57 protein-coding genes and 1 pseudogene (1 of these 58 only partly in view) are annotated in these 53,896 nt (G+C 65.9%); 25 read left to right on the forward strand and 33 right to left on the reverse strand.

Annotation, left to right across the window (positions count from 1 at the left end; genetic code table 11):
* Positions 1-276, reverse strand: the 5' portion of a protein-coding gene (locus ACQUSQ_RS00585) for a CBS domain-containing protein (RefSeq protein WP_435066542.1). The gene continues 126 nt to the left of window position 1, outside the view; 276 of the gene's 402 nt are visible here — the first part of the coding sequence; it begins with the start codon at positions 274-276; its stop codon lies off the left edge, out of view.
* A gap of 86 nt (positions 277-362) precedes the next feature.
* On the opposite strand from ACQUSQ_RS00585, the gene ACQUSQ_RS00590 reads away from it, so the two are divergent.
* Together ACQUSQ_RS00590 and ACQUSQ_RS00595 are read left to right on the forward strand one after the other, a co-directional pair.
* Positions 363-1,592 (forward strand): PQQ-binding-like beta-propeller repeat protein, encoded by a 1,230-nt coding sequence (locus ACQUSQ_RS00590; protein ID WP_435066543.1) that lies wholly within the window; start codon positions 363-365, stop codon positions 1,590-1,592.
* A 2-nt stretch (positions 1,593-1,594) separates the two neighbouring features.
* Entirely contained in the window at positions 1,595-2,221 is a 627-nt protein-coding gene (locus tag ACQUSQ_RS00595) for a hypothetical protein (protein ID WP_435066544.1), read from the forward strand.
* Between the two features lie 61 nt (positions 2,222-2,282).
* Here the strand turns inward: ACQUSQ_RS00595 and ACQUSQ_RS00600 are convergent, their stop codons facing one another.
* Positions 2,283-4,766, reverse strand: coding sequence for an efflux RND transporter permease subunit (locus ACQUSQ_RS00600; protein ID WP_435066545.1), 2,484 nt, complete (start codon positions 4,764-4,766; stop codon positions 2,283-2,285).
* The gene (locus ACQUSQ_RS00605; protein ID WP_435066546.1) at positions 4,766-6,151 is read right to left on the reverse strand and encodes a COG1361 S-layer family protein; all 1,386 of its coding nucleotides are present in this window, start codon (positions 6,149-6,151) and stop codon (positions 4,766-4,768) included. The genes ACQUSQ_RS00600 and ACQUSQ_RS00605 overlap by 1 nt, the downstream gene beginning before the upstream one ends.
* Positions 6,152-6,853: 702 nt before the next feature.
* On the opposite strand from ACQUSQ_RS00605, the gene ACQUSQ_RS00610 reads away from it, so the two are divergent.
* Complete coding sequence (locus tag ACQUSQ_RS00610) at positions 6,854-7,201, forward strand: ArsR/SmtB family transcription factor (protein ID WP_435066547.1); 348 nt, start codon at positions 6,854-6,856, stop codon at positions 7,199-7,201.
* Complete coding sequence (locus ACQUSQ_RS00615) at positions 7,201-7,542, forward strand: DUF7521 family protein (protein ID WP_435066548.1); 342 nt, start codon at positions 7,201-7,203, stop codon at positions 7,540-7,542. Before ACQUSQ_RS00610 ends, ACQUSQ_RS00615 begins: the two co-directional genes overlap by 1 nt.
* A 61-nt stretch (positions 7,543-7,603) precedes the next feature.
* On the opposite strand, the gene ACQUSQ_RS00620 is transcribed toward ACQUSQ_RS00615, so the two are convergent.
* Entirely contained in the window at positions 7,604-8,245 is a 642-nt protein-coding gene (locus ACQUSQ_RS00620) for a DsbA family protein (RefSeq protein ID WP_435066549.1), read from the reverse strand.
* Between the two features lie 101 nt (positions 8,246-8,346).
* Here ACQUSQ_RS00620 and ACQUSQ_RS00625 point away from each other — a divergent pair, with 101 nt between their 5' ends.
* Together ACQUSQ_RS00625 and ACQUSQ_RS00630 are read left to right on the forward strand one after the other, a co-directional pair.
* Positions 8,347-8,541: a DUF1918 domain-containing protein gene (locus tag ACQUSQ_RS00625; RefSeq protein ID WP_435066550.1), complete on the forward strand. Its 195-nt coding sequence runs from the start codon at positions 8,347-8,349 to the stop codon at positions 8,539-8,541.
* Between the two features lie 17 nt (positions 8,542-8,558).
* Complete coding sequence (locus ACQUSQ_RS00630) at positions 8,559-8,987, forward strand: RNA-binding protein (RefSeq protein WP_435066551.1); 429 nt, start codon at positions 8,559-8,561, stop codon at positions 8,985-8,987.
* Between the two features lie 84 nt (positions 8,988-9,071).
* Here the strand turns inward: ACQUSQ_RS00630 and ACQUSQ_RS00635 are convergent.
* The 3 genes and pseudogenes from ACQUSQ_RS00635 to ACQUSQ_RS00645 form a co-directional block, all read right to left on the reverse strand.
* Positions 9,072-9,647 (reverse strand): annotated as a pseudogene (locus ACQUSQ_RS00635) (ABC transporter substrate-binding protein); the annotation flags it as partial.
* 33 nt (positions 9,648-9,680) lie between these two features.
* Positions 9,681-10,289 carry a hypothetical protein gene (locus ACQUSQ_RS00640; protein ID WP_435066552.1) on the reverse strand — a complete coding sequence of 203 codons (609 nt, stop codon included), beginning with the start codon at positions 10,287-10,289 and terminating at the stop codon, positions 9,681-9,683.
* Between the two features lie 56 nt (positions 10,290-10,345).
* Entirely contained in the window at positions 10,346-11,362 is a 1,017-nt protein-coding gene (locus ACQUSQ_RS00645) for a HEAT repeat domain-containing protein (RefSeq protein ID WP_435066553.1), read from the reverse strand.
* 280 nt (positions 11,363-11,642) lie between these two features.
* Here ACQUSQ_RS00645 and ACQUSQ_RS00650 point away from each other — a divergent pair, with 280 nt between their 5' ends.
* On the forward strand, positions 11,643-12,995 hold the full coding sequence (locus ACQUSQ_RS00650; RefSeq protein WP_435066554.1) for a hypothetical protein: 1,353 nt from the start codon (positions 11,643-11,645) through the stop codon (positions 12,993-12,995).
* A 405-nt stretch (positions 12,996-13,400) separates the two neighbouring features.
* Here ACQUSQ_RS00650 and ACQUSQ_RS00655 read toward each other — a convergent pair whose 3' ends face one another.
* The 9 genes from ACQUSQ_RS00655 to ACQUSQ_RS00695 are packed head-to-tail and all read right to left on the reverse strand — an operon-like array spanning position 13,401 to position 23,016.
* On the reverse strand, positions 13,401-13,952 hold the full coding sequence (locus ACQUSQ_RS00655) for a thioredoxin family protein (protein ID WP_435066555.1): 552 nt from the start codon (positions 13,950-13,952) through the stop codon (positions 13,401-13,403).
* A gap of 50 nt (positions 13,953-14,002) precedes the next feature.
* Positions 14,003-14,425 carry an EamA family transporter gene (locus ACQUSQ_RS00660; RefSeq protein ID WP_435066556.1) on the reverse strand — a complete coding sequence of 141 codons (423 nt, stop codon included), beginning with the start codon at positions 14,423-14,425 and terminating at the stop codon, positions 14,003-14,005.
* Positions 14,426-14,471: 46 nt separating this feature from the next.
* Positions 14,472-15,482: a carbohydrate kinase family protein gene (locus ACQUSQ_RS00665; RefSeq protein ID WP_435066557.1), complete on the reverse strand. Its 1,011-nt coding sequence runs from the start codon at positions 15,480-15,482 to the stop codon at positions 14,472-14,474.
* A 33-nt stretch (positions 15,483-15,515) separates the two neighbouring features.
* On the reverse strand, positions 15,516-16,373 hold the full coding sequence (locus ACQUSQ_RS00670; RefSeq protein WP_435066558.1) for a DUF58 domain-containing protein: 858 nt from the start codon (positions 16,371-16,373) through the stop codon (positions 15,516-15,518).
* Positions 16,370-17,326 carry an AAA family ATPase gene (locus tag ACQUSQ_RS00675; RefSeq protein ID WP_435066559.1) on the reverse strand — a complete coding sequence of 319 codons (957 nt, stop codon included), beginning with the start codon at positions 17,324-17,326 and terminating at the stop codon, positions 16,370-16,372. Before ACQUSQ_RS00675 ends, ACQUSQ_RS00670 begins: the two co-directional genes overlap by 4 nt.
* Positions 17,323-18,228 (reverse strand): DUF7502 family protein, encoded by a 906-nt coding sequence (locus ACQUSQ_RS00680; protein WP_435066560.1) that lies wholly within the window; start codon positions 18,226-18,228, stop codon positions 17,323-17,325. Before ACQUSQ_RS00680 ends, ACQUSQ_RS00675 begins: the two co-directional genes overlap by 4 nt.
* Positions 18,229-18,230: 2 nt before the next feature.
* Positions 18,231-18,845: a chromosome partitioning protein gene (locus tag ACQUSQ_RS00685; protein WP_435066561.1), complete on the reverse strand. Its 615-nt coding sequence runs from the start codon at positions 18,843-18,845 to the stop codon at positions 18,231-18,233.
* A complete protein-coding gene (locus tag ACQUSQ_RS00690; RefSeq protein ID WP_435066562.1) occupies positions 18,842-21,217 on the reverse strand; it encodes a VWA domain-containing protein in 2,376 nt (791 codons plus the stop codon). The genes ACQUSQ_RS00685 and ACQUSQ_RS00690 overlap by 4 nt, the downstream gene beginning before the upstream one ends.
* Complete coding sequence (locus ACQUSQ_RS00695) at positions 21,217-23,016, reverse strand: DUF7408 domain-containing protein (RefSeq protein WP_435066563.1); 1,800 nt, start codon at positions 23,014-23,016, stop codon at positions 21,217-21,219. Before ACQUSQ_RS00695 ends, ACQUSQ_RS00690 begins: the two co-directional genes overlap by 1 nt.
* A 135-nt stretch (positions 23,017-23,151) precedes the next feature.
* Here ACQUSQ_RS00695 and ACQUSQ_RS00700 point away from each other — a divergent pair, with 135 nt between their 5' ends.
* From ACQUSQ_RS00700 to ACQUSQ_RS00715, 4 genes are all read left to right on the forward strand, one after another.
* Entirely contained in the window at positions 23,152-23,640 is a 489-nt protein-coding gene (locus tag ACQUSQ_RS00700) for an Lrp/AsnC family transcriptional regulator (RefSeq protein WP_435066565.1), read from the forward strand.
* A complete protein-coding gene (locus ACQUSQ_RS00705) occupies positions 23,637-24,776 on the forward strand; it encodes a pyridoxal phosphate-dependent aminotransferase (RefSeq protein WP_435066566.1) in 1,140 nt (379 codons plus the stop codon). The genes ACQUSQ_RS00700 and ACQUSQ_RS00705 overlap by 4 nt, the downstream gene beginning before the upstream one ends.
* 82 nt (positions 24,777-24,858) lie before the next feature.
* Positions 24,859-25,584: a DUF7504 family protein gene (locus ACQUSQ_RS00710; RefSeq protein WP_435066567.1), complete on the forward strand. Its 726-nt coding sequence runs from the start codon at positions 24,859-24,861 to the stop codon at positions 25,582-25,584.
* 50 nt (positions 25,585-25,634) lie between these two features.
* Positions 25,635-27,758, forward strand: a complete 2,124-nt coding sequence (locus ACQUSQ_RS00715) for a hypothetical protein (RefSeq protein WP_435066568.1) — start codon at positions 25,635-25,637, stop codon at positions 27,756-27,758.
* Here the strand turns inward: ACQUSQ_RS00715 and ACQUSQ_RS00720 are convergent.
* From ACQUSQ_RS00720 to guaB, 3 genes are all read right to left on the reverse strand, one after another.
* A complete protein-coding gene (locus ACQUSQ_RS00720; protein ID WP_435066569.1) occupies positions 27,755-28,075 on the reverse strand; it encodes a hypothetical protein in 321 nt (106 codons plus the stop codon). The two genes, ACQUSQ_RS00715 and ACQUSQ_RS00720, sit on opposite strands and share 4 nt — an antisense overlap.
* Positions 28,076-28,216: 141 nt before the next feature.
* Positions 28,217-28,801, reverse strand: a complete 585-nt coding sequence (locus tag ACQUSQ_RS00725) for a HalX domain-containing protein (protein WP_435066570.1) — start codon at positions 28,799-28,801, stop codon at positions 28,217-28,219.
* Between the two features lie 94 nt (positions 28,802-28,895).
* On the reverse strand, positions 28,896-30,392 hold the full coding sequence (guaB, locus tag ACQUSQ_RS00730) for an IMP dehydrogenase (protein ID WP_435066571.1): 1,497 nt from the start codon (positions 30,390-30,392) through the stop codon (positions 28,896-28,898).
* A gap of 152 nt (positions 30,393-30,544) precedes the next feature.
* Between guaB and ACQUSQ_RS00735 the strand changes: the two genes are divergently transcribed.
* From ACQUSQ_RS00735 to ACQUSQ_RS00750, 4 genes are read left to right on the forward strand one after another with little or no spacing between them, the layout of a single operon-like run.
* Positions 30,545-30,724 (forward strand): hypothetical protein, encoded by a 180-nt coding sequence (locus tag ACQUSQ_RS00735; RefSeq protein WP_435066572.1) that lies wholly within the window; start codon positions 30,545-30,547, stop codon positions 30,722-30,724.
* 6 nt (positions 30,725-30,730) lie between these two features.
* Positions 30,731-31,630, forward strand: coding sequence for a DUF5794 domain-containing protein (locus ACQUSQ_RS00740; protein WP_435066573.1), 900 nt, complete (start codon positions 30,731-30,733; stop codon positions 31,628-31,630).
* 40 nt (positions 31,631-31,670) lie between these two features.
* The gene (locus ACQUSQ_RS00745; protein ID WP_435066574.1) at positions 31,671-31,949 is read left to right on the forward strand and encodes an acylphosphatase; all 279 of its coding nucleotides are present in this window, start codon (positions 31,671-31,673) and stop codon (positions 31,947-31,949) included.
* A gap of 13 nt (positions 31,950-31,962) precedes the next feature.
* Positions 31,963-32,166: a hypothetical protein gene (locus ACQUSQ_RS00750; protein WP_435066575.1), complete on the forward strand. Its 204-nt coding sequence runs from the start codon at positions 31,963-31,965 to the stop codon at positions 32,164-32,166.
* Here ACQUSQ_RS00750 and ACQUSQ_RS00755 read toward each other — a convergent pair.
* Complete coding sequence (locus ACQUSQ_RS00755) at positions 32,163-32,651, reverse strand: pyruvoyl-dependent arginine decarboxylase (protein WP_435066576.1); 489 nt, start codon at positions 32,649-32,651, stop codon at positions 32,163-32,165. The two genes, ACQUSQ_RS00750 and ACQUSQ_RS00755, sit on opposite strands and share 4 nt — an antisense overlap.
* Positions 32,652-32,832: 181 nt before the next feature.
* On the opposite strand from ACQUSQ_RS00755, the gene ACQUSQ_RS00760 reads away from it, so the two are divergent.
* The 4 genes from ACQUSQ_RS00760 to ACQUSQ_RS00775 all read left to right on the forward strand — a co-directional run bounded on the left by ACQUSQ_RS00760 (position 32,833) and on the right by ACQUSQ_RS00775 (position 34,592).
* Positions 32,833-33,120, forward strand: a complete 288-nt coding sequence (locus tag ACQUSQ_RS00760) for a DUF4242 domain-containing protein (protein WP_435066577.1) — start codon at positions 32,833-32,835, stop codon at positions 33,118-33,120.
* Positions 33,121-33,191: 71 nt separating this feature from the next.
* Positions 33,192-33,356 carry a lysine biosynthesis protein LysW gene (lysW, locus tag ACQUSQ_RS00765; RefSeq protein ID WP_435066578.1) on the forward strand — a complete coding sequence of 55 codons (165 nt, stop codon included), beginning with the start codon at positions 33,192-33,194 and terminating at the stop codon, positions 33,354-33,356.
* 293 nt (positions 33,357-33,649) lie between these two features.
* Positions 33,650-33,973 (forward strand): 2Fe-2S iron-sulfur cluster-binding protein, encoded by a 324-nt coding sequence (locus ACQUSQ_RS00770; RefSeq protein ID WP_435066579.1) that lies wholly within the window; start codon positions 33,650-33,652, stop codon positions 33,971-33,973.
* A gap of 7 nt (positions 33,974-33,980) precedes the next feature.
* On the forward strand, positions 33,981-34,592 hold the full coding sequence (locus ACQUSQ_RS00775) for a rubrerythrin family protein (RefSeq protein ID WP_435066580.1): 612 nt from the start codon (positions 33,981-33,983) through the stop codon (positions 34,590-34,592).
* Positions 34,593-34,595: 3 nt separating this feature from the next.
* Here ACQUSQ_RS00775 and ACQUSQ_RS00780 read toward each other — a convergent pair whose 3' ends face one another.
* Positions 34,596-35,189: a DUF7344 domain-containing protein gene (locus ACQUSQ_RS00780; protein ID WP_435066581.1), complete on the reverse strand. Its 594-nt coding sequence runs from the start codon at positions 35,187-35,189 to the stop codon at positions 34,596-34,598.
* Positions 35,190-35,307: 118 nt separating this feature from the next.
* Here ACQUSQ_RS00780 and ACQUSQ_RS00785 point away from each other — a divergent pair, with 118 nt between their 5' ends.
* Positions 35,308-35,664 carry a DUF555 domain-containing protein gene (locus ACQUSQ_RS00785; protein ID WP_435066582.1) on the forward strand — a complete coding sequence of 119 codons (357 nt, stop codon included), beginning with the start codon at positions 35,308-35,310 and terminating at the stop codon, positions 35,662-35,664.
* 22 nt (positions 35,665-35,686) lie between these two features.
* Here the strand turns inward: ACQUSQ_RS00785 and ACQUSQ_RS00790 are convergent, their stop codons facing one another.
* Together ACQUSQ_RS00790 and ACQUSQ_RS00795 are read right to left on the reverse strand one after the other, a co-directional pair.
* Positions 35,687-35,851 (reverse strand): ribbon-helix-helix protein, CopG family, encoded by a 165-nt coding sequence (locus tag ACQUSQ_RS00790; protein WP_435066583.1) that lies wholly within the window; start codon positions 35,849-35,851, stop codon positions 35,687-35,689.
* Positions 35,852-35,919: 68 nt separating this feature from the next.
* Positions 35,920-36,420, reverse strand: a complete 501-nt coding sequence (locus ACQUSQ_RS00795; protein WP_435066584.1) for a universal stress protein — start codon at positions 36,418-36,420, stop codon at positions 35,920-35,922.
* 76 nt (positions 36,421-36,496) lie between these two features.
* Here ACQUSQ_RS00795 and ACQUSQ_RS00800 point away from each other — a divergent pair, with 76 nt between their 5' ends.
* The 3 genes from ACQUSQ_RS00800 to ACQUSQ_RS00810 all read left to right on the forward strand — a co-directional run bounded on the left by ACQUSQ_RS00800 (position 36,497) and on the right by ACQUSQ_RS00810 (position 40,725).
* A complete protein-coding gene (locus tag ACQUSQ_RS00800) occupies positions 36,497-36,916 on the forward strand; it encodes a VOC family protein (protein WP_435066585.1) in 420 nt (139 codons plus the stop codon).
* A gap of 222 nt (positions 36,917-37,138) precedes the next feature.
* On the forward strand, positions 37,139-38,413 hold the full coding sequence (locus ACQUSQ_RS00805; protein ID WP_435066586.1) for a hypothetical protein: 1,275 nt from the start codon (positions 37,139-37,141) through the stop codon (positions 38,411-38,413).
* A gap of 50 nt (positions 38,414-38,463) precedes the next feature.
* Complete coding sequence (locus ACQUSQ_RS00810; RefSeq protein ID WP_435066587.1) at positions 38,464-40,725, forward strand: NADP-dependent malic enzyme; 2,262 nt, start codon at positions 38,464-38,466, stop codon at positions 40,723-40,725.
* Positions 40,726-40,727: 2 nt separating this feature from the next.
* Here ACQUSQ_RS00810 and ACQUSQ_RS00815 read toward each other — a convergent pair whose 3' ends face one another.
* From ACQUSQ_RS00815 to ACQUSQ_RS00840, 6 genes are read right to left on the reverse strand one after another with little or no spacing between them, the layout of a single operon-like run.
* Entirely contained in the window at positions 40,728-41,165 is a 438-nt protein-coding gene (locus ACQUSQ_RS00815) for a universal stress protein (protein ID WP_435066588.1), read from the reverse strand.
* A 21-nt stretch (positions 41,166-41,186) separates the two neighbouring features.
* Entirely contained in the window at positions 41,187-43,124 is a 1,938-nt protein-coding gene (locus ACQUSQ_RS00820) for a molybdopterin oxidoreductase family protein (protein WP_435066589.1), read from the reverse strand.
* Between the two features lie 6 nt (positions 43,125-43,130).
* A complete protein-coding gene (locus ACQUSQ_RS00825; RefSeq protein WP_435066590.1) occupies positions 43,131-43,868 on the reverse strand; it encodes a DUF1641 domain-containing protein in 738 nt (245 codons plus the stop codon).
* Complete coding sequence (gene fdhF / locus ACQUSQ_RS00830) at positions 43,868-46,138, reverse strand: formate dehydrogenase subunit alpha (protein ID WP_435066591.1); 2,271 nt, start codon at positions 46,136-46,138, stop codon at positions 43,868-43,870. Before fdhF ends, ACQUSQ_RS00825 begins: the two co-directional genes overlap by 1 nt.
* Complete coding sequence (locus ACQUSQ_RS00835) at positions 46,135-47,070, reverse strand: 2Fe-2S iron-sulfur cluster-binding protein (RefSeq protein WP_435066592.1); 936 nt, start codon at positions 47,068-47,070, stop codon at positions 46,135-46,137. Before ACQUSQ_RS00835 ends, fdhF begins: the two co-directional genes overlap by 4 nt.
* A gap of 1 nt (position 47,071) precedes the next feature.
* A complete protein-coding gene (locus tag ACQUSQ_RS00840; protein ID WP_435066593.1) occupies positions 47,072-48,544 on the reverse strand; it encodes an NADH-ubiquinone oxidoreductase-F iron-sulfur binding region domain-containing protein in 1,473 nt (490 codons plus the stop codon).
* A gap of 243 nt (positions 48,545-48,787) precedes the next feature.
* Here ACQUSQ_RS00840 and ACQUSQ_RS00845 point away from each other — a divergent pair, with 243 nt between their 5' ends.
* Entirely contained in the window at positions 48,788-48,943 is a 156-nt protein-coding gene (locus ACQUSQ_RS00845) for a DUF7563 family protein (protein WP_435066594.1), read from the forward strand.
* A gap of 3 nt (positions 48,944-48,946) precedes the next feature.
* On the opposite strand, the gene ACQUSQ_RS00850 is transcribed toward ACQUSQ_RS00845, so the two are convergent.
* Positions 48,947-49,591 (reverse strand): DUF6517 family protein, encoded by a 645-nt coding sequence (locus ACQUSQ_RS00850; RefSeq protein ID WP_435066595.1) that lies wholly within the window; start codon positions 49,589-49,591, stop codon positions 48,947-48,949.
* A 95-nt stretch (positions 49,592-49,686) separates the two neighbouring features.
* Between ACQUSQ_RS00850 and dph5 the strand changes: the two genes are divergently transcribed.
* Positions 49,687-50,487, forward strand: coding sequence for a diphthine synthase (dph5, locus tag ACQUSQ_RS00855; RefSeq protein ID WP_435066596.1), 801 nt, complete (start codon positions 49,687-49,689; stop codon positions 50,485-50,487).
* On the opposite strand, the gene artA is transcribed toward dph5, so the two are convergent.
* Genes artA through ACQUSQ_RS00870 form a run of 3 tightly spaced genes read right to left on the reverse strand, consistent with a single transcriptional unit; the run spans position 50,484 to position 53,872 of the window.
* Positions 50,484-51,422 carry an archaeosortase A gene (gene artA / locus ACQUSQ_RS00860; RefSeq protein ID WP_435066597.1) on the reverse strand — a complete coding sequence of 313 codons (939 nt, stop codon included), beginning with the start codon at positions 51,420-51,422 and terminating at the stop codon, positions 50,484-50,486. The two genes, dph5 and artA, sit on opposite strands and share 4 nt — an antisense overlap.
* Before the next feature lie 39 nt (positions 51,423-51,461).
* The gene (locus ACQUSQ_RS00865; RefSeq protein WP_435066598.1) at positions 51,462-52,529 is read right to left on the reverse strand and encodes an iron transporter; all 1,068 of its coding nucleotides are present in this window, start codon (positions 52,527-52,529) and stop codon (positions 51,462-51,464) included.
* A 56-nt stretch (positions 52,530-52,585) separates the two neighbouring features.
* Positions 52,586-53,872, reverse strand: a complete 1,287-nt coding sequence (locus ACQUSQ_RS00870) for a DUF7405 family protein (RefSeq protein WP_435066599.1) — start codon at positions 53,870-53,872, stop codon at positions 52,586-52,588.
* Between the last annotated feature and the right edge of the window lie 24 nt (positions 53,873-53,896).

A 53,896-nucleotide genomic window follows, 5' to 3' on the forward strand; every position in this document is an offset into this window, starting at 1 on the left:
GCGCGCGGCGTCGTTGAGGGAGTCGTCCGGGCCGACCGTCTCCACATCGGTCGCCATGTACTCGTCGACGGTCACATCCGCGGCGGACGCCTCGTCCGCGGCGACCCGAACCGCGTCCGTCGAGGTGAAGATACCCGCCGGCCGACACGCCTCCTCGACGACCACGACCGACTTGATGCCTGCCTCCAACATGCCCCGAGCCGCCTCGCTGACGGGCGTCTCGGCATCTAGCGTGAGCATCGGCGTCGTCATCACGTCGCGAACGGCTCGTGTCATACGATGTCGTATCACGCGGACGCGTATAAAGTGACGGTCGCTCGGGAACAGAGGAAATATGATGGCGGTCTCACAACACGGAATCGATGCCCTCCATCACTCGCAGAACGCTCCTCGGAACGCTCGCGGCCGGCGTCGGCGCCGGCGTCGCTGGCTGTTCGTCGTCGTGTCCTGACTCCGACGACCCGACGCCGACGACCGTGTTCGGAACCGGCGACGCGACCGGCGGCTTCGACTCCCTCCCCGGCGGGTCGTGGCCGTCGCCGCGGTTCGACGCCGGCAACACGGGACACGCGCCCTCACGACGGCCGCCCGAATCCCCGTCGCTTCGCTGGCGGACGACCCTCTCGGCCCCGCGAGCCGACGGCGCCGCGGTGAGCGCCCCGGTCGTCGATGCCGACACCGTCTATCTCGCGACCAGCGCGGGTGCCGTCGCGCTCGCACTCGGTGACGGGTCCGTTCGCTGGCGCACCGATTCGATATCGCCGACGACGATGGCCTCGACGGTCGGCGTCGACGAACTCGTTCCGCCTGTGGTCGCCGACGGCCGCGTGTATCTCGCCGCGTCGTCCGGACTCGTCGCGCTGGACGCCGCCGACGGAGAGACGGTGTGGCGATACGACTCGTCGCCGACGGGCGTGCCGGCGGTCCACGGAAGCGGCCTGTTCGTCCCGCTCGAAGAGCGTCTTGCCCACCTCGACGGCGACGGGGCCGAGCGGTGGACGGCCGACGTGGACGCCTCCCATCCCGCGGTGGCGGACGGTCGGGTCGTCGCCAGCGGGCGCGAGGAGACGGTTGCGCTCGACGCGGCGACGGGCGAGCGCCGATGGTCGGCGTCGGTCGACGCCGAGACCCACCCCGTCGTCGCCGACGGTACGGTGTATCTCGGCGCGTACGGCGGCGTGACCGCACTCGTTCTCGACGACGGGAGCGAGCGCTGGCACGTCGACCGCGGCGGCGGCCGACACTTCTCCGCGCCGGTCGTCACGCCCGAAACGGTGTACGCGGTGGAACGCCCTGTCGAGGTGGGCGACGCGACGTTCGCGCTCGACCGGGCCGCCGACCCGCCGGAGCCGCGGTGGTGTTCCTACGTGGGCGAGGGGACCGTCGCGGCCGCCGCCGGTGACCACGTGTTTACCTTGCAGGGGAGCGGGACCGGCGCGACGCCGGTTCGGCTAGTCTCGTTCACGACCCGCTTCGGCGAGGCGACGTGGGGCTATGCGGCCCGCGACCGGGTGCTTCCGCCCGCGATTCTCGACGGCGGCGGCGTGGTCGCGACCCGCCGTGGCACCGTCGTCGGCTTCGGAGGTGACTGACCGTGTGGACGCCATCGATTCGGCTCGCCGGCGGCGTGACTGGGCTTGGCGGCCTCCTCGTCGCGGTCGCCGCGGTCCCCACGCGCTGGTTCGGCCCGCGACCGACCGACTCCTACGTGTTCGACCCGCCTCGGTTCAGCGCGCTGTGGGTTGAGCGGACGGTGATACCCGTCGTCGCCGTCGCGGCGGCCATCCTGTTGCTCGCCGGTCTGCTCTCTCTCCTCTGGCGCGACCGGGAGCGGATGGCCCGCTGGCAGCGCTGGTTCGCCGCCATCGCCGTCGTTGGCGCCGCCATCGTCACGCTGGCGACGATGCTCGTGTTCTCGACTGAGGGGAGCGCGACCAGCGACGTGAGCGCGACGATGAACGTCCTCATCGGGGTGGCGCTGGGACTACTCGGCACCGTCCTCGCGCTCCCCGGACTCGTCGCGTGGGGCGTCGGCTACGTCCGTAACGAGCGCCGTCGAATCGGCGCCGCCCTCGCCGGCGGCCCCGTCGTCTCCGGCCTGTTCGTGGCCGGAAGCCTCGCCGCTGGCGTGTCGCTCGACCCGCTGGGCGGACTGGTTATCGTCCTCCCGCTCTCCCTTGCGGCGCTGATAGTCGGTGCCGACCTCTGGCGGGGGACGTAGCGGGACTATCGGGCACCGCCGTCGACGACGCCATCACATCACTAATTCGGGGCTGGAGCCGCTACTGCATCGCTGGCCCCAGACCCGCCAGTGGATACCGGTCCAACTGCCGTATTCGTTCCCAGAGCAACACCGCCGGAGGGAGCGCGATTACCGCCGCCAGGAACGAATAGGTGACACTCAGGCCAATCAGGACGCCGAAGTTGCCGAGAATCGGGGTGATGGCCAGTGCGAGCGCGCCGGTTCCCAGAGCGGTCGTCAGCATACTCCCGAACAGCGCACCACCGGTTCCCGTCAGCGTCACCATCATGGCTTCGTGTGCGCCTGTCGTCGCATCGTATTCGTCGATAAATCGGTGGGTCGTATGGACCGAATACGCGATTCCGACACCCACAGAGATAGAGAGAATCGTCGCTGTCAGTGCGTTCAACGTGATGTCCATGTATCGCATCGTCCCGAGCAAGAATGCGATTGCAATCAGTATCGGGAAGATATTGACGACGCCGAGTAGCGGCTTCCGCTCTAGAACACCGTATACAGCCACGAGGAACACGGCAGTCAGGACGATTGCGACGACGAGTCCCTGAAGCGCCGATTGGAAGATGCGGTCCATTACTGCGGCACGAACTATCCCGTCGCCCGTCGCTGTCGACTCGACCCGAAAGGTCTCCGCGAATTCGGCTGCATCAGTCGCAGCGACAGATTGTGACGCATCTGAGTCAACCGTGTATTCGAGTTGGGCCGTACGACGGTCTTCAGTGAGGTACTGTTCAGCCCGTTCACTTGCGGACGATGCGAACAGTTCGTCGTAAATGTGGTCGAGATTTCGCTCCGGAACCCCATCGTCATCGAGGTCGTTTCGGTTGACGAGGGCGGCAAACTCCTCGTTCTCGTCCGCGTGGGATTTGATAACGGTCACGATACTTTGGGCCTCTGCCTGTCCACCCGGACCTACTGCGAGCGACTCTGGAGGATTATCGTTCGGCGCGACCAAGGCTTCGAGTGCGTGGTCTTCCTCGAAGTTGCCTTCGGCATATATTTTCACAGAGTTACCCTGACCGCCACCGAATTTGTCATCGAGCAGGTTGATTGTCTCCGTTATCGTGTACTCGCCGGGACTAAACGGTTCGGGCAACCCCGAAATATACGCCGGAAGCTCTTCGGGTGGGAGGAAATCCTCGTTTTCGAACGATGTTCCCACACCAGACCCGTATGCGCCCATTATGCCACCTGAGAGGAGCAAAACTAACACGAGCACCACTGGGGCGTGCTGGCTCACCTGTGCGGGGAACGACAACACCCGTCCGAGGACTGAATCCTCCGACGCAATCGGCGATGAGTTGAACTCCGGAACCCCGAGTCGGGTCCGGACGTCATCACTCACCAACTTGGCGGCGGGTAAAAACAGCCCGAATATGAGGTAGGTGAATATGATTCCAATTGCTGCGGCAATCCCCAAATTCCGAATCGGTGTGAGGTCGGAGATAACGTTTGCACCGAATCCGAAGACGGCGGTCACAGTGACGATGATGAATGCGACCGTGAGCTGACTGGTCGCTTCTCGCATCGCCTCGACCGCCGCGAATCCACGCTCCGTTTCCTCTCGGTAGCGGTTGATGATGTGAATCCCGAAGTCGACCCCGACAGCGAGCAGTAACACTGGGACTGATATCATCTGTTGGCTAAATGGGATGCCAGCATATCCGAGGAATCCGAACGTCCACAGAATCGTCATCACGAGTGCAACTAACCCCAACGCCACGTCAATCGGGTCGCGGTATGCCACGACCAAGAAGAACAGTAACAGCAGTACCACGAGTGGCATCACTATCAGGAGCGAGTCCGACATGGACTGCCGTATCTCCGATTTGGTAGTCCCCGACCCGAACGCGCGAACGTCGCTCGGCTGGTCGTCAGCAATCACTTGGATATCTGTCTGAACGGTCGTCAGGTCCGCGCTACTGAAGCTCTCGGGGAAGTCGTGAGTGAGTATCGAGATTGAGCCCGATGCTGAGACACTGGTGGGGTTGAAATCATCAGATAGCGAGCCAGCTAGCCGGGAGTTCTCGCCAAGTTCTCGAACAGCCTGTCTGATTTCTGATTGGCTCGCACGTTCGAGTGTTCGTGTATATTCCTCGGGTGTCGTCGCTGCGGGGTTCAGTCTCTGGGCAATAATCGGTGCAGGGCCGCTGACCGACTCCACCCGGAAATCATCACGCGCCGCGAGGCGCTCGTGAAACTGCGACTGACGGACGAGCGATTCTTTGGTCAGAACATTGCTGTCTGCCCGAATGAGTTGTGTCGTGGTTTCGGTGTCGGTCTGAAACGGGTCCTCGAAGTTTTGATTAGCTTCGTCCAGCGCTTCCTGTTCCGGCATATTCTCGGTGAACGCATCGAGTCCGCCAGCGTTCACTTGGACGGACGTGAGCCCACCAGCGAAGACGACCGTGAGCAGCAAAAAGGCGATAATAACTGCCCGTGGGCTATCCACGATTGTCGTGTTGAGGCGTTCTGTCGCCGTTTCGACTCTCTCAGCTAGTGCCATCAGTCACGCCTCCAGTAGACGACTGCGGCACCGCCGACGAGCACTACCCCCAACCCCAAGATGAGCGCGATGGGCGGCCCGCCGCCGGTCTGGGGCGTCGCATCGAGTGGCTTCCTGAGCGTATCCGAGAGGTGGGTGTTGTCGTCGCTATCCGTGTACCGGAAGTCGAAGGAGATGGGATACGTGCTCCCCGCTGTCGCGGAGGATGCCGCCGTCACGTCGAACGCCAGCGTCGCGGACTCACCGGGCTCCAGTGATTCGATGTAGCTGGTGTCCGAGGCGCCGGCGCTGAGCGGGTCGTCGGCAAACAGCCGCGCTTCGACGTCGCGAACCGTTTCATCGAGGTTGTTCGTCACTTCGACGGTGACGGTCCGTGAGTTCCCCACGGTAATCGTCCGGTCCGAAACGGCGAGTTCGAACTCGTCCCGGGCCGGGTCGATAGTCGCCGAAAGGTCGAGTTTGTCGTAGGTCCGTCGCCCTCCGTCCCCGTCCCGATACTGGATATCCGTGTCGAGTAATTTCGCCCCGACCTCGGCCTCACTGGTAATCTCCATGGGGAGTCGGAAGGACTTGGACTCTCCGGGGGCAAGCGACCCAACAGCGGTGGAATCCTCGCTCGGGAGGATAGATTCGGGGTTGTCGACGGGGCGAATCGCCACGCTGCGCACTGTTTTGGGGCCGGTGTTCTCGATAGTGCCGGTGATTACTCCGTCTTCGCCCACTCGAAGCGACGAGGAGACATCAGAGAAGGCGAACGACTGCTCGGGAATCGACTCGACAGTCGCCGTGAGTGGGTCGGACGTGCGACCAATTCCATCGGAGTCGTCGTAGTTCACCGCCAAATCCAGTGCGTACGCGCGGACGGCGGCGCCAGAGGCGAGCGCGGCGTTGTACGTGACAGTTCGGTTCTCGCCGGGGCCCCAGTCGCCGACAGATGCAGTCGAGGACGTGTCGCCGGATTCGAACGTCATGGAACCACTCTTCGACTCTGCGTTCACGCTCGCGCCTCTCGCTACGTCCGAGCCAGTATTTCGGAGCGTGAACGAAACGTCGCTATCGTCGCCGACTTGGGTCGTCGCATCCGTCTCGACGAGTTCGAACCGAGCATCTTCATCGATGTGGACCGTTATCGAGCCAGTTTCGCTTCGTGTGAAATCGCTCCCTTCGGTGGGTCCGCTGGGGCCGTAGCGAACGTGACGGGTGTGTGAATACTCGTACTCGATTGGGAGTCGGTACGTTCCCGGTTTAGCATCTTCCGGGACGGTGACCGAGACTGTTTTTTCCGTACTCCCGGTCGGGAAGTTTCCAATAGACACCTGTCCGGTTTGGACGTCGATTGGCGCATCCCCGTCATCCACGTCGAAGGTGACCCCTCTCGCGGTCATGACCTCGTCTTCGTGCTGCGATGGACCGTGCTCGGTGATTAGACCACGATTCACGACCGAAATCGTGAGTTCGTCAGTAGTGCCCGCCGAAAGTGACCCAGACGACGTTGCGAACGTAATTTCTGGGTGTCCGACGACGTCTCCGGAGGATGCTGTCTGAGCTGTCGCCGTGGCGGGAAGCGCACCGGCGACGAAGCCCACGACGAGAACAGCGGTGAGAGCGATAGCCAACGACTGTGAGTTACGAGGTGTATTCTGTGTCATCGTATCTACGTGTCTGCAGATGTGGGTGCGGCTACCGAGGCGGTCACCACGGGGTGTTCGTTTGGTGGGCGACTCCGTTCGGGGCGAACTCCCCGACACAGACCGACTCGTTGAGCGACTGCCTGACCGCCACAGTCGGGCCGAGCGTGTTGCGCTGTCACGAACAGAGAGACGTTCCGGGACCTATTTACTGGGTCGTCGTTTTTCTGACCCAGTAAAACGGCCACTGCAACGTGTATAGCGGCCGGATTCTCGCTTTTGCGATAGCGAGTTGTGACGTGTTGGGTCACAACGCCGCCTCTCTGAGTCTCGAATAGCGCCCGTGAATTCGGGGGAATCACGTCTGCTACGACGCCACGGGTCTATACTTATTAATAATTATATACTGGCCGAGAAAACAAGCGACCAAATTAACTACATCTGTGTGAACCCCTATCTGTGACCGAGGGCGTTCTGTCGCACGAGATTTACGCTCTTCTCGACGACGAGTACGCTCGTGATATCCTCAAATCGACGAACACGACCGAAAAGTCCGCCAAAGAACTCAGCGACGAGTGTGATGCCTCTCTCCCGACGATTTACCGTCGGACCGAGCGACTAATCGACTGTGGCCTCCTCGAAGAACGCACCAAAATCGGGGAGGAGGGCCATCACTACAGCGTCTACAAAGCGCGAATCAAACGCATCACCATCGAATTAGAAAATGACGAACTCACCCTCGAACTCGAAGAAGTACCGGCAGAAACCATGGCAGACCGATTCACCACCATGTGGGGAGATATCTGATGGTCGTGCTTCAAGTTGAACTCGCTGACGTCCCGCAGTTCTATTTCGTTCTGTTCTTGGTAGTGCTTGTCACTATCGCCATGGGTTCGTTCGTCGTGTACCAAGCCTATCGGGGGTATCGTCGGCACGACCGGCGACAGATGCTGTTTCTGGCGGTCGGGATTGGACTCATCACCGTCGTTCCGCCGCTGTTGGCAATTACGGTCGCTTCGGTTGGGCTCCGAATGAATCTCAGTATCATCGTCTACACCTATCACGTTCCCTTAGCCGAAAACGTCATCAGAATACTCGGTTTGGGGTTCATCATCTACTCACTCTCGCTCCCGAGTCGGTCGACGTAGTCGGGTCCGCTCGTGGTCGAACCGGCGGCCCGCAGCGTTCGTCGTCCAGTAACTATCTCTCTTATCGCGCATCCTCGATGGCGCTCGCGATAGCGTCGTACGTCGGCGAGACGACTTCTCCGTCGACGTATATCGTGGGCGTTCTCTGCACGCCGCGGTCGATGGCTCGCTGGCGGTCCGCCTCGACGACGGGCCGGTACGTCTCGTTGACGGCGTCGGCCTGAATGGCACAGCCGGGGGCGTCCACGTCGTTCGCGAGTTCCGTGATGCGTCCCGGCGAGAGGTCGCCCTGATTCTCGAAGAGGGCGTGATTGAACTCGAAAAACGCCTCGTCGTCGACTTCGTCCTGCACACCACGGGCGGCGCTCGCGGCCTGCCACGACCACCGTTCGTCGACCGGAATCGGGAAGTCGTGAAACGCGTAGCGAATCGTCCCGGCCTCGATGTAGTCTTCGCGGACGTCGGGAAACACCTCCAGACTGTACGTCGCGCAGTGAGGGCAGGCGAAGTCCTCGAACGCGAGGACGGTCACGCCAGCGTCGCTCGGGCCGAGCGTCGGCGCCGGCAACTCCGAGACGGCCGGTTCGTCCTCGATGGTACAGCCCTTTGCGCCGCCCGACCCGCCGCCACCGAGACAGCCAGCCGTGAGGCCGAGACCGAGACTCCCGGCCGCGCCGAGATACGCCCGCCGTGTTCGCTCCATGGGTGTGTCGTGGGTCGTGGCCGACTTATACTGCCCGTGTCGCACCCGCCGTTTCCCCCGGAATCAGCGCGCTTAAATGTGCGCCGGCGGAACGTCGATACATGAGCTTCGAGAAAGAGGATACGGTCGTTCTCCACGACAAACACAGCGAGTACGACGGCGAGACGGGGTCGATTACGCAGGTGATGGAGACCATGTTCGGCGACGCCACCTACACGGTCAGCTTCGAAGACGGACAGGAGACGGGCGTGCCGGAAGACGCCCTCGAAGCCGTCGACGACGAAGACGACGCGTAATCTGACGCTTTGCCTGCATGTCGAGTGTCCCCTTTCACTACGTCGATTTGCGAACCTTCTGTTACGCCACGGAGGACGAGAAGCGCGTCGAGTCGGCGCTCCGGACCTACCTCCCCGAAGACTACGATATCGAGCGCCAACTGACGACCGGCCACCACGGCGACCGAATCGCCGTCCTCTCGGCCCGGTTGGAGAACGCCGACGACGTTCGGTACGTGCTCGACTGCCTGACCGACCTCCCCGACTACGACACGTTCCTCGACGAACTCGACGAACGCGTCTCTGAGGACTGCTCGCTCTATCTCACCCTCGACAAGCAGGCGGCCTTCCGCGGCGAGATTCGACAGGGCAACGGCATCACCCTCCGCGGAAAGGTGGAGGCCTACCCCGCCAAGCGGGAATCGGCTGTCGAGAACGCTCGTGAAGCGTTGGAAGCCGAGCGATAGCCCGCGTTTGACGGCCTAATCTGAGCGGGCGGCGCTCGTGTGAGCAAGACTCGTCCCAGAGTCGTCGGTCTATCGAAGACGCAGCTAGCCGTTGATGACGTCTGCGACGCGCTGGCGGTCGAACAGTCGTTCCGACGAGTCGTGCTCCCCGACGCCCTTCCACTCGCCGAACCGGTCGGGAAACAGCTGTTTGGCGGTCATCTCTATCTGGAAGATGTTCATGACCGGGCCTTGCGTGGGCGTGCCGCCGACGTAGACGCGGTCGTTCTGCACGGCGGTGAGTTCTTGAGCGACGGGGTCGTCGGCGAAGAAATCCCGCATCGCGCGGGTCCGCCCCGTCGGCTCGATGTCCCAGTTGTGAATGATGACGTCCGGGTCGACGTCGAGAAGCCCCTCGATGTCGTAGGTTCCCTCGTAGTTCTCGGCGTACGTCTTGTCGCTGTCGGCGAAGGCGTCCTCGACGTCGAACGGCCGGTACTGGGCCTTCCCGTAGCCCGGTGCGTTGATTCTGTACGGTGAGAACGACTCTTCGTCCGGGGAGAATATGAGCAGTCCGACCGAGGGTCGGTCGGGGGCCGCTGGGAGCTTCTCGGTGATGTCGGTGACCAACCCGTCACGAATCGACGTGAGTTCGTCTGCCCGGTCCGTTTCTCGGTAGACGCGCCCGAACTTCTCGGTGAGTTCCCAGAGCGTTTAAAACTCGTACTCTCCGTCGAACTCTTCCGACGGCTCGGCGTGGGCGCGGCTGAGCCGATTCGCGAAGAACGGCGAGATGTTGCGCTCGATTTCCTCGATGTCGTCCATCGACCACCCCGACCACCCGCTGTATCCGATATTGACGGGGTCGAGATGCTGGACGTCCGCGTCGAGTTCGTAGAACTGCTCCTTGTCGAGTCCGTCGTTGTAGAGCGCCGCCAGTTCGCTCGTATCGAAGGAGACGCCATCGAGTTGGTCGTAGTAGCCGGTGTAGTAGAGCTCCGGATGACCGAGCGAGAGGACGGCATCCCCGTGACCGAGTCCGACGAGAGTGTCGGCCCACGTCGCGTCGTGCACCGTTGCAGTCTCTGGCGGCTCCTCGAACTCGACGGCGCCGACCGGTGACATCGTCACCGAGTAGCCGTCGTCCGCTGCCGCCGTGTCCGACTCGGTCGCTTCGCTCTCGGCGTTCGACTCGACAGGTGTCGACCCGGCCCCGGACTGCCTCGCACACCCGGCAATCAGCCCGCCGCCGACGACTGCCCCGCCGTACTTGACGTAGTCTCTGCGAGTCGGTGTCTCGTGACCGCTGTCATCGCTCGCCACGATTTTAGGCTGGCCTAAAATGATAAAACCGTTCCGAAGTGGCGCCCCGGCGCCACTTATCCGCACGGCGTACCACAGCGTGGGCATATCGGCGAGCTATCCTCTGGGAGGCCGAACCCACAGTGTGGACACTCGGTCCCGTCGGGCTCCGTGATAGCTTCGACGACGTCGGCCGTCCCGTCTCGAACCGACTCGACAGTGCCGAGGCCGTCCGGCACCGCCACGGATTCCCCGTCGGCCGCCAGCACCTCGTGGAGAAATCCCACACGCTCGGTCAGGAACGGCGGCGAATCCGCCGACGCTGGTTCGGCCGCGTCGATGTCGGGCGTCGGCTCGACGTCGACGCCCGACCGCACAGCCAGCGCGAGGCCTTCCGCCGCTCGCCCGCCGACGTAGGGGTTCGTGTCGTCCACCCGCTCTCGGAGGCCGGCCACCGCTTCGGCCAGTTGCCCGGGAGACTCACAGCCGATTGCGACCAGCGCCGTACAGAGCTGATAGCGAACGAGTACCTCGTCGTCATCGAGATGGGCCGCCAGCGAGGAAACGTGGTGCCGAAGCCGACTCGGGTCGCCAAGCGCCACGTACGCCAGCGCCTTCGCTAACTTCTCTTTGACCTCCGGCTCGTCGAACGACAGCCCGACTCGAAGGTCCGCCAGTATCTCCGGGTCACTGACGGCGTCCGGAGATTCGAGTGCAACGTAGCCGAGCGCCTCGGCACACCGCGCCCGGACGTAGTAGAACTCCGCGTCGTCGGCCAGTCGCTCCGCGAGCGAGTCGACGGCGGGCCGGGCCGTTTCCGGCTCTGATTCGGCCAGCGTGACGAACAGCTTCGCGGCCGTCAGCGCGACTGCTCGCTCGTCGGCGGTGAGAAAGGGCACGAGCGCGTCGGCAAGTCCCTCGACCCCGACCGGCCCGTCCTCGGCGACCGTTCGAACCGCCCGCAGCCCCCGCTTCCGGGCCGCGGTATCGGCCGTTGCGAGCCGGTCGAGACACGCCAGCGCGTCGTCGTGGGCGCCCTCGTGGAGGTAGTCGGTCAGGCGGTCTGCCGATGGCGACTGGTCCGAGTCGGTCATCGAGCCGTATGGTGTTCGCAACGCCGCTTCAATCCGTGGGTTCGTGTACGGGTTGCGTGAGAGACGCGTCGCGAGATGGTTCGAATCCAATAGCCGCTTAGCCACCGGCGTCGCGTAGGGGGCACGCCCCCTCGAACCGGACGAACGGTGAAAGCTGCCGATACGTTCGTTGTTCGACAGCGGGCCGTCGGCACTCTACGGGAGCACCGTGACCGAATTCTTGGAAGATCGTTCACGCCCCCAATGATTGATTACAGCCCACTGTCACACAACGGTCATAATGGCGCAGCCGTCTCCCGACCAAGGAATCGACGTCATTGGGATCGGAGCAATCAATTATGATTATATCGTCAAGGTTTCGAAAAGTCTCGCAGAGGAGAATATTCCAGAATCTGGAGACGAAGACCTCTCACGGTTTACAGCAGAGGATTTGGCGACCCCGATTTCGAAGTATTATCACAGTCGGGGGTTCACCGATACCCAGATTGGCGGGTCGTCGTACTTAGCGGTCAAAACCATCTCCTATCTTCAGGATCTGAATTTGAATACGGCGTACGTGGGCATATACTCTACTCCGGGTGAACTGGAACGGGATGTCGACTTCTTCACGAACGTCTCGGACGTCGATCAGCGTGCGAGAGAGGAGTTCGACCACCTCGATGACGATGAATGGCTCTTCGAAGTCGATGGCACGCCGGGCAGGGGGCTGCTGGAGTTGAGCAGCGGAAAGAGACAGAAAGCGAGGGTTGGGCCGGGAGTAAACACCAGATTGGTCGAGCACATCCGCGAGAAAGAAGCCGCAATGGAGACTGACGGAGATACCAACCCGTTCACCGAATATTTGGCGTCGGCACAGTGGGTTCATCTGACGTCGTTTGCTGACTTTGACCAGTTTCAGTTCTTCGTAGACCGACTCAAGGACGCGAAAAAACTGAATCCCCACCTCCGCGTGAGCATCGACCCTGGGTATGAATACACCTACAGACACACGAGCTACGATTCGGCTGCGCCGTCTCAAGCAGACGGAAATCGACTCTCGTTGGATGACGCTTTCGAAGTCACCGACTACGTATTTATGAACACGGCAGAGCTCACGAACTTATCAGACAGCGATACGTTCGAGGTCAAACGAGACGCGGATACACTGGCGAGTCTCAGCGAGACGGACGAACTACAGGCAATCATCATAAAAGAGGAGAACAGGCACTCGCTCATCAACTTCGTCAACAACGTGCCATATTACCAAGAGGTGAACGATGTCGTTCTCACCGAGTACTGGCACCGAAAGTTGGGGCGATTCGATATCAAAAACGACACCGGGACAGGCGACGCACTGGCTGGCGGCGTTATTGCTGGTATCCTCTCTCCGACGACGTTGAGTTATAAACCCGTTCCTGTGGAAATCGGATCCTCTCTAGCCTCGGAAGTGCTTCAGTCATACGACTTCCCGGCAAAAAATATGAACAACGTTGCCCGCACGGTCATATCGAAGAAACAGAAACAGGCGAATCCGACGGATGGTCTCGAAAAGAAAATTAATGCGATTCGTGCGAATCACGGTGAGCGGATAGAGGGACTGGTGATTGGGATCATTGCCTCTGGCCTGGTTTACCTCATCACCGTGCTTGTGTAGCGCTGCTTCGCGACGGCAATCCGGCTCCGAACGAGCCGCGTCGTCTCTGACGGCTGCCTTGGCCCCTCTGTCGTATCCCGCGAACGTGTGTTGCGCACGCAGTTGAATTGCTATCGCGACATGCGATTTAATTCTTCAAGAGAACCGGTTTTAGCCCCGGCTACGCGCTATCTGCGCCTCTCGTCGACGCATCGCCAACTGCCTCGATGGACGGGGACGCGTTCAGACGCGCTATCCATCTGTGGCGTTCCGACCCCGCCCGCAACCACGACAGCGCCGAAGCGTCTTCGAACAGCAACGTGTCTCGCTAGCACGTGTCGTGACTGCAGAGTGACCGACGAGCCCAGAGCGCCGGATAAATCACATCTCGATATATCGAACGAGCGGCGAGAAAACGGAGTCGCCCTACGGCCACTTGATGCCACAGCCACGCGACGGGCCGGGGTCGATATCGACCGGTTCGTCCGCGCGTACGGCGTCGATTGCCTGCCGGATGTAGAACTCGCTCGCCTCCTCGTCCGGCCCCATCGCGTCGTCGAGGCGGGCGTGGTAAGCGAGGCGGTACTCGCCGTCCTCGCGCCGGAAGAGGAAGGGGTCGGGCGTGCAGACGGCGCCGTACGCGCGGGCGACGTCTGCCGATTCGTCACGGAGGTAGGCGTCGTAGTCGACGCGGCCCGTCTCGACGAACTCCTGCATCTTCTCGACGGAGTCTTCCGGATACTCCTCGGCGTCGTTGGCGTTGATGCCGACGACGGTCACGTCGTCTTCGTCCGCGATGTCGTTCAGCAGGTCGAACTTCGCCTGCGCGTACGGACAGTGGTTGCAGGTGAACACGACGAGCAAGGCGTCGGTGTCGAAGGAATCGAGCGTGTACGTCTCGCCGTCGACGCCGGGGAGTTCGAAGTCGGGCGCTGCGTCGCCCGTTTCGAGTTCGGAATCGGACTCTTGGAGTGCCATACGGGCAGGTACGGCCGCGACGCCCAAATACTGTCGGCCAGCGGCAACGGCTACACCGACACGAGGTAGATGCCGAGCATGGCACACCCGATGCCGGCGACCTTGCGCAGCGTCAGCGACTCGTTCAAGAAGAGAACGCCGACGACGGAGCTGATGACGAGGAACGTGCCGAAGATGGGCACGACGGCGCTGACGGGGCCGAGCGAGAGCGCCCGGTAGTACGCGAGGATGCCCACGGCGAGGAAGACGCCCGCGAGATAGAGATACGGCGCTTTCGGATGCCCGAGATACGTCGCTACCGACTGCCCCTCGTAGAGGACGACGCCGACGGTAGCGACGATGAGAAGTCCGTTGGTGATGAGCGCGGCGACGAAACTCGGAATCTTGGGGTCACCGGTCGTCGCGAACCCAACCAGCGGTGCCACGGCCGAATACGACAGCAGCGCAACGATTGACCACTGGACGTAGTTCATGGGCGTACGCCGCCCGGGCGACAGTATAGGGTTTCGATTCCCGCAGTCAGGGCCGGTGGGCGAGTACGTGGTCGTGAAGGTCCGACACGCTCCCGGTCCCCTGCCCCGAGACGTAGTACGCGGCACAGGCGTTGCCCATCGCGAGGGCGAGGTCCCAGTCCCACCCCGCCGCGAGCGACCGGGCGAGGCCGGCGCTGAAGCGGTCGCCCGCCCCCGTCTCGGTCAGCGTCCGCTCGGTGTCGAGCGTCGGCACCGACATCCGACCGTCGGGTGTCACCGCCGTCGCGGCGTCGACGTCGTGGACGACGACGCCCGTCGCCGACGCCGCCGACCGAACGGCGTCGAGTACGGCCGGCGCCGCCGGGTCGTCGTCAGCGTGGCCGACGGCCGCCGCGAGTCGCTTCGCCTCGTCGGCGTTTACGCTCACCACCGTCTCGTAGGTGTCGAGGCGCGCGACTGTGTCGAGCATCTCGCTCGCCTGCGTGTCGGAGATGGTGCCGGGGTCGAGACAGAACACGCCGCCGTCGAGCCGTCGGGCCGCGATATCGCCGAGCGCCGCGTCGAGTCCGGGCACCGACGCCCAGTTCGTACAGCAGAGCGCGTCGCGTTCGAGGAAGGCGTCGATGCGCTCGCCCAGCGCCCCTTCGAGGGTCGCGAACGACCACGTTTCGAGGTCGGCGGACTCCTCGACGAACATCACGTCGTCGGCGTCGAAGAGGTGGACGCGGACGTGTGCGGGCGCGCCCATCGACACCGTCTCGAAGTCGAAGTCGAAGATGGGATGGTCGAGATGGCCGACGAGCGTCACGTCGTCGCCCAGCGCCGCCGCCTGCCGGGCCGCGTTCACCGACTGACCGCCCGCGTCCGTCGCCACGTGCGTGAGGACGAATGAATCACGGCCCGCGGTCAGCGCCGACGCGAACGCCTCTCGCGAGGCCACCGTCGAGTCGCCGTCCCGGAGCCGGTAGTAGTCGTCGACGCTGCCGTCGGGGAAGGTTCCGACGCGCACCGGGTCGAGCGGGGTCGCCAGTCGGTCGACGAGGTCATCGTACCGCATTGCCTCGGCGTAGACGGGGTGGGCGCAAAACTTCTACCCTATCCAGACCGCCGCGAAGGCGTCGAAGAAGTCCTCGTCGGTCGCCACCAGTCGGTGCGCGACTTGGAGGTCCTGTGCCCGGTTCGACACGTCGTCGACGAAGGTGTCGACCCGGTCGCGGTACGTCTCCGCCAGCCGCCCGCCGAAGTACGTCCGCCGGGAGAGATCCGACTCTAGGTCCTCGAAGATGGTGTCGCCGGCCACGTCCGGGTCGAGTTCGTCCGGCGAGAGCACCTGCACGAGGACCACCTCGTTGCGGGCGAGCGACGCCAGTCCCGTCTCCAACCCGTCGAGGTCGCCGATGCAGTCGGTGACGACGACGACGAGCGAGCGTGAGCGAATCGACGCCGCGTACTCGGAGAGCGCCGTCTCGAAGTCAGCTTCCCTATCCAACTCGGCCTCGTTGAGGCGGTCGATGAGCGCCAGCACCTCCCCTCGCGTCGATTTCCCGGTGTCGATACGGTCGTGACGCTCGCGAAACAGAGAGAACCGGAAGTCGTCGTGTTCCTCGGCGACCAGATAGGCGTATCCCAGCCCGAGTTTCGCGCCGAACTCGAACTTGTGTTCCGTCTCGTCGCCGAAATCCATCGACGCGCTCGCATCGAGCAGGATGTGAACCGTCAGATTCCGCTCCTCCTCGAACTGCTTGATGAAAAACTCCTCCGTCCGCGCGTAGAGCCGCCAGTCGATGAGGCGCGTGTCGTCGCCGGGGGCGTATCGGCGGTAGTCGCTAAAAGTCAGTCCCTCGCCGACGCTCGGCGACTCGCGTTCCCCCTTCTTGATGGCCGTCGTCTGCTGGTCCAGCGACGCCTCGAAGCGGTCGAGTTCGTCGAGGAAGTCGGGGTCTATCATACCTCGGTGAGGAGGTCCGCGATGACGTCGTCGGTCGTCAGCCCCTCGCGCTCGGCGCGGAAATCGAGCAGGATGCGGTGCCGGAGGACCGGCGGCGCCATCGCCTCGACGTCCTCCCACGAGACGTGATTGCGGCCGTGGAGAAACGCCCGCGCTTTCGCGGTGAGCACGAGGCCCATGCTGGCGCGCGGACTCGCGCCGAAGTCGACCGTCTCGGCCTCGCGGGTCGCCCGCACCAGCCGAATCGCCCGGTCGCGCACGTCGTCGGCGATGGGCATCTCGCGGACGAGGGACTGAATCTGTTTGATTTCCTCGCGCGTGAGCACCTTCTCGACCGGCGGCACCGACTGCGACCCGCCTTCGGTGTAGAGGCGCACGATGTCTCGCTCCTCCTCGTAGGAGGGGTAATCGAGGACGAGTTTCAGGAGGAAGCGGTCGGTCTGGGCCTCGGGCAGGGGGTAGGTCCCCTCTTGGTCGATGGGGTTCTGCGTCGCGAGGACGAAGAAGGGCCGCGGGAGGTCGTACGTCTCTCCGGCCGCGGTGACCTGTTTCTCCTGCATCGCCTCCAGCAGTGCCGCCTGCGTCTTCGGCGTCGCGCGATTGATTTCGTCCGCGAGGACGACGTTCGCGAAGATGGGGCCTTTCTCGAAGACGAACTCGCGGTTCCCCTCGGACTCGCGGATAATTTCGGTGCCCGTGATGTCGGAGGGCATCAGGTCGGGCGTGTTCTGCACCCGCGAGAAATCGAGGTCGGTCACGTCGGCGACGGTGCGCACCATCGTCGTCTTCCCCAGCCCCGGGTTACTTTCGAGGAGGGCGTTGCCGTCGGCGAGGATGCAGACGAGGAGGCGTTCGAGCACGTCGTGTTGGCCGACGATGCGTTTGCCGACTTCCTCGCGGACGTCGCCGAGTCGTTGCTGTAGCGCGTCGATGTCTGGGTCTTGCTCGCTCATTCGTCGTCTGTCTCCTCTCGTATCCGCAGGTTGTACTCTCGAATCAGCTCCGCGTCTTCGAGTTGCTCGCTCTCGGTGTAGCCCGCGCGCTGGCTCTCGATGCTGTCGGCACCGCCGAAGCCGCTGTTCTCGTACGCCGTCGCCGACCCGTTGCCCGCTCCGCCACCGCCCGACCCGCTGGTGTCGATGGTGGTGTCGAGTTCGTCCTCGCCCTCCGGCACGTCCTCCGGTTCGCCGAGTATCGACGAGCCGTCCTGTAGCCCGGAGTAGTCCGAGTCGGTGCCGCCGTCGGGGGCCGCATCTGGCTGGCCGCCGAGGCCGGCGAGCGAGATGTCGACGACGGCCAACTGAATCGTCGCGAAACTCACGACGGTGATGAGGAGGACCGAGACTCCGATTCGGCGCAGGTCGATGAGGCCGATACTCGACGACTCTCTGAGGTCGGCGAGGACGCGCTCGTAGAGCCGCCGCGCCATCCGCGACTCGCGGTCCGCGCGCACGGCGTCACGGGCCGTCCGCAGCGACTCCCGGAGCGCCGGATTGGCGGATTCGAACTGCTCGACGAGTGGGCGCCGAACTCGCCACGCCACGTCGACGATGGCGACGAGAAGGCCGACGACGACGCCGACGACGGCGGCGCTCGACACTGTCGGCTCAGCGGGCTGAATCCCCGCCGCCTCGCGGAGAACGCGGAGAATCGCGTCGGGAATCGGCAGTCGATTCGGGAGTCCCGGCACCCCGTCCAGAAACGTCACGAGGAGGTTGACGAGTAACGTTGCGAGCGCGGCGTCGACGACGGCGTAGATGGCCGCCACCTTCCATCCCTCACGGCGAATTTCCTTCAGCGCTCGCCTGAGCTGTCGGGCTTCGGTCGGTGACTCCTCAGTCTCTGTCTCGGCCATGGTCACGGACAGAAACTCGGCTTCGTGCCGTTGATTTCGGCACAGGCCTGATTTCGCTGCCGAGTGAGTTCGTCGATTCGGTCGTTGCGCTGTTCGACCTGATCTTCGAGGCTGGCCACCTCGTCGTTCAGGTCATCCACGTCCTCTTGGAGTTGGTCGCGCTCCTCGCGGAGGTCCTGATTCTCGGATTCGAGGCTGTTGACCTCGCTCTGGAGGTTCTGATTGCGGTCTTCGAGGGTTTCGACCCGGCCTTCGAGTTCCTGCACTCGGTCTTGGGCCGCCTGCAGGTCCTGTTGTGTCGAGGCGAGTTCCTCCTCGGTCGACTCCAGTTGGCCCTCGGTCTCTTCGAGGTTTTCAGACACCTGCCCCACGTCGCTCCGGGTGGTTTCGAGGCTCTCGTTCAGCTCGCGCAGTCGCTCGCGCGCCTGCTGGAGGTCCTGCCGGGTCTGCTGGAGGTCCGAGCGAAGCTGTTGGTTCTGCTGTCGCAGGTCGCTGTTCTCGGCGTCGAGTTCCTCGACCGACTCTTGGTAGTAGAGCGTTGCGCCGGCGGTGCCCGCGACGGACACGCAGACGAGGAGGGCGAGGGCGAGGTTAATCGACCGACCGATGAGGCTCATGGGAGACCACTCTCTCTTCGCGTACGACCGTTGTACACTTGAAGCCGCCGGACGACCACCTCAGCGACGAAGAGGAGGAGCGCCGCGACGAGGAACGCCCAGTCCCATATCTGGCGCACGTCGCGGACGCGCGTCGACTGCTGGCGGGCGAACTCGGCGATTTGGGCGGCCTGTCCGCGCTCGAACTGCTGGCCGCCCGTCGACCGCACGGCTTCGGTGAGCGTCGTCGACGTCCCGAAGCCGGCGTACTCCGGATGGGGGTTGGCGGCGTATGTCGCCCCAGCGGCGCTCTTGAATCCCGTCTCGGTCGGCGTCACCTGCGCCCGGTAGACGCCGTCGTCCACGGCGCTGAACGAGAGGTCGGAGCCACTCGGCGGGCTGTTGCCCCGATAGATGACGGTCGTCGGCTGGCCGACGCGGGTGTCGCCCACGTCGGTTACGCCCGTGGCCTTGCGCTCGGGGTCGCCGATGGCGTAGTTGACGGACTTCGAGACGAGTAGGGAGTCGGGCTGTTGGAGCAGTCCGTCGAGGCCGCCGTCGGGCCCGTAGGTGGTGATGGTGGCGACCCGGCCCAGTCCGTATCGCCACGAGGCGACGGCGGGCGTGCCGTCCGAGGTGGCGACGAGGAAGTCCGCGCCGGGGCGCATCGACACGTCGTTGACGCTGCCGGGGTCGGATTCGAGGGTGACGCCGCTGGTGATGAAGTGATTCGAATCGACGATGGTGAGGCCCTCGCCTTGGAACTGCCGGCTGGCGCCGCCGAAGAGCAGACGCAGGCGGTCCGTCTCGTCGGCGCGGAAGTAGTTGCCGCCGGACTCGCTGGCGATGCGCCGGAGGACGTTCTCGTTGACGTTTCGCCCGGCGCCGACGGCGACGACGCGAATCCCCTGCCGGCCGAGCGTACTCGCGACCACTCTCGACCGACTCTCCGTGTCGGCGCCGTCGCTGACGAGGATTATCGTCCCGCGCTGGCCGCCGAGCATCTCCGCGGCGCCCTGTAGGCCGTTGGCGATGTTGGTGGCGCCGCCGGCCTGTAGCCGCCGGATTCGGTCCTCGACGGTGTTCCGGTTCTCGCTCAGCGGCGCGGGGTCGACGACGCTGTAGGCCTGCTGATTGAAGCCGACGACGCCGACGGTGTTCTCGTCGTCGAGTTGCGAGAGGGCGTCGAGGGCGATGGCCTTCTGGACCTGCATTCCCGTTCCCGCACTGCCGGAGACGTCGATGAGCATGACGATACGCGCGCTGCCGGGGGTCGACTCCCCGAAGGTGACCGGAAGCGTCGCGGCGATGGAGGAGTTGGCGTAGCCGCCGTTCTCGAAGCTGTTCGGCCCGCCGGCCACCAGCAGGCCCCCGCCGTCGATGACGAACCGCTGGAGTTCGTCCACGTTGCCGATGTCGTCGGCCGCCACGTTCTGCACCACGACGGCGTAGTAGGGGTCGAGATTCTCCGGCACCGACTGAGCCGTCTCGACGTCGTACAGTTGGGTCAGATACGGCTGGAGGGAGTAGTTACCCCGCGAGACGTACAGAATCTGCGGTTGCTCGACGACGCGAACCGTCTTCAGCGCCCGGTCGTTCTCGGGATAGATGTCGCTCCCGCCGATTTCGGCGGTCAGTTCGTGGTCGCCCGTTTCCTCGAACGTGTGGCTCACGGAGACGCTCCCCTCACCGTCGGCGATGCGCTCGGTGGCGACCGTCTGGCCGTCGATTTCGACGGTCACGTCGACCGGGTTGGTCGCTTGCACGCCCTCGACCTGCACCAGAAACCGGCTCTCGACGCCGACGCTGGCTTTGCTCGGCCCGGAGACGGTGACGTGGCGCTCCGTCCGCGTCGGCGGCGGCGAAACGGTGCTGATGGTGGCGTTGAGCGACCGAGCGTACTCCGTCGTCTCGGTCAGGCTCTGCCCGCCCGTCACTTGGCCGTCGGAGACGACGACGACCGACCCGTTCTCGCGGAGGTTGGCGGCGATGCCGTCGCCGACGCGAGAGTTCGTCCCCTGTCCGATGGTCGATGTCGTGACCGGGACGCCCTCGCGTTCGATGTCGGCCGCGAGCCCTTCAGTATCGACCGGCGACACCGCCATGCTGTCAGAGCGGTCCACGAGTAGGGACACCGAGGGGTCGCCCCGCGTCTCCATCGTGACGACGGTGTAGGGGCCCGCGGCGGCGACGACGAGCAACACCGCAATCGTCACGCGCGAGGCGAGCAGGAGGCGTCGACTCCGCGTCGACGCCGTCCCCCGAACCCGGTAGCGGACGAGCAGGACCAGTACGGCGACGACGACGGGCAGCGCCAGCAGTACGAGCGGGCTCTCGACGCCGACGACGGCGTCGCCGAGCGTCGTCTGCACCGACTGGAGTGGCACGGACATCACAGGTCACCCCGGCGACGGAGGTAGGCGAGTTCGCCCACGGCGAGGACCAGCCCCGCGAGCGCGACGAACGGCGTCAGCGGCCGGGGCACCTGCCTATCTTCCTCGCGGACGGTGGCTCCCGTCCCGTCGGTGCGGTCGGCGAGCGACTGGGCGGCGACGTCTGACTCGGCTTCGCTGTACAGGGAGACGCCGACGCGACGGCTGGGCGTGGTGTAAAAGCCCGTCCGGTCGAGGGGGACGACCTGTGCGGTGACGGCGCCGTCGGGCGTCTCGATGCGCGTCTCGTCGCCGAGTTGGAGTCGCGTTCCCGTCTCTCGGTTCAGCGACGGGAGCGGTTCGCGCCCCGCGAGATAGAAGGTCGCCCGCTTCCAGAAGACGGGGTACTGGTAGTTGAACCGGAAGGGGTCGTCGTCGACGACGTAGCCGTAGTGGAGGACGCGCCCGGCGCCGCGGGTCTGGGTGGCGACGAGCGGCGTTCCGTTCGCGGTGGTCACGAGGGGCGTGCCGGCCTGTAGCGTCCCCTGCTGGTAGCGCTCGGGCGGCGGGAAGTCGATGCCGCGGGTGAGTTCGTCGGTCGCCACCCGGCCGATGGAGGGGTTGGTGCCGACGCCCGACGGTGACAGGAGCCGAAGGTCGCCGAGGGCGCTCGGCGACGACGGCTGGGCGAGGACGCCGACGCCGCCCCCGGATTCGATGAGGTCACGGCCGGCCTCGACGTTCCCGCGGAGGAGTCGCTCGGGGTCGAGGTTGCTGTAGAGGATGACGTCGTAGTCGTCTTCGACCGTCGTCGGCGGTTCGTCGACGGTCAGTTGCACCTCGTCGACGACCGAGAGCGCGGCGACCAGATACCGGTTCCGGTCGTTGGTAAGCAAGAGAACGTCGACCGTCGGGTCCGCGGGCGCGGCCACGAACGCCGTGTCGTCGGTCGGAAAGTCGTCACCGGGCGAGAGTCGCGCCTCCCCGCCGCCACCGGGCACGCGGAGCGTCACGCGCTTGATGTCGCCGGGACCGAGCGTGACCGAGCGCTGCTGGTCGCCCAGCGACACCGTCCGGCTGACCTGCCGAGTCCCGAAGTTCTTCACCGAGAGCGTCACCTCGCGCCCCGAGAACGACCGGTCGACGATGCCGACGTTGTTCGCGCCCCCGTCCGAGAACTGCCGGAGGTCGACGACGAGGCCGCGGGCGCGGGCGGATTGGACCGAGTCGGACCATCCCGTGTCGTCCGCGAAGTCGCTGAGGACGACGATGCGGGCGTTCTCGCCCGCGATGGACGCGGCCTGTGCGATAGCGGCGCCGAGGTCTGCGGGCGCGTCGGTGACGGCGAGGCCGTCGAGCGTTTGGGCCACCTCGTCGCGCCCACCCGAGCGGAGGGCGATGCGGCTGTCGCTCCCGGCGAAGACGACGGAGTTGGTTCCGGTCGTCACCTCGCGGGCCGTCGCCTGCGCGGCGTCGAAGCGGGTTCCGTCGCCCGTCTCGACGCCCATGCTCGCGCTCCCGTCGAGGACGATGACCGTCTCCTCGACGGTCTGGCTCTCGGAGACGGTGACGTAGGGGCCGGCAAGCGCCATGGCGAGGGCGACGACGACGAGCAGTTGCAGTATCAGGAGGAGGCTCCGGCGAATCCGTTCGAGCAGGGGGTTCGACGCGTCGCGCTCGTCGTCTTCGAGGAGGAGGCGGAGCGTCGGGAGTTCGACGCGGCGGGGGTCGGGCTGGACCAGATAGAGGACCACGATGGGGACCACGCCGAGCAGGGCGACCAACCCCAGCGGCGTGAGAAAAGCGTCGGAGAGGGCCATGTCCGTGTCTCGGTGGCGTCCCGTATCTCTTTTTCGCCGGTGCCGTGGGGTTAGACACCGACCGGTGTCTCCATCGTTCGACACGGATACTGACGCGTAGGCAAACCCTTTTACTGAGGCTACCCACCCTCCAGTATGGACACTAAACGGGAGCTAGTCGATTTGCTTCTCGAGGACGCTCGCGAGGACACGGAGACAATCGCCCGACAGCTCGGCCGGTCACAGGAAGAGGTCGAGGAGATGCTCTCGGACCTCGAAGACGACGGGTCGATTCTCGGCTATCAGGCCGTCGTCGACTGGAGCAAAGTCGACGAGGACCACGTCACCGCCGAGGTCGAACTCAATCTCGAACTCGACCGCGACACGACGTACGCGGAAGTCGCGCGCCGAATCACGAAGTTCGACGAGGTCACAGCTCTGCATCTCGTCTCCGGTGACTACGACTTCGACGTGACCGTCGAATCCGAGTCGATGCGTGCCGTCTCCATGTTCGTCTCCGAGCAGATTGCGCCTATCCCCGAAGTGACTCAGACGGTGACCCACTTCGTCATGAAGACCTACAAGAACCGCGGCATGGAGTTCACCGAGCGCGACGACGACGACCGGCTCTCAGTCTCGCCATGAAGCTGTCGGACCGAGCAGAGGCCACGCCGCCGTCCGGCATTCGTCGGTTCTTCGAACTCGCCGAGGAGATGGACGACGTCATCTCGCTGGGCGTGGGCGAACCCGACTTCAGCGCGCCGTGGAAGGCCCGCGCGGCCGCCATCCACTCGCTGGAGCGGGGGCGCACTTCCTACACCACCAACCGCGGGATGTACGACCTCCGGTCGGCCATCTCGGAGCACGTCACGCGCTACGACCTCGATTATGGGCCGGAAGAGGAGATTCTGGTGACGACCGGCGCCAGCGAAGCGGTCGACCTCGCGCTGCGAGCGGTCGTCGACCCCGGCGACGCCGTCGCCATCCAGTCGCCGGCGTACATCTCCTACGGTCCCGGCGTGCGATTCTCGGGTGGCGAACCCCTGCCCGTCTCCACGCGCGCGGAAAACGATTTCGTGCTCACGTACGACGACTTGGAACGGGCCGGCGCCGCCGACGCCGAGGTGCTGATGATGTGTTACCCCAACAACCCGACGGGGGCGACGGCGACTGCCGACGAACTCGCTGAAATCGCGGAGTTCGCCCGCGAACACGACCTGACGGTGCTCTCCGACGAAATCTACGCGGGACTGACCTATCAGGGCGAGCATACGTCCATCTCGACGATGCCCGGGATGCGAAAGCGGACCATCGTCTTCAACGGCTTCTCGAAGGCCTACGCCATGACGGGGCTTCGACTCGGGTACGCACTCGGGCCGAGCGAGGCCATCGACGCGATGAACCGCATCCACCAGTACACGATGCTCTCGGCGCCGACGACGGCCCAGTACGCCGCGCTCGAAGCCCTGCAGTCGTGTGACGACGACGTGACCGAGATGCGAAAGCAGTACGACCGCCGCCGGCGCTTCGTCATCTCGCGGTTCCGGGACATGGGCCTCGACTGCTTCGAGGCGACTGGCGCGTTCTACGCCTTCCCCGAGGCGCCGTACGACGACGAGCAGTTCGCGGAGGACCTGCTCCACGACAAGGGCGTGGCGCTGGTTCCCGGTCGAGTCTTCGGCGAGGAAGGCTACGGCCACCTCCGTGTCTCCTACGCGACGGGTATGTCGGAGCTAAAGGAGGCGCTAAACCGCATCGAGGCGTTCTTGGAGGAGCGCTGAGCGCCGACTCGGCCCGCTCCGAATATTACCGTTGATTCTTCGATAAGAAGTATTATTTGTAGGCGTTCCCTTCGGACTGTTGATGCTTGCGGGTGGCGGGATGGGACCTGACGACGACGGTGTTAGCTTCGCTCACGCCTTGGCAACGCTGAAAGAACAGGGGAGTGCGCTCCTCGTCGTTGGCTCGGTCCCCGAGGAGTTGTTCGCGGACGCGTCAGCGACGATGCTGGGCGACCCCGCCGCGGACCCGCCGCGGCGACGACTCGTCGTGACGCCGGAGCCGAATCGCGTCGACGCGGTTCGTCGGCTCCGCGAAACCGGGCCGCTCTCCTCCGAGTACGCCCGACTCGTCACGCGCGGCGAGTCGGCACGGTCGGCGGCGACGGCCGACCACTCGCTCGACCAAGTCACCCCACGGACTCACGTCATCGACGGCTCGATTCGCGAACTCGGCGCCACCATCGCGGAGGTCATCGACGAGTTCGACCTGTTCGCTGGCGGCCTCGCGCCCGCCGAGTTCCGCATGGCCTTCGACTGCCTGCCGACGCTGTTGTCGACGTACGGGCGCGAGGCGGCCTTTCGCTTCCTACATGTCACCATCGCGCAGGCGCGAGCCGTCTCCGGACTCGTCCACTTTCGGCTCCCGCGAACGCTCGATTCGGAGGTCGTCAGGCTGTTTCGACCGCTGTTCGACGCGACGGTCGAACTCCGCCTCGAAGGGGGTGGTCTCGACCAGCGATGGCACTTCCGCGACCGCGACCTGACCTCGGACTGGCTTCCAATCGAGCGCTCGGCTCACGAGAAGTGACGACAAACCAACAATATGCTTTTGTGGACAACGACTGACGTACACGCACGATGAGTCGGACCGAGCGGTCGTCGGCGGGCCGCTCCGAAACGGAGCAGGACACGCTCGAAGTGGCCTTTTCCCCACTGGACGACGAACCGGGGCTGATGGTGTCGGACCTGATAGAGCGCAATCAGTTCCGACTGTTCACCGACCGCCCCGTTTCGCCGACGCCGGTCGACCCCGACGGGCATCGCTTCCCCGTCGACGCCGCGGTGGCGGTCGATACGGCCTCGATTACGCTCCCGACGGTCGTCTCGGTCTACGTTCGCGACGAGGCGGGCACCATGCTCGCCGAGACGGAGCACTCCGCCCACGAGGAGTTCCCTCACGGGCAGTACAGCCTCGAACTCTGTGGCCCCATCAAGATGTATCTCCGGGTCGAGGGACCGGTCACCGTCACGTCAGACGTGACCCGAACGCACATCGAGTTCGACGGCGTTCGGGAGGTTCGCGTCGGCGCCCGGTCCCACCACGAGGGGCCGGCGGCGACGCTCACCACGACGGAGGACCCGCTGGACGTGATGACCGCCGTCAGCGAGTTCTCCTCGGCGCTGAAGACGACGTCGCCGGAGCGGTCGTATCCGACGCTCCGGGGACATCCGCCGCTGGTCGAACTCGGGGACGACGTACACGTACCCGACGGTGTGTCCTCGCCCGAGACGGGCGTCAGACTCGAACTCCCGCCGGACCACGAGTCGATATACGTCGCCGCACCGCTCGCGTACTACGTCGCCGCGGACATCGTCCCCAGCGACCGGCCGCGGCTGGTGACCGACGACGGGTTCGAACACGATTTGGACACGGTGCGTGGCTTCGAGACGGAAGTCGAACGCGTCCTCAAGCAGACCTTCTTCCTCGATTGTGTGACGCGGACGGAGGGGTACTACTCGGTCGACCTGCACGAACGCGCGGCCATCGAGTCGTCGCTCGACCTCGATTTCGCGTGGCTGTACGACCAGCCACTCGCGACCCAGTTGGCGGAGTATCTCTCCGTCCCGTTCGGTGCCGTCGAGGACGAACTCCCCGAGTGGCGACTCACCTCGCACGTCGCGCCCGACCCGGAGAACGTCGAACTCCTCCCCTTTGTCACCAACGACCTCGCCGTCGTGCGGACGCCACAGAGCCAGCCGGAGCCGAGTTCGGCGGTGCAGACGACGGCCGCGAACGAGTTCTTCCGCGATTCCTCGTTCACCCGGAGCGCGGCCGCCGACGGCGCCGCGCGCTCCTACGTCCAGCCGGAGGCGACGGACTCGCTCGAACAGTCGTGGGTCGGCGAGGGCGCCCCCATCGGCGCGAGCAAGGCCACCACCAACGCCTTCTACAACCGGCTGGACCGAACGCCCGCCGACGGCGACATCGGCATCACCGTCGTCTGTAACGACGCCCAGATGGCCGACGAGCGAGACGTGGTCGACGAGGTGTACGGCTCCCGCGACGAACTTCCCTTCGACGTCCAAGTTCAGCACGACCTGACGCGGCGAGAACTCCGCGAGGTGCTCTCGGCGGAGGCGGACCTCCTCCACTACATCGGCCACATCGACGGCGAGGGGTTCGAATGCGCCGACGGCAAACTCGACGCGACGACGCTTCGGGCCGCCGGACCGGACGCCTTCCTGCTCAACGCCTGCCAGTCCTACGAGCAGGGGTCGGCGCTCATCGACGCCGGCGCCATCGCCGGTATCGTCACGCTGTCGGACGTCATCAACAGCGGCGCGGTCCGGATGGGCCGAATGCTTGCCCGCCTCCTCAACCGAGGCTTCACCGTCGGAAGCGCGCTGGAAGTCGCCCGCGACGACTCCGTCATCGGCGACCAGTACACCATCATCGGCGACAGTAGCCTGTCGCTGGCCCGGACGGACGGCAGTCCGCCGAACGTCTGCGTGGTGCGGCGCTGTGGCGGTGACCGATACGAACTCGACTGGCAGACCCACCCCTCGACCCGCGTCGGGATGGGGAGTATGGTGATGCCGTGGATTGACGACGAAGAGCAGTACCACCTCTGGTCGGGGACGTCCAAGACGTTCGAGATGAGCCGCGAGGAGTTACAGCGGTTCCTCTCGCTGGAGACGGTGCCGGTGAAAATCGACGGGTCGTTGGTCTGGAGCGACGAACTCGACTTCTCGAAACTTTAGGGACCTGAGACGGCGCCGCCGTTGCCGTCGGCGGTGTAGGGACCTGAGACGGCGCCACCGTTGCCATCTGCGTTGTAGGGTCCAGAGACGGCGCCACCGTTGCCATCAGCGTTGTAGGGGCCAGAGACGGCGCCACCGTTGCCATCAGCGTTGTAGGGGCCGGAGACAGCGCCGCCGTTGCCATCAGCGTTGTAGGGGCCGGAAACAGCGCCGCCGTTGCCGTCGGCGGTGTAGGGGCCAGAGACTGCGCCGCCGTTACCCGCTGCCTGCGTTTCTTCAGAATCCGTTGCCATCGTGCCGCGTTCGCTTTCGGACATTGCACTCGAACGGTCGCGCGATGGCGAAATATAATTTTTCGAGAATATCTGATAGTTAATATAATCAATTAAAGCAATCGTACAATGACATAAAATGGTGCGAACGGAGCCCCGCTGCTGGAGGGTGGTACGGAGCGGGGGTTACTCGTCGTCGGACTGGTCGCGGTCGAGGTCCCGGTAGATGAGCGTGAGGGCGTCGGTGTCGAGATTCGAAAGCTGGTCGTCGAGGCTCGCCCGCAGTTCCTCGAGGTCGGAGAGCAGTTGCTGGTAGTTCTCGTCGTCTTCGAGTTCGGAGGCGTCTTTCTCGGTTTCGAGCAACGCCTTCTTCGAGGCCAGCGAGAAGAGTTCCCTGATGCCGTCGTCGTACTCCTCGCGGATACAGAGGTTCTCGACCATCTCGACGAGGTCCGTTTCGGAGATGGGCTTGACCAGATAGTCGTCGAACGGCATGTCGACGATGTCGGTGTCTGGCTCGACGGCCGTCACCATCGCGACTCGGCAGTCGAGGTTGCGCTCTCGGATGCGTTCGAGCACCTCGTCGCCCGAGAGGTCCGGCATTCGCCGGTCGAGCAACACGATGTCGACATCGTCGTCCAGTTTGTCGAGGGCTGCTCGCCCGTCGTACGCCGTTCGGACCCGGTACGACTTGGCGAGCCACATCTGATAGAGCTCGGATAGGTCACGTTCGTCTTCGACGACGAGAACGAGCGGGGACTCGTCGCTCATGCGTACCCCCGAGGGGTCGTGCGACCACTCACGGTCGCTTATCTGTCACGCGACTATATCAAAATATCCCTTGCAGCGGCGCGGTGCCGGGGAGTTACTCCTGCGGGCTGTAGTTCGGCGCCTCGTCCGTAATCATCACGTCGTGTGGGTGGCCCTCGGTCTGACCGGCGGCGGACACCCGAACGAACCGGGAGCGCTCTTTGAACTCCGGAATCGTCGCGGCGCCGACATAGCCCATGCCGGATTTCATGCCGCCGACGAGTTGGTGGAGTTCGGAGGCCAGCGTGCCCTTGTACGGCGTCGCCGCCTCGACGCCCTCGGGGACGAAGCCCTCGTCCTCGTCCTCGTCTTTGAGGTAGCGGTCGCCGCCACCGGAGCGCATTGCACCGACGGAGCCCATGCCACGGTACTGCTTGTACTTCTTGCCGTTCATGGTGATGACGCGGCCCGGCGCCTCGTCCGTCCCCGCGAAGTACGAGCCGAGCATGACCGCGTCCGCGCCCGCGGCGATGGCCTTGATGGCGTCGCCGGAGTAGCGAATACCACCGTCGGCGATGACCGGCACGTCCTGTTTCGTGGCCACGTCCGCAACCTCAGACACCGCCGTAATCTGGGGCATCCCCGCGCCCGTGACGACTCGGGTCGTACAGATGGAGCCGGGACCGATGCCGACTTTCACGCCGTCGGCGAAGTCGACGACGGCCTTCGCGGCCTCTCGGGTCCCGATGTTGCCGACGACCACGTCGGCGTCGACTGCCTCGCTAATCTCGCGCGCGCTGTCGATTACGTTCCGGTTGTGTGCGTGTGCGCAGTCGATAAAGAGCACGTCCGCACCGGCCTCGTCGGCGGCCCGCGCGCGGCCGTCCTCGAACGGGCCGACAGCGACGCCGATTCGGAGCGCGCCGTCCTCGTCGCGCGCCGCGTTCTCGTGTTCGCGGCGCTGGAGGATGCCCTGCATCGTCACCAGCCCGACGAGTCGGTCGTCGTCGTCGACGATGGGGACGCGCTCGATTTTGTGGTCGTACATGAGTTCGAGCGCGTCACGCGCCGTGACGCCCTCGCCGGCGGTGATGACCTCGTCGGTCATCGCTTTCCGCACCTCGTCGGATTCGCCGACTTCGAGATACGGCCGGATGTCGGTGCCGGAGATGATGCCGAGGACCGTGTCGTCGTCGTCGACGACGGGGGCGCCGCTGACGCCCTCCCGTTCCATCATCTCGTCGACTTCGCGGACGGTCTGGCCCGGCCCGGCCGTCACGACGTCCTCTCGCCGGATGACGAGTTCGTCCGCTCGCTTCACGCGTTCTATCTCCACGACCATCTCCTCGTCGGTCATGTTGCGGTGGAGGACGCCGAGTCCGCCGTTGCGGGCCATCGCGATGGCGAGGTCACTTTCGGTGACCGTGTCCATCGCCGCCGAGAGCACGGGAATGTTGAGACTGACGCTCGTCGACACCTGCGTCGACACGTCGGCCTCGTCGGGTTCGACGTGGCTCTCCATCGGTCGCAACAGGACGTCGTCGAACGTCAGCGACTCCGGTACGCGCAGTTTCTCCGAGAAGGGTCCGCTATCGGGAACGTCGTTCGCCATGTAAACCGTCGTCTCGCCGCCCGGAAAAACGTTCCGAGATTGGGCGTCCCGCGGTCGGGAATATCGCCCCGATTCGGCGGCGTGAGCCCGTCTGTGGCCGTGTGTCCACCTCCCACGCAACGTTTAATAGTTCTGTAACCCAATCTACGACCATGGCTTCGAAGCGTTCCATCGCCACGCCCAGTGCCGTTCGGACGAGTTTCGTCTCGAACTCCGGCATTTCCTTTACAGGGCTGGCCTCCGGCAAGCGCTTCGGAACCGGCGGCAACGTCGTCGACGCGGGCAGGTCGAGGACGTTACACCACCGTTCGGCCGATGGGTACGGCCGCTAGCGTGGCATGAGCGTTTCACAGCACCCGGTCGCACTCCGCCTCGAGCAACAGGTGGGCGGTGCGACCAAGCTCCTCGCCACGGTGATGTTGCTCCCGCTCATCGACGGCATCTTCCCGGCGCTGATTCTCGCGGGCGCGCTCACCTACCCGTTCGGCATCATCGAAACCGGCCTGCTCATCTTCGGTGGCTCGGCCACCGTCGCCGTCGTCCTCGCGGAGATGGACGGCACGCCACGCGAGCGGATGCGCACCATCGCGCTCCTGAGCCTCGTGTTGCTCCCCGCCGCCGCCATCGAGGCGGCGCTGGCACCCACCCTCGGGAGCCTCATCGACATGGCCGTCTTCCAGCGCTTCGCCGGACTGGTCATCCTGACCGTCGCGGCCAAGACGGCGAGCGCCCGCGTCGGCGAGTATCTCCCGCGTCCGGCGCTCATCATCGGCCTCGGCCTCGTCGCCAGCCTCCAGCCCGCAGGGACCTCCGTGACCTTCGTCGCCGACTCCGGTCTGGTCCTCCGCGGCGTCGCCGCGGCGGGGGTCGGCGTCGGGTTCGCGATGCTCGTCGCGGCGCTCGGCCCGTACCTGCAGGAGTCGGTCGACCTCGACCTGTTCCGCTTCGGGAGCGCCGTCGCCCTCGGGATGCTCGCGCTCTCGGTTCTCGGGCTGATGCCGACCGACGCCCCCGTCGCGCTCGGTGTCCTCTGTGTGACGGCGGTGTTCTCGTTCGACCCGAGTTCGGGCGAGGAGGCCGACGACGAAGGCGTGGCGGAGCGCGACACCGACGCCGAGGAGCGCGACGTCGAGGACAACGACTCGGAGGAGGGTGACGTCGTCACCGACGACGACGCCGACGAGGGCCGCCCCTCGCCGTTCCCCATCGAAGACGAGTCGCGCGCCCCGTGGCTATAGAGAACTCCGGATTTTTACCGGCGGACGATAATGGACATCCATGAGCGACCGCATACGGGCTCACGTCTTCGTCTCGGGGCGAGTCCAAGGCGTCTACTATCGGGCGAATACGCGTGACGCGGCACGGGCACGGAACGTCGACGGCTGGGTTCGGAACTTGGAGGACGGCCGCGTCGAGGCCGTCTTCGAGGGGCCAGAGTCCGCCGTCGAGGAGATGGTCGAGTGGTGTCACACCGGCAGTCCCGCCGCAACCGTCGACGACGTCGACGTGAACTACGAGGACCCGCAGGGCGAGTCGGAGTTCGTCGTCCGTCGATGACTGCACGCCGACGGTGACCTCGCTCGTCGAACGCGTCGTCGCTCTCGTCTGTCTCGTCGGCCTCGCCGTCACGCTCGGCTCGGGGTATCTCATCGTCCGCGGCCCGTTTCTGGGCGAACCGATGCTCGAACCGCGGTCGCTACTCGTCGCACTCGGCGTGTTCATCGTCGGCGTCGCCGTCGCGGCGTGGGGCGGGACGCGCTACGCGCGCCTCTAACGGTCGTCGGCGCGGTGCCCCGCAGAGATAGGATGGAAGACAGCGGCGACGACGGCGGCGCCCGCCTCGTCCTCGACGACGTGGTCGACGACCTGCGTCCCGCGCTCGCCCGTCCAGTTCCAGTCGCGGAGGCGGCGCGCATCGGCGAGGTTCGCTTCCAGCAACTCCTCGCAGGCGTCGACGGTCGGCGCCTCGTTCTCCATGAAGACGCCGCCCTCGTCGGCCAGTTCCCAGCCGAGTCCGGCGGCGATTCGGTCGCCGGACTCGGTGGACGTGTTCGACGCGAGTACCGCCGCGACGAGGTCACCGGTCGTCCACCGGCCGGGTTCGAGTTCGCCGACGCAGTCGACCGTCGCGCCCTCGGGGACGATAGAGGAGAGTTCGACCAGATTGTAGTTGTGGACGTTCGCTTCGCTCAGCGCGGCGTCGAACGCGCCGAGTTCCGTCGTCGCCGTCCCCGTCCCCCAGACCAGTTCAACTGGCACGCTCGCCTCCGGGGCCAACGACGGCGTCGAATCGACTCATCGCTCGCGCTTCGCCGCTGGCGTTCTTAGGGCTTACTACTCGGCGAGTGTCGACGCCGAGCGACGACGGGCGAACCGTCCGACCTCCGCCCGTTTCGACCCCGGGTTTTATCGGCTGGTAGACAGACCTACCACATCGACCATGCAGGACTACCTCATCCTCCGCGAACTCGACGAGCCAATCAGTCGTGCTGACCTCGACGCCGCCGCCGAGAAATCGGGCGAGGCGCTCGAAGCCCTCCGCGGTGAAGGCGTCGACATCCGCTGGGTCGACTCCGAGGTGCTGACGAACGACGACGGCGACGTGACGGGGACGTTCTGTCACTATCAGGCCGAGAGCGAGGACGCGGTGCGCGAACACGCCGACCGGGCGGGACTGCCCGCCACTCGCATCGACCGACAGGGCGAACCGCTCGCCGGCGAGGACTGAGCGACCGCACGCGGCGCTCACCGGCGAAAGACATCCTTCAAGTCCCCCCACGACCAACCCTCGGGCGAAATATGTCCGAGTGCGTCGAATGCGGGGCCGACGTGACCCTGCACGAGGATCTGGAAGTGGGAGAGATCGTCGACTGTGGGACCTGCGGCGCCGAACTCGAAGTCATCGGCGTCGACCCCGTCGAACTGGACGCCGCCCCCGAACTCGAAGAGGACTGGGGCGAGTAACGCGGTCACCGTTTTTTCCGTCGTCCTCGTGCCGGCGAGCCACGGCCCTACCGCTCTCCGGTCGACGCCGATAAAAGACCTCCCGCAGGCGTTCGAGGCTCGAAAGTACCCCTACCGTCGACCCCCGATGGCCTGCGTCTCATTACGTAGCGCGGCCCCGAATGGCATATATCTTGTGTCAGACGCAGGTCTGACACCGGCGTTCGACCGGGTGAACGGGCCGAAGCCGCTGTCTCGGTGCGCTCTCGCGGCCGGAATAAAGAGTTTTGCCGGGGTCGTGCGTACCCCGCTCTATGACCGAGTACACCGTCGAGTTCGTCGGCACCGGCGAGACGATTCAGGTGCCCGAGACGCGGACCATCCTGTCGGCCTGTCTCGAGGCCGGCATCGCACAGGAGTACTCCTGTCGCGTCGGGATGTGTCTCGCCTGCTCCGCCGAAATCGTCGAGGGCGAGGTGGTTCAGCCCGCCGCTCACGCCCTCACCGAGTCGGAGGCGGAGTCGTACGCCCTGACCTGCATGGCCCGCCCGAAGTCCGACCTCAAACTCGACCGCGGAAAGTACCCCCCGAGCATCGAGGACGCCGACGCGGGGGCCGCCCCCGCCGCCGACGACTGACGGCCCCATGGACGCCGCTGCCCTCCGTGCGTCGCTCGAAGCCGACTACGCCGACGCGCTCGACCGACTCGGCTCGCCCGACCTGCTTCTCGCGCTCTCCGGCGGCGACCCCGACCCGACGGCGCTCCTCGTTGCCGCCGCGGACAGCGAGTACGCCGCCCGCGAGACGTTTCGCGAGTGGGCCGCCGACACCGACGACGCGACGCTTCGCGAGACGTTCGAGGCCGTCGCGGAACAGGAGGCTGACCACTGCCGCCGGGTTCGTGACGAGATTCCTGACGCCGCCAGCCACGACCCCGAGCGCTCCGGGCCGATGCACGCCTACCTCCGCGGCCGGAGCGACCCGATTCAGCGCATCGCCGGCGGGATGGTGGGGCGGACCCTCGTCAGCCTCCGCACTCACGCCCGCCTCATCCAGTTCTTCGAGGGACGGGATTCGGGCGACCGAGCGGCGCTCTTCCGTGACCTGCGCGCGGAGACGGAAACGTGTCTCGACGACGGCCTCGCGACGCTCGACGCGCGGGCCGACGGCGACGACTGGGCGGCCGCCGAGGCCGTCGCTGGCTACACGATTACGCTGGCGGCCGACGACCTCGACGACGCGCTCCGCGACCTGTGACCCTCAGGAGTACCGGCGCACGTCCGGTGGCTCGTCGCCGGCGTCGAGCGTCGACGCGCGGTAGGCGTAAGCGAGCGTCGACGCCGTGAACAGCCCCACGACGACCGTCAGCCAGAGGCGCGGCGACCCAAAGAGCGGGAGGTTCAGCCAGACGGCGGCGAGGATGCCGACCGAGAGTGCCGATAGCCCGAGGAAAAACTGCGTCCACGGCGGTTGCTCGTCGTCGACGGCTTCGAGATAGAGGTCTATCTCGTCGGCGGTGTCGGTGGCGGCGACGCGGCCGCTCTCGGGGTCGAACGCTATCAGCCCCTGCCGTTCGAGTTTGGGCAGGTGTGACTGCTGGAGTGCGGTGTAGACCCGCTTTCGCTCCGACGGCGTCACGTCTTCGACGGGGCAGTCGTTCTCCCACGCGGCCACCCGTTCTGACAGGGAGCCAATCGTCGTCGACTCGTCGTTCAACAGCGCGTACAGCGCGTATCGACGCCGGCGATTCGACAGCACATCGAACACTTCCTGCTCAGTCGGCGTGCGACGGTCGCTCCCCCCGATGGCCGTCTCGTCGCCGCTTCCCTGCGATTTTCCCCGCTGTGCGCTCATCTATACTGCTTGGTACGCCGCACAGTAGACGCTTAAGTGCCGCGGCCGAATTATCCGCAGTGATACGCACTCGGCCGAGAACCACAAGACACGAGGTAGTCGACGCCATGTATCTCGTATGAGCAACTATCTCGTCGCCATGGAGGCGGCTTGGTTGGTTCGTGACGTAGAAGACGTAGACGACGCCATCGGCGTCGCGGTCAGCGAGGCCGGCAAGCGCCTCAACGACCAGGACAAGGAGTACGTCGAAGTCGAGGTGGGCGTCACCCCCTGTCCGGCCTGTGGCGAGCCGTTCGACTCGGCCTTCATCGCCGCCAACACGGCACTCGTCGGTCTCCTCCTCGAAATCGAGGTGTTCAACGCCGACGGCGAGAACCACGCTACCCGCATCGCGAAAAGCGAAGTCGGCGGTGCCCTCCGTGACGTCCCGCTCTCGGTCATCGAAGTCGTCCAGACCGAAGAAGAGGAGGACTGAGGCGCCCTGAGCGGTCGCCGCCTCACTCCTCGCGGGACTTCAGCCACTCGTCGAGCAAGTCTCTGATTGCCGCGTCGCGATTGTCGCGGTGGTCGGCGAACGCGATGTCGTCGACTTCTGCCAGCGTTTCCGCATCCAACTCGACGGTCACAGTCTCCATCTCCGACAACCCGTCTCCCTCGTTCATACTGCTGTGACACGGAGGAGGTCTACAAATAGTTCCGTCAGACGACCGTCCGGCGCGCGTGTGACTCGTTAGTAGAAGTCCGATTTCGGCCCGTGAAACGGTGACGCCTCGTCGACGCGTTGAATCTTCGACGGCTCTCGGTGGCGGACGATGACCACGTCGTACGCGTCGTCGGCAGCGACTGTCTCGCCGACGCTACTCAGCGACGAGACGAGGCGACCGGCGTTCTCGCTCCCGACGAACACCATCGACGCGTCTGCCGTCCGGGCTTGCTCCCGGAGCTGACTGGCTATCGTGCCCGGCGTCGCCCGTCGTCCCACCACCTCGTATCGGAACTCCGCGCTCGGGGCCTGCGCCGCCACGTCCTCGTGGAGCCGTCCCACGACCGTTTCGAGGTCGAACTCCTCACCGGGGTCGAGCCAGTCTCGCTCGCGAGCGTAGGACGCGTTCTTCTCCGGAATCACGCTCACCGCGATGATTCGCTCGTCCAGCACCGTGCCGAACTCGATGGCCCGAACCAGCGCCGTTTCGGCCAGCTCCGACCCGTCGAACGGAACGACGAACGTCATACCCACACGGAGGGCGCCGCCGATAGTAAGCCCTCGGACCGAAGCGGCTTTGTCGCCGGCCCGCCGCCGGCCTGACGTGACCCGACTCGCCCCCCACCACTTCGGCGTGACTGTCGCCGACTTGGACCGCGCCGTCGACTTCTACCGAGACACGTTCGACTTCGACGACCCCGAACGCTTCACCGTCTCCGGCGACGCGTTCTCCGACGCCGTCGACGTCGATGGCGCCACGGGACGATTCGCCCATTTCGTCCTCGACGGCGCCCGAATCGAACTCGTGGAGTACGACCCCGCGGGCGACGACGTGCCCGAGTCGACGGTGAACCAGCCCGGCGCGACCCACCTCGGACTCGCTGTCGACGACCTAGACGCCTTCTACGCCGACCTCGACCCGAGTGTCACGACGCTGAGCGAGCCCCGAACCACCGAAAGCGGGACGCGCATCTGCTTCGTTCGCGACCCGGACGGGAATCTGGTCGAGGTACTGGAGACGTGAGCGACCGGCCACCCGCCACGGCGTGACTACGCGGCGAAGAACAGAACCGCGTATCCGAGGATGGCCGCGAGGATGACGAAAATCATGATGTAGTCGAACAGCCCTTCGGGCGTCGTGGTGGATGGGAGGTGCATACGCCGCCCTACAACGGCATGGTTCAAGACTGTGGCGCTTCCGGGGGGCCAACAGAGATAACCGTCCGCCCCGCGAGTCTTCCATCGAATGTCCTTCACGCGACGAAGTGTCCTCGCGGCGGCCGCACTCGCGCAGGCGGGCCTGCTCGGCGGGTGTCTCGGCGGCGGCGACGCGGACCCGACGCCGACCGAGAGCGGAGCGACTGACGGTGCGACGGCGACGGCGACTGGGACATCGACCGAAACGCAGACCCCGACGGCGACGGCGACGGCGACGCCGGTTGCCGACGCCGAACTCGCCGCCGCGACGACGAGCATCATTGAGGAGTACGAGTGGTTCCGGGACGACTACGACAGCGCGATGACGCAGTTTCGCGTCACCGTCGGCTCCGTCTACGACACGCTCTCCCAGATTCAGAACGCGTCGGAGCGAACGCAGGAGGACGTGACGGCGTTTCGCGAGGCGTCGACCGACCTCGCTGAGTTCGTCCAGTCGACGCTCACCCCTCACTTCGCCGTCGCCGCCGCGCTTCGCATCGGCGACAACGTGTACGTCCGTGACTTCGAGCGCGCCGTCAATCGCGACGACCAAGAGATGCAGGAGACGGTCCTCTCGCGCGCGAAATCGTTCTATCAGCGGGTGCGCTCCAGCGGCTACGTCGCCAACGAGTTCTCGCGGCGCCCGGCCCACGACGCGCTGTACCAGATGCTGATTCCGAGTGGGGCAAGCGACCGCATCGTCGCGCTCATCGGCGACGAGTTCACGACGTGGGCTCACCCCGACCAGACCGAGGCCACCGACGGCGACGGCGTCGACCAACACGTCCACGAGTTCCCGAGCGGCTACCGGGTGTACACGCACGCCCACAGCCACCCGCCGGGGCACTCGACCGACGACCACACGAACGAACCCCCGTTGAACGAACTCTACGCCTACGGCGACGACGGCGTCGCGATTCTCGAAGACGGCGCCTCGTGGCGCGAGCGTCTCGACGACTTCGAACCCACGCTCACGGGGCTGTTCGCCCCGCTCGAATCCGACGGTCGAACCATCGGCCTCACCCTCTTTCTCGGTAGCATCGGCCCCGACTTCGGGTCGGCACCCGTCTACGTCGAGGGGTTCGAGAGCGTCGACGCCGCACAGGCCGCCGTCGAGAACGACGCCATCGGCGTCGAGGGCACGACGACTCTCGCCGGCCAAGAGTGGGAGCGTATCTTCTACGACGCCGCGGACACGACCATCTACGCCTACCGCCTCCGCGCGGGGTCGACCGTCGTGTCCGCGCTCCCAGCCGACGTGGCGTGGGAGCGGCGTCGCAACCCCGAGGCGTATCTGACGGGGACTTGGCTGGCCGGGAACTGAGTTCTGCCGCCGCTGGCACCTTTTATAAACTGACGGTCTGTGACGCGAGTATGGGACTCGACGAAGACGCACTCGACTACCACCGGCGCGACCCGCCGGGGAAAGTCGCCATCGAGACGACGAAGCCGACAAGCACACAGCGCGACCTGAGCCTCGCGTACTCCCCCGGTGTCGCCGCGCCCTGCCGGGCGATTGCCGACGACCCCACCGACGCCTACACCTACACGTCGAAGGGCAACCTCGTGGGTATGGTGTCGAACGGCTCGGCGGTGCTCGGACTGGGCGATATCGGCGCGCAGGCGTCGAAACCCGTCATCGAGGGGAAAGGCGTCCTCCTCAAGCGCTTTGCCGATATCGACGTCTTCGACTTCGAACTCGACACCGACGACCCCGACGCCATCGTCGAGGCCGTCTCGCTCACCGAACCCTCCTTCGGCGGCATCCACGTCGAGGACATCAAGGCGCCCGAGTGCTTCGAAATCGAGGACCGACTCCGCGACCGGATGGACATCCCCGTCTATCACGACGACCAACACGGCACCGCCATCGTCTCCGGGGCCGCCCTCATCAACGGCGCCGACATCGTCGGGAAAGACCTCGAAAACCTGACCGTCGCCTTCGCGGGCGCCGGGGCGAGCGCCATCGCCACCGCCGACTTCTACGTCTCGCTCGGCGTCCCCCGCGAGAACATCACGCTGGTCGACTCCGAGGGCATCGTCACGACCGACCGCGTCGAGGCCGGCGAGGTCAACGACTACAAGGCCGACTTCGCACAGGACCGCCCGGCCGGTGACCTCGCCGACGCGATGGACGGGGCGGACGTCTTCGTCGGCCTCGCGGTCGGCGGCCTCGTCGACCAAGAGATGGTGCGGTCGATGGCCGACGACCCAATCGTCTTCGCGATGGCCAACCCCGACCCCGAAATCGGGTATCACGAGGCGCGCGAGGCCCGCGACGACACCGTCATCGCCGCTACCGGGCGCTCTGACTTCCCGAATCAGGTGAACAACGTCCTCTGTTTCCCCTTCATGTTCCGGGGGGCGCTCGACGTGCGCGCGACGGAAATCAACGAGACGATGAAGGTCGCGGCGGCCCGCGCCCTTGCCGAGTTGGCGCGCGAGGACGTCCCCGACGCGGTGGCGAAAGCCTACGGCGACGACCCGCTTCAGTTCGGGCCGGAGTATCTCATCCCGAAGGCACTGGACCCGCGCGTGCTGTTCGAGGTGGCGCCCGCCGTCGCCGAGGCGGCGGTCGAAACCGGCGTCGCCCGACTCGACCGTGACCTCGACGCCTACGTCGAGGAACTCGAAGCCCGCCTCGGGAAGGATCGCGAGATGATGCGAATCGTCCTCAACAAGGCCAAAACGGACCCCAAGCGGGTTGCGCTCGCGGAGGGGACGAACGCAAAGACCATCCGCGCCGCCTCGCAGATTGTCGAGGAAGGCATCGCCCACCCCATCCTCCTCGGGGACCGCGAGACCATCCAGCGCCGCGTGGCCGACCTCGGCCTCGACTTCGAACCCGACATCGTCGACCCGGCCGAGGCCGACCTCGACGCCTACGCCGACCACCTCTACGAGGAGCGTCGCCGGAAGGGCATCACCCGCGTCGAGGCCGAAGACCTCGTCCGTACCGACACCGACTACTTCGGGAGCGTGATGGTGGCGATGGGCGACGCCGACGCCCTCCTCACCGGCCTCACCCACCACTACCCGTCGGCGCTCCGTCCCCCGCTCCAAGTCCTCGGCACGGCGGACGACGCCGAGTACGCGGCGGGCGTCTACATGCTCACCTTCCGCAACCGCGTCGTCTTCGTCGCCGATACGACGGTGAATCAGGACCCCGACGCCGACGTGTTGGCCGAAATCGGTCGGCACACCGCCGACCTAGCGCGCCGGTTCAACGTCGAACCGCGAGCCGCCTTCCTCTCCTACTCCAACTTCGGGAGCGTGGACAACGAGGGCACGCGCAAACCCCGGCAAGCGGCCCAGACGCTTCGCGAGGACTCCGGCGTCGACTTCCCCGTCGACGGCGAGATGCAGGCCGACACTGCCGTTGTCGAGGACATCCTCGACGGCACCTACGACTTCGCGGACCTCGACCAGCCGGCGAACGTGCTCATCTTCCCGAACCTCGAAGCCGGGAACATCGGCTACAAACTCCTGCAACGGCTCGGCGGCGCCGACGCCATCGGCCCGATGCTGGTCGGCATGGACAAACCCGTTCACGTCCTGCAACGGGGCGACGAGGTGAACGACATCGTCAATCTCGCGGGCGTGGCCGTCGTCGACGCCCAAGAGCGCGACGACTGAGGTCAGTCCCCGTCGCCGATGTTGATGACGAACACCGGGACGGTGGCGTTCTCGACGACGCGGTCGGTGACGCTCCCGAGGTGGGCGAGGCGGTCACGCCCCGTCCGCCCGTGGGTGCCCATCGCGATGACGTCGATATCGGCGTCCTCCGCGTAGCTGAGGATGGTCTTGTAGGGGATACCCTCGCGGACGCTGGTGACGACGTCGACACCCGCCGCGCCCGCCGTCTCGGCGATGTCGGCCACCGCGGACTCGCCCCGCTCGGTCAACTGAGCGACCAAATCTTCCCGGTCCTCGTCCGCCGCGAGTTCGAACCGCCGGTCGACCACGTACAGCGCGTGAATCGTCGCGTCGTGATGTTGGGCCATCGTTATCGCGTGTTCGAGCGTGCGGTCGACCCCCTCGCTCCCGTCCGTCGGGACGAGTATCGCGTCGTACATAGCCCAGCGTAGGCGTCGGGCTCACTTCAAACGCTGTGTCGGAGTCGTGGATTCGACGGTGACGACGGCCGAGCCACAGCGAAGCAGCGGGTCGGCGACCGACGCGTGGGCGTACGCCGTCCCCCGTCGAAGCGTGTCGTCGGGCGCGGCAGTCGCGACGATGCTCGCTTCGCCGTTCGAGACGACAATCGACTCCGCTGCCTCGATGCCCCGCTCCGCCGCGTCCGCGGGGTGGAGGCGGACGGTCCGGCCCGTCGCCTCCTCGCCGTAGAACTCGCTCGTCCGCCCGCCGGCGACGAGGTGCAGTCCCTCGTGCTCCCTTGGCTCGAACACCGCCCGCGCCGTCCCGAACGCCGCCCGTCCGTCCGGCGTGTCGAACGCCTCCCGATACAGCACGTCGTCACCCTCGAACGGCCATCGCTGGCCGCCCTCGGCGAGCGAGTCGAAGTCGACGCCGCGGTACGCCGGGACGACCCGCGACAACTCGTCGAACACCGCCGACACGTCGGAGTAGCCGAACTGCTCGTCGCTCACCAGCCGCCGGCCCACGTCGCGGAGAATCCGGCAGTCCGGGCGGGCCTCTGCCGGTGGCGCCCGAATTGGTCGAACCCGCTGGACGCGCCGGTCGAGATTGGTGACCGTCCCCGCCTTCTCGACGCCGCTCGCGGCGGCGAGGACCACGTCTGCGTGCTGGGTCGTCTGACTCGCCGCGATATCGACCACGACCAGTGTGTCGAGGGCGTCGAGACGCCGACGAACCCAGTCCGTGTCGCGTTTCGAGATGGCCGGGTTCTCTCCGACGACGAGCGCCCCGCGAATCTCGGTCCCGAACGACGCGAGCAGTTCGGTGGCCGTCTGACCGGGTGAGTTCGGCGGGTCAGCGCCCCACTCCGCCGCTACCGCGTCGGCGTCGCTCAGCGGCCGATGCCCGGGCAGTCGGTCGGGGACACACCCCACGTCCGTCGCGCCCTGCTCGTTGACCAGACCGCGGAGGACGAACACTCCGGTCCCCGGACGGCCGACGTTCCCCGTCAGCAACAGGAGGTCGAGAAGTGCCGCCGGAGCGCTCGGCCGCTCGCTCCCGGTTTCGATGCCGGTCCCCACGAGCGCCGCGACGCGGTCGGCCGCGGCCAGTCGGTCGGCGACCCCGGCGACCGTCTCCCGGTCGACGCCGCTCGCCGTCCGCGCCGCGTCGGGGTCGAACGTCTCGAACGACCGCTCGAACATCTCGAAGCCGCGTGTCCGCTCGTCGACGAACTGTCGGTCGACCGCGCCGGCCGCCAGCAACCGATGGCTCAGGAGGTCGAACACCAGCGCGTCCGTCTCCGGTCGCGGCGCGAGGTGTACGTCGGCCAGTCGCGTGGTCCGGTTCCCCACCGGGTCGAGGTGGACGAGCGTCGCGCCCGCATCGACCGCCGGGCGAACGAAACTGTTGAACGCGACGGGCTGTCGACGGGCGGGGTTGGCGCCCGCGACGACGATGACGTCCGCGTCGGTCAGCCCGTCGAGTCGGTTCGTCGTCGCCGGCCGGCCGAGCCGTTCGGACAGGGTGCGAGTCGTCGAGGCGTGACAGAGCCGCGCCCGGTTGTCGACGTTGTTCGTCCCCAGCAGTCGGGCGAGTTTCTGGAGCAGGTAGTTCTCCTCGTTCGTACAGTAGGGCGCACCGAGAAACGCCAGACTGTCGGCGCCGTGCGCGTCGACGACGGATTCGAACCCCTCGACGACGCGTTCGTAGGCCGTTTCCCACGTCGTCGGCGTGAGACTGCCGTCCCGACGTATCGACGGTCGGGTGAGTCGCTCGTCGTCGTCGACGACGTCGAACGCTCCGACGCCTTTCGAGCATAGTCGCCCCGCTGGATTCGCACCGCTGGCGACGCCCCGCGCCCGAGCGGACTGCCCGGGCGAGAGATGACAGCCGACCGCACAGAGCGGACACACCGTCTCCTCGGGGTCGGACACGTCTCGTTACCGCTCCCGAATCCGGCGCCCGTGGGCTTTCAGCACGGTAACGAAGTAGCCGAGCCCCGCGCGTGCATCGGGGCTTCGGAGTTGTCTGAGCGCCCCGAGGAAGCCGACCGGTTCCGACTCCGTCTGGGCCTCGCCGACCGCTCCGGCCACGTCGTTCACCGCCTCGACCGACGCTCGGTCGATATCGAGTGCCGATGCCGTCTTCGCGAGCGCCACGAGTTCGTCGAGATGGCCCTCCTGCTGGAGTTCGATGACGGCTTCGAGCGCGTCGACCAGTCCCGTCCCGCCCGTTTCGAGCAGCGCCGCCAAGTCGTCTATCTCGTCGGCTGAGAGCGAATCTGCGAAGGCCGTCGACAGGGTCACCAAGTCGTCCAACTGTCCCTCGCGCTGGAGGCGGAGGACGGTTTCGAGCGACGCCGACAGGTCGTCGGCGTTCTCGCCCACCACGCCCGCGAGCGCGGCTGTCTCCGCCGTCGAGATGCCGTCCGCCGCGTCGACGAGGTTCGCCGTCGAGTCGGTGATGTGTTCCAGTTCCGGGTCGTCGGCGCTCGCGGCGACCAGTATCGCCGTCGTGAGTACGGTTTCGAGTTCGTCAGTCTGCTCGACGAGGGCCGCGAGAGCGTCGCCGTGGTTCGAAATCGCGTCTCGGAGTGCCCGCTCACCTTCGCCCGTCGAGCGCTCCTTGCGCACGCCGTGGGTGGCCGTCTCCGGGTAGGTGTCGCGTGGTTCGGCCATTAGTCGTCACCCGTCTGCGCTTCGGCTGGCCGTGGCTGGGAGGACATCGACTCCGTCTCCAACGGGCTGATGCGAACGGCAGACACCTTGAACTCCGGTGTCCCCGCCGACGGGTCGAGACGCGTTTCGTCGGTCAACTGGTTCACGGCGCTCTCCGCGAAGTGAATCGGGATGAAGACGTTGTCCGGCCCGACGCGGTCGGTCACTTGTGCGGGGACAGTTATCTCGCCGCGTCGAGAGACCACCCGGACCATGTCGCCGCTCTCGATGCCGTACCCCGCCGCCGTCTCGGGGTTGATTTCGACGAAGTCGCTCGGCGTGTACCGTTCGAGTCCGTCCTCGCGGTGTGTCATCGTTCCCGTGTGGTACTGGTAGAGGACGCGACCGGTGGTGAGGGTGAAGGGGTACTGGTCGTCGGGCTGTTCGGCTGGCTCGCTGTAGCCGATGCCCTGCAGGTTCGCCCGTCCGTTCTCGGTGTTGAACTCGGTTTCGTAGAGCCGCTCGGTTCCGGGGTGGTTCTCGTTCCAGCAGGGCCACTTGAGGCCACCCTCCTCCTCGACGCGTTCGTGCGTGACGCCGCCGTACAGCGGCGTCAGCGAGTTCACTTCTTCCATTATCTCCGCCGTCGAGTCGTAGTCCCAGTCCCGACCCATCCGGTTGGCGAGCGCCTGCAGTATCTTCCAGTCCGGCCGTGACTCGCCTTTCGGCTCCATCACCTGATTCACCTTCTGCACGGTGCGGTCCGTGTTGGTGAACGTCCCCGTCTTCTCGACGAACGGGCACGCCGGAAGCACGACGTCGGCGTACTTGGCCGTCTCGTTGACGAACAGGTCCTGTACCACGAGAAACTCCAAGTCCGCGAGGATTTCGCCGGCGTGGGTGATGCCCGGCTCCGAGAGCGCCGCGTTTTCGCCGATGATGTACATCCCCTGTACCGCGTCGTCGTCCGCCGCGAGGAACATCTGGGTCGTGTAGTAGCCGTACTCGGGCGAGATGTCACAGTCCCACGCGCTCTCGAATTTCGCGCGTGCCTCGTCGTCGGCGATGTCCTGATACCCCGGGAAATTGGTGGGGAGCGGCCCCATGTCGCCACCGCCGCCCTGCACGTTGTTCTGGCCGCGGAAGGGCGAAACGCCGGCCCCGGGCTTCCCCAGATTGCCGGTTATCGCCGCGAGATTCGCCATCGCAATCACGTTCTCCGTGCCGTGGGAGTGTTCCGTCAGCCCGAGCGTCCAGCCGAAGACGCAGGTGTCCGCCGCCGCGATAGTTTCGGCTGCCGAGACGATTTCCTCGTGAGGGACGCCCGTAATCTCCTCGACCCGTTCGGGCGTGAACTCTTGGACGGCCTCTCGAACCGCCTCGAATCCGGTCGTTCGCTCCTCGACGAACGTCTCGTCGTGGAGGTCGTTCTCGATGAGATACCGAGTGATGCCGTTTATCCAGACGGCGTCGTAGCCGGGGTTGACCCGGCTGTACTGGGTGGCGTACTCGGCAATCTGGACCTCGCGGGGGTCGAACACGAGCAAGTCCGCGCCGTCGCGGACGTTCTGCTTGATTCGTGTCCCGATGACCGGGTGTGCCTCCGTCGTGTTCGACCCCGTAATCAGATAGCAGTCGGTCGACTCGATGTCCGCCATGCTGACTGACGCGGCGCCGTAGCCGTACACCTGCGAGAGCCCCGCGACGGTCGAGGAGTGACAGAGGCGGTTGCAGTTGTCGATGCTGTTTGTCCCAAGCACCTGCCGGGCGAACTTCCCCATCAGATAGTTCTCCTCGTTGGTCGCCCGCGAGGAGGCAATCATCGCCAGCGCCTCGGCGCCGTGTTCGGCTCGGACGCCCGACAGCCCCTCCGCCACCCGGTCAAGCGCCTCGTCCCACGTCGCTTCTCGGAACTGGTCGTTCTCGTCGCGGACGAGCGGTGCCGTCAGCCGGTCGTCCGAGTGAACGAAGTCATAGCTGAACTTGCCTTTCACGCACGTCGAGATGCCGTTGATAGGGGCGTCCTCCTCGTCGGTCGGTCGCGCCGCGAGCACTTCCTCGCCGTCGGAGTAGAGGTCGAACCGACAGCCGACGGCGCAGTATCCACACGTCGTGTCCGTGACGTTCAACTCCTCCAGTCGCTTGTCGCCGATGGACTGGGCGATTTCGAACAGTTTCCCCTCCGGTAGCGTGTCGGCGGCGACGCCCTCGGCGACGTGTTCGACGTTCTGCAGGGCCTTCGATTTCGCTCGCTCCATGTACTCGGCGACCCCGCTCGGCTCCTCGTTCATAGCCACGACCCTCCGTCGTCCCCCTCGTCCCAGAGGTCGGCGTCCGGGTCGCCGTCCTCGTCATGTGCGTCGTCGCTCGCGCGCTTTTTCGGCGTCATCGGTCCCTTGGACGTCTCGGACTGACCGTACGTCTTGCCGATGCTGTTTTTCTGGTTGAACCCCGGAATCGGGATGGTCGTGGCGTCGGCGATGTCCGACTCGACCAGCGACCCCGTGGGACAGACGGTCACGCAGTGCCCACACGACACACACGTCGAGTCATCCATCGTCTCCGCGTCGCTCTGGAATCCGATTCGCGTGTCCTGTCCCGACCCCTCCATCCGCAGCACACCCTCGACCTGCACGTCGTTGCAGGCCTCGACACAGCGGTTACAGAGGATGCACTTGTTGCGGTCGATTTGGATGAACGACGAGGAGTCGTCGAGGGGTTCGTACTCGTCGCGGTCGTCGAGGACGCCGTACCGGGGTTCCTCGACTTCCTGTTCGATGGCGGCGTCCTGCAGTTCGCACCGACCGTTCTTCCCGCAGGTCGTACACCGCAGGTTGTGGTCGGAGAGTACCAAATCGAGGTTGACGTCTCGGGCCTCGCTGGCGGCGGCCGCGTCGGAGCGGACGACCATCCCGTCCCGTGCCGGGAAGCTACACGCCGGCACGACGCCGTGGTCGTCGGTGTCGACTAGACAGGTTCGACACTCGCTTCGCGGCCCGATGTCCTGTCGCCCGTACTCACAGAGTGCGGGCACCTCGTCCGCGGTTTCGGTCGCTTCGACGGCGTCGAGAAGCGTCGCGCCCGCGTCGAGCGACACCTCGGTCCCGTCGACGGTCAGGGTCGTCGCTGTCTCGCTTTCCACGGGCGGGTCGGTCGCCGTTCCGGGGGCGATTTGTTCGGTCAGCGGCGGGGCGTCTACGGTCTCGTTTCGCTCTGAACTCATGTCATGTCACCTCGAGTGTGTCGAAACAGCAGCCAGCGGGGCAACGGCCGTCGGCGTGGGCCCGAAACTCCGATTCGAACGCGTCGAGCGCCGTCCGGGCCGGTCGGCCGGCGTCGACGCCGAAGGTACAGATGCTCGACGTCGACATCACGCGAACCAGTTCCTCGATGCCGGCGCGGTCGTACTGCCCGTCGTAGATGTCGCGGAGGAGTTCGGCGAGCTGTGTCGTGCCCTCGCGACACGGCACGCACCGTCCGCAGTTCTCCTCGGCGGCGAAGCGGGCACGGCGCCCGACGAACTCGACGAGACAGCGGTCCGCCGAGAGCAAGTGGACGACGCCCTCGGTCCCCAAATCCTCGGCCTGCAGGCTCTCGGGGTCGACGCGAACGTCGAGCGTGTCGGTGAGTCCGCCGAACCGGCCGCCGACACACGCCGCCTTGACCTCGTCGCCGGCGACGGCATCTCGGACGGCGCCGAGACGGGCTGTCTCCGGAAGCTCGACCGTCGCCGGCTCGTCGACGTCGCCCGTCACCCGGAGCAGGCGCGTCCTCGGTACGTCGCCGTCTCGGAGCGCCACCGAGAGGTGGGCGAGCGTTCGCGCGGTGTGGACCGCCGTCGGCCGGCCGTCGAGCCCCACTTCGTCGGGGCCCGGCGGGCGGAGGCGCGCCTCCAGCCGGTGGTTGCCCTCGATGGCTTCGAGCGCCATCGTCGGCTCGGCCGCCCGATGCTCGGCCGGCCCGGTCACCACCTCGAACGCTGGGGCCGGCGTCGGGTAGGCGTCGGCCGCGTCACGGACGACTTCTATCGCTCGCTCGTCCGCCTCGGAGACGTAGACGACGATTCGGCCGGCGTCGACGCTCCGGGCGAGAGCCGACGCGCCGTCGAGCACCTCGAACGGAGCGCTGGTGAGCAACAGGCGGTCCGTCTCGCTCCCGTGTGCGTTGACGACGACGACGCTCTCGCCGTCGGCATCCCGGACCGTCTCCCACGTCTCCCGAACCGGTTCGTCGCGACACCAGTCGCCCCAGCCGCGCCCGCGGAGGGCTTCACCAACGTCGAACACTGTCTGCGCGTCTGGAGTGCGGAATCCGCCGGCGGCGTCGTGGTCAGCCACGCTCGTCGGCCGGCGCCAACCACAACCCGCCAGAACGCGTCGCTCGTCAGCGGGGAACTCGTCGAGAGGCGGGACGGGTAGCTGGGTCGGTGTCGCGTCGTGTTCGACCACGGCGTCGGCGTCGCTCGCCACGCGCTCGAAGTCGTCTGGCAGAGCGGCGGCGAGGTCCGAGACGCGGTCCGTCGAACATCGCACGTAGAACGCAGTTCGCTCCCCCAGCGTCACCATCGCTAGCGGCTCGATTCGAGTGAGTCCGGTCGACCCGACTTCGAACACGGGCGTGTCGGCCGACACGTCCGCTATCGGCTCCGTGGCGCTGATTCGAACGACCGCTTCGTCGCTGGCTGGGGTGTGTGTCATCTGCGTTCGTGTCTAACCGTCACTCTCACAGGGGGTAATAAATCCTCCTACAAAAGTATCAAATAAATTAGTAAAAAGAAACTTCTTATAGTTAACAATCAGAAGATTAACTTAAAGAATTGCGATAGTAGTAATCATTACAACTTACTCACTCTGTCTCAAATATGTCGATTTCTGGCGATGCTTCTCGGCGACGCAACCGGCCGTAACGTACATATCGGTTCCCGCAAGTCGTGTCAATATATGCCGAGTTGTCAGAACTGTGGTTCGTTCGTCACGGACGACTACGTCCGAGTGTTCGCTCCGAACGGTATGTCCGAACCGCGCGTCTGCCCGAACTGTGAGGATATGGTTCGCGACGGCGCAGACGTCCGGCAGGCGCGCGCGAGACGCACCTGACCGCTACTCGGTCGCGTGCTCCAAGTCGTTCAGGAGCGCGACGATTTCCTCGTCCTCCCCCGAGAGTTGCTGTGGGTAGATGGCGACGGTGACGACGAAGTCGCTCCCGTGTTGGAACTTCGCGACGTGGAGATAGACGTCCATCTCCGACCCCGCGAGCGTCGCCGTCCCCGCGAACTTCGAGAGAGTGGTGGATTGGCCGAGCGTGGACACGTCCCGCTGACCCACCTGTTCGCCGACGCTGACACCCTCGTACTGCGACTCGAACTGCTGGAGCACCGCCGTCTCGGACATGTCCTCGATGGGGTTGAACGTCTGGCCTGCAATCTCTACCTGCGGGCTGGTGTAGGTGACGAAGACGGCGGCTCGCTCGGAGCCGAGCGGTCCCAAATCGACCTGTCGCTCGTACTGCGCGAGTTGGTTTACCACCGTGACCGTCCGCGTCTGGCCGGCGGCGGAGAACTCCCGCTCGACGGTCTGGTCGGTGACGGTCGTCTCCTCGTACGGCGATTCCTCGACCGTCGAATCGGCGACGGTCGCCGGCGCCGCCGTGAATTCGAGCGACTCCTGTCCCGTGATGAAGCTACAGCCAGCGGTCGTTGCGAGTGCCCCTACTGCGAGTGCCGCGACGCCCCGTCGAGTGTGCATACCTCCCCCCAGCGCGCCCAGCGCAAAAAACGGCCGTCCTATCGACCCGCCGCGCCGACCAGCCCGTTTTTACTCGTCGCCCCGCTACGGCCCCCATGCTCACTTTCGTCGGCCTCGGGCTCTACGACGAGCGGTCGATAACGGTCGAGGGGCGGGACGCCCTCCGCGCCGCCGACCGTGCCGTCGCCGAGTTCTACACCAGCCGTCTCGTCGGCACGAGCGTCGAAGCACTCGAAGCCCACCACGACGTCGATATCGAAATCCGTGACCGCGCGGGCGTCGAGCAGAACCCCGAACCCATCCTCGACGCCGCCGAGAGCGAGGACGTCGTCTTTCTCACCGCCGGCGACTCGATGATATCGACGACGCACGTCGACCTCCGCCTGCGAGCCATCGACCGCGGCATCGAGACCCGCGTCGTCCACGGCGTCTCGGCGTCCTCGGCGGCCAGCGGCCTCACCGGCCTCCAGAACTACCGCTTCGGCAAGGCCGTCACCCTCCCCTTCCCGCGCGCCCACGGCGCCGACGGCGTGCCCGCCTCCGTCGTCGAGAGCGTCGCGGCCAACCGCGAGCGCGGCCTCCACACCCTCGTCTATCTCGATATCAAGGTTGACGACGGCCGGGGCGAGGACGCGGGCGAGACGTTCATGACCGCCGACGTGGCCGCCGACATCCTCGCCGAGGAGTGGCCCGACACCCTCGCCGTCGCCGTCGCGCGCGCCGGGAGCCCCACGCCCGTCGTCGACGCCGACCGACTTTCCGCGCTCGCGACTCGCGACTTCGGCGACCCGCTTCACCTGCTGGTGATTCCCGGTGACCTCCATCACATCGAGGCGGACGCGCTCGAAACGCTCGGCGGGGCGCCCGAAAAACTGGTCGACGCGGTGACGGTTTAGGACCCGATATCGTCGGTCCGCTCCGGCAGGTCGAGCGTCTCGCGAAGGTCGTACTCCTCTCGCGTGATGAGATAGAGGACGTCTTCCACGATGGTCAGCAGTTCGGGGAGTTCCCGAACCACCAGATACGTGACGCCGACGAGGGCAACGACGGCCAGCACCTGACTGATGACGCGGTCCGAGAGGTAGAACGAAACCTTGTAGGGGTCGGTGCCGCCGAACAGGAAGAGCACCTCGTCGACGAACCACTGCATGTACTGCTTGCCGAACACCAGCCCGATGAACGTCGTCCGCGCGATGTTGAGGACGTAGATGATGGGGACGGCGATGGCGAGCGCGCGGAATTTCCGCCCCAGCGGCGCCTCGACGGCCGCAATCAGGCCGACGAAGATGGCGATGCTCCCCAGCCCCGTGCAGGCGAGGATGATGGAGAACAGGATGGTGTGGCCGCCCTCGGTGACGAACTTGAACGTGTTGAGATACCCCTGTTCGCCTTCGACGAGCGTCGGCGAGTAGCCGAGCAGTTCCATCGCCCACTGGGTCTGACCGGTCGTGTGGGCGATGAGGACGTATCGCGGCGAGGGGAGCGAAAGCCCCCAGACGGTGAGCGCCGGAATCGTCTCGAAGGGGAGATAAACGACGCCCATCACCGCGACGGCACGGGAGAGGACGAACAGCGAGTCCCGGCCGTCGTAGAGGAGGTAGCCGACGTAGAGCGAGGCGGGGACGGCGGCGAGCGAGAGAAAGCCCTCGACGAAGCTCTTCTGGACGAACGCGAAGTGTGGCACGAGCGCCGCCCAGAAGACGGCGAACACGGCCCACGCCCCGACAGTCGCCGTCCGGGCGTGGTCGCTCTCGCGCCAGCGGAGGAGCACGCCGAGCAGGAAGAGGCCGACGACAGCCCAAGCGAGCGCGTCGGTGAGTGGGCCAGCCATGGTCGAGCGGACGGTACCGAGCGATAAATCCCTTGCCGTTCACTCCGTCCGAACTGTCACGTCCGGCATCCCACCCTGAAGTCCGCCGAAGGCCGTCTCGTACCCCTCGTGTCGGGCGACCTGTGGCTGGACGTCCACCGAGAGCGTGAGGCTGTCGCCCGTCTGGTCGACGGTGGACCCGTAGTGATAGCCGAGTGCCGGGTCCAGCGTCCGCGTCAGTTCGCCCTCGAACACCGTGTCGCCGTCGCGGGTCAGTGTCCCCGAGAGCCCCATCGCCGGAATCACCATCTCGTTGTAGCGGGTCCGCGCCGACACGGCGAGATAAGGCCCCTCGCCGTCGACGCCTTCGGGCGGATTGTCGAGGGCCGTCGCCACCAGTCGGGCGTCGTTGCTCAGGCTACTCCCGAGGACTCGCCCCGGAAGTTCGGCTTCGCTGGGCGCAGTCGCGTCCGGGAGCATATCCATCGACATCGGCTCGACGGCGCCGGGCGTCGCGACTCGGTCCCCGCCCTGTTCGAACGAAATCTCGTTTTTGGTCGACGCGCTGTACTCGAAGGGAAAGTCGATTGTCGCGGGGTCGGCAAAGCGGTCGGCGAACGCGCCCGTCCGCCGGGTCGACACCGCGCCTACGTTCACCCGGACGGTGTACGTCCCGTCGCCGTCGAGGCCGAAGTTCGCCCCGTAGTGAAAGCCCATCGGCTGGGAGAGCATGGGGTAGATGGTTTCCTGCGAGACCAGCGACCCATCGCGGACGATTTCGAGCGACAGCCCCGTCTCGGGGAGGACGATGCCCGTCTCGGGGTCCCAGACGCTCGCCATCAGGTGGACCGAATCGTCGCGCTCGATGCTCGTCAGCGACGTGTCGTCGCCCGTGACGGTCCAGAATCGGTGGGGGTAGCTGTAGAACAGACCGACCGCGTAGTCGCCGCGGGTCGCCGTTCCGATGGGGGCCATCCCCTCGACGTGACTGGGGTAGTAGATGCCGTCCGGGCGGTTCTCGGGCACCGGCGGGATGCCCGCCGCTCGCGTCTCGACCAGCCCGGCACACCCCGACAGCGAGAGGGCGAGTCCGGCCCCGCCGGCGCGGAGCAGGGTTCGGCGTTTCATACTCTCGCTCGGTGGTCAGTACCCAAACGGGTTCTGGTCCGACCGTCGAAGGTCGGTCACTCGGGCCGGGGCGTCGGCAGGACTCGGTGCCGGCGCGGCGGCACGAGGAAGTAGCCCCGCCGGCGGACGAAGATGTATTCGAGGATGCCGTTGTTGACGCGTTGGCGAACGGCGGGCGTGAGTTGGGTCACGTCCGTCCCGTTCATCGCGCGCCGGACTTCCTCGAACGCCGAAACGCCGCGCTGGAGCGACGGAAAGTGGAGGCTCGCCACCTTCTGGTCCGAGCCGATGTCGTCGGTCGATTCGAAGTGGCGGCGGAGCAGGCGCACGTTGCCGTCAGCGTCTCGATTCGCCCGCGCGGCCTTCTGGGCGTGGCCCACCCGGCCGTACTCCTCGGCGTCGGCGGCGATGTCGTCGACGAACTGGTCGATGCCGCTGTCGTCGCCGAGGTTGTCGCCGACGCCCTCGACCAGCCCCTCGACGGCGTGTCCGGGGCTGAACATCTCCATCACCCGCTCCTCGCGGTTCTGCTCGCCGTACCAGTCGTCGAGACGCTGGCGGAGGTTGGCGATGACCTTCGTCGTTCCGCCGGCAAACGGTCCCGAATCGAGCGTGACGTAGTCCTCGGTCGCCTGATTCCCACGGAAGCCAGCCTCGAACCCCATGAACAGGGGCGATTCTTCGGGGACGGGCTCGGAGTCGGGGATGCCCGCCGCGTCCTGATGCTGGGCGGGCAGGCCGGCGCCGACGAAACCCGTCCGCCGGGAGTCGACGCGCAGGGCGTCGGTCACCGGCGGTATCGAGACGCCGTTTGCCGTCTCGCGCTCCCCGCGCAGGGCGCGGTCGGCGGCGAGGACGACGTCCGACCGGTCGCTCGCGAGGTGGAGGACCGCGTCCTGCCGGTCGAATGTCGGCGATTCGAAGGGCGAGAGGGCGGTCGGCTCCGGGAGGTCGATGTCCTCGGGTAGTGACTCGTCGAAGCGGTCGAAGTACGCCGGCGAGTAAGCAATCGAGTGGAGCAGTCCCTCGTGATGCCACGCGTAGGCCCGGTCGAGCGCATCCAGCGTCTCGCCGAGCGCCGTCCGGTCCGACGCCGACGGCGGCCCCTCGCCGTCGAGTGTCAGATACAGGAGAATCTGGTGGCGAGGAAGCTCCGTGTTGCCGTACTCGTCGTGGCGGACGGAATCGCGCCACGCGTGCTGGCTCGCGGGCTTGGCGTCGGGGTCGCCGGTCGGGACGGGGTCGTCTGGCTCGCGGTCGAGACACGCACCGAGCGCGCTCGCACTCCCGAGCGCGACGGCGGCTTTCAGCGCCTCGCGCCGAGACACGTCGGAGGGTCGCATTCACCGACCCTCGGAGGTGCGAGC

This window comes from Haloplanus sp. C73, assembly GCF_051195115.1.
In the GTDB taxonomy this organism is placed as follows: Archaea; Halobacteriota; Halobacteria; order Halobacteriales; family Haloferacaceae; genus Haloplanus.

Coding starts and splice junctions, on each gene's coding strand:
- ACQUSQ_RS00590 (WP_435066543.1), top strand. CDS start 363: ATGCCCTCCATCACTCGCAGAACGCTCCTCGGAACGCTCGCGGCCGGC.
- ACQUSQ_RS00600 (WP_435066545.1), bottom strand. CDS start 4,766: ATGGCACTAGCTGAGAGAGTCGAAACGGCGACAGAACGCCTCAACACG.
- ACQUSQ_RS00605 (WP_435066546.1), bottom strand. CDS start 6,151: ATGACCGCGAGAGGGGTCACCTTCGACGTGGATGACGGGGATGCGCCA.
- ACQUSQ_RS00615 (WP_435066548.1), top strand. CDS start 7,201: ATGGTCGTGCTTCAAGTTGAACTCGCTGACGTCCCGCAGTTCTATTTC.
- ACQUSQ_RS00620 (WP_435066549.1), bottom strand. CDS start 8,245: ATGGAGCGAACACGGCGGGCGTATCTCGGCGCGGCCGGGAGTCTCGGT.
- ACQUSQ_RS00625 (WP_435066550.1), top strand. CDS start 8,347: ATGAGCTTCGAGAAAGAGGATACGGTCGTTCTCCACGACAAACACAGC.
- ACQUSQ_RS00630 (WP_435066551.1), top strand. CDS start 8,559: ATGTCGAGTGTCCCCTTTCACTACGTCGATTTGCGAACCTTCTGTTAC.
- ACQUSQ_RS00645 (WP_435066553.1), bottom strand. CDS start 11,362: ATGACCGACTCGGACCAGTCGCCATCGGCAGACCGCCTGACCGACTAC.
- ACQUSQ_RS00650 (WP_435066554.1), top strand. CDS start 11,643: ATGGCGCAGCCGTCTCCCGACCAAGGAATCGACGTCATTGGGATCGGA.
- ACQUSQ_RS00655 (WP_435066555.1), bottom strand. CDS start 13,952: ATGGCACTCCAAGAGTCCGATTCCGAACTCGAAACGGGCGACGCAGCG.
- ACQUSQ_RS00660 (WP_435066556.1), bottom strand. CDS start 14,425: ATGAACTACGTCCAGTGGTCAATCGTTGCGCTGCTGTCGTATTCGGCC.
- ACQUSQ_RS00665 (WP_435066557.1), bottom strand. CDS start 15,482: ATGCGGTACGATGACCTCGTCGACCGACTGGCGACCCCGCTCGACCCG.
- ACQUSQ_RS00670 (WP_435066558.1), bottom strand. CDS start 16,373: ATGATAGACCCCGACTTCCTCGACGAACTCGACCGCTTCGAGGCGTCG.
- ACQUSQ_RS00675 (WP_435066559.1), bottom strand. CDS start 17,326: ATGAGCGAGCAAGACCCAGACATCGACGCGCTACAGCAACGACTCGGC.
- ACQUSQ_RS00680 (WP_435066560.1), bottom strand. CDS start 18,228: ATGGCCGAGACAGAGACTGAGGAGTCACCGACCGAAGCCCGACAGCTC.
- ACQUSQ_RS00685 (WP_435066561.1), bottom strand. CDS start 18,845: ATGAGCCTCATCGGTCGGTCGATTAACCTCGCCCTCGCCCTCCTCGTC.
- ACQUSQ_RS00690 (WP_435066562.1), bottom strand. CDS start 21,217: ATGTCCGTGCCACTCCAGTCGGTGCAGACGACGCTCGGCGACGCCGTC.
- ACQUSQ_RS00695 (WP_435066563.1), bottom strand. CDS start 23,016: ATGGCCCTCTCCGACGCTTTTCTCACGCCGCTGGGGTTGGTCGCCCTG.
- ACQUSQ_RS00700 (WP_435066565.1), top strand. CDS start 23,152: ATGGACACTAAACGGGAGCTAGTCGATTTGCTTCTCGAGGACGCTCGC.
- ACQUSQ_RS00705 (WP_435066566.1), top strand. CDS start 23,637: ATGAAGCTGTCGGACCGAGCAGAGGCCACGCCGCCGTCCGGCATTCGT.
- ACQUSQ_RS00710 (WP_435066567.1), top strand. CDS start 24,859: ATGCTTGCGGGTGGCGGGATGGGACCTGACGACGACGGTGTTAGCTTC.
- ACQUSQ_RS00715 (WP_435066568.1), top strand. CDS start 25,635: ATGAGTCGGACCGAGCGGTCGTCGGCGGGCCGCTCCGAAACGGAGCAG.
- ACQUSQ_RS00720 (WP_435066569.1), bottom strand. CDS start 28,075: ATGTCCGAAAGCGAACGCGGCACGATGGCAACGGATTCTGAAGAAACG.
- ACQUSQ_RS00725 (WP_435066570.1), bottom strand. CDS start 28,801: ATGAGCGACGAGTCCCCGCTCGTTCTCGTCGTCGAAGACGAACGTGAC.
- guaB (WP_435066571.1), bottom strand. CDS start 30,392: ATGGCGAACGACGTTCCCGATAGCGGACCCTTCTCGGAGAAACTGCGC.
- ACQUSQ_RS00735 (WP_435066572.1), top strand. CDS start 30,545: ATGGCTTCGAAGCGTTCCATCGCCACGCCCAGTGCCGTTCGGACGAGT.
- ACQUSQ_RS00740 (WP_435066573.1), top strand. CDS start 30,731: ATGAGCGTTTCACAGCACCCGGTCGCACTCCGCCTCGAGCAACAGGTG.
- ACQUSQ_RS00745 (WP_435066574.1), top strand. CDS start 31,671: ATGAGCGACCGCATACGGGCTCACGTCTTCGTCTCGGGGCGAGTCCAA.
- ACQUSQ_RS00760 (WP_435066577.1), top strand. CDS start 32,833: ATGCAGGACTACCTCATCCTCCGCGAACTCGACGAGCCAATCAGTCGT.
- lysW (WP_435066578.1), top strand. CDS start 33,192: ATGTCCGAGTGCGTCGAATGCGGGGCCGACGTGACCCTGCACGAGGAT.
- ACQUSQ_RS00770 (WP_435066579.1), top strand. CDS start 33,650: ATGACCGAGTACACCGTCGAGTTCGTCGGCACCGGCGAGACGATTCAG.
- ACQUSQ_RS00775 (WP_435066580.1), top strand. CDS start 33,981: ATGGACGCCGCTGCCCTCCGTGCGTCGCTCGAAGCCGACTACGCCGAC.
- ACQUSQ_RS00780 (WP_435066581.1), bottom strand. CDS start 35,189: ATGAGCGCACAGCGGGGAAAATCGCAGGGAAGCGGCGACGAGACGGCC.
- ACQUSQ_RS00785 (WP_435066582.1), top strand. CDS start 35,308: ATGAGCAACTATCTCGTCGCCATGGAGGCGGCTTGGTTGGTTCGTGAC.
- ACQUSQ_RS00790 (WP_435066583.1), bottom strand. CDS start 35,851: ATGAACGAGGGAGACGGGTTGTCGGAGATGGAGACTGTGACCGTCGAG.
- ACQUSQ_RS00795 (WP_435066584.1), bottom strand. CDS start 36,420: ATGACGTTCGTCGTTCCGTTCGACGGGTCGGAGCTGGCCGAAACGGCG.
- ACQUSQ_RS00805 (WP_435066586.1), top strand. CDS start 37,139: ATGTCCTTCACGCGACGAAGTGTCCTCGCGGCGGCCGCACTCGCGCAG.
- ACQUSQ_RS00810 (WP_435066587.1), top strand. CDS start 38,464: ATGGGACTCGACGAAGACGCACTCGACTACCACCGGCGCGACCCGCCG.
- ACQUSQ_RS00815 (WP_435066588.1), bottom strand. CDS start 41,165: ATGTACGACGCGATACTCGTCCCGACGGACGGGAGCGAGGGGGTCGAC.
- ACQUSQ_RS00825 (WP_435066590.1), bottom strand. CDS start 43,868: ATGGCCGAACCACGCGACACCTACCCGGAGACGGCCACCCACGGCGTG.
- fdhF (WP_435066591.1), bottom strand. CDS start 46,138: ATGAACGAGGAGCCGAGCGGGGTCGCCGAGTACATGGAGCGAGCGAAA.
- ACQUSQ_RS00835 (WP_435066592.1), bottom strand. CDS start 47,070: ATGAGTTCAGAGCGAAACGAGACCGTAGACGCCCCGCCGCTGACCGAA.
- ACQUSQ_RS00840 (WP_435066593.1), bottom strand. CDS start 48,544: ATGACACACACCCCAGCCAGCGACGAAGCGGTCGTTCGAATCAGCGCC.
- ACQUSQ_RS00845 (WP_435066594.1), top strand. CDS start 48,788: ATGCCGAGTTGTCAGAACTGTGGTTCGTTCGTCACGGACGACTACGTC.
- ACQUSQ_RS00850 (WP_435066595.1), bottom strand. CDS start 49,591: ATGCACACTCGACGGGGCGTCGCGGCACTCGCAGTAGGGGCACTCGCA.
- dph5 (WP_435066596.1), top strand. CDS start 49,687: ATGCTCACTTTCGTCGGCCTCGGGCTCTACGACGAGCGGTCGATAACG.
- artA (WP_435066597.1), bottom strand. CDS start 51,422: ATGGCTGGCCCACTCACCGACGCGCTCGCTTGGGCTGTCGTCGGCCTC.
- ACQUSQ_RS00865 (WP_435066598.1), bottom strand. CDS start 52,529: ATGAAACGCCGAACCCTGCTCCGCGCCGGCGGGGCCGGACTCGCCCTC.
- ACQUSQ_RS00870 (WP_435066599.1), bottom strand. CDS start 53,872: ATGCGACCCTCCGACGTGTCTCGGCGCGAGGCGCTGAAAGCCGCCGTC.